The sequence below is a fragment of the Pseudomonas frederiksbergensis genome (assembly GCF_003732665.1).
In the GTDB taxonomy this organism is placed as follows: domain Bacteria; phylum Pseudomonadota; class Gammaproteobacteria; order Pseudomonadales; family Pseudomonadaceae; genus Aquipseudomonas; species Aquipseudomonas frederiksbergensis_G.
Window position 1 is genome coordinate 504483 of record NZ_MOBP01000001.1, and the last position, 57671, is coordinate 562153.

Sequence of the window (57671 nt, forward strand, 5' to 3'; positions counted from 1 at the left end):
ACACAATCAAGCCGATCAGAAACCCGTTCCGCGCTACAAGCCCTACAAAGGCCCGGCCGGTGGCTGGGGCGCGCTGGCCAGCGTGGCCCGGGCCTGGTTGACCAGTGACAACGCGCTGAAAAACCTGCGCATGATGCTCAAGACCAACAAGAACGGCGGCTTCGACTGCCCCGGTTGCGCGTGGGGCGATTCCAAGGAAGCCGGCATGGTGGCGTTCTGCGAGAACGGCGCCAAGGCAGTGAACTGGGAAGCGACCAAACGGCGTGTCGACGGCGCATTCTTCGCCAAGCACAGCGTCAGTTCATTGCTGGAGCAGAGTGACTATTGGCTCGAATACCAGGGTCGTTTGACCGAGCCTATGAGCTACGACGCCGAAACTGATCGCTACAAGCCGATCAGTTGGGACGCGGCATTCGCCTTGATCGCCAAACATTTGCAGGGCCTGTCGAGCCCGAATCAGGCCGAGTTCTACACCTCAGGCCGCGCCAGCAACGAAGCGGCCTACTTGTATCAATTGTTCGTGCGCGCCTACGGCACCAACAACTTCCCTGACTGCTCGAACATGTGTCACGAAGCCAGCGGTGTCGCGTTGGCGCAGAGCGTCGGCGTCGGCAAAGGCACCGTGACCTTCGACGACTTCGAACATGCGGATGCGATTTTTGTCTGGGGCCAGAACCCCGGCACCAACCATCCACGGATGCTTGAACCCCTGCGCGAAGCGGTGAAGCGCGGCGCTCAGGTGGTGTGCATCAACCCGCTGAAAGAGCGCGGCCTGGAACGTTTCCAGCACCCGCAGCACCCGATTGAAATGCTCACCAACGGCGACAAGCCGACCAACACCGCGTATTTTCGTCCGGCGCTGGGTGGCGACATGGCGCTGCTGCGCGGCATGGCGAAATTCCTGCTGCACTGGGAACGCGAAGCACAGCAGACCGGCCAGCCTTCGGTGTTCGATCACGACTTCCTCAATGAACACAGCGCCAACGTGCTGGAGTACCTGGGCGCCATCGACGACACGCCGTGGGCGCAGATCGTCGAGCAGTCCGGCCTGACCCTGGTGGACATCGAGCAAGCGGCGCGCATGTACGCCAAAGGCAAGAACGTGATCATGTGCTGGGCGATGGGCATTACCCAGCATCGCCATTCGGTGGCGACCATTCAGGAAATCGCCAACCTGATGCTGCTGCGCGGCAACATCGGTCGGCCGGGTGCCGGTCTGTGCCCGGTGCGTGGCCACAGTAACGTGCAGGGCGACCGCACCATGGGCATCAACGAGCGTCCGCCGGTGGCGTTCCTCGATTCCCTGGAGCGTCGCTTCCAGTTCAAGGTGCCCCGTGAAAACGGCCACAACGTGGTCGAGGCGATTCACGCCATGGCCGACGGCCGCGCCAAGGTTTTCATCGGCCTGGGCGGCAACTTTGCCCAAGCCACCCCGGACAGCCCGCGCACTTTCCAGGCCCTGAGCAATTGCGACCTGACCGTGCAAATCAGCACCAAGCTCAACCGCAGCCATTTGGCCCACGGTAAAGACGCGCTGATCCTGCCGTGCCTGGGCCGCACCGACATCGACATCCAGACCGAAGGCCCGCAAGCGGTGACCGTGGAAGATTCGTTCAGCATGGTCCACGCCTCCAACGGCCAGTTGCAGGCACTGTCGAACCAGATGCGCTCGGAGCCTGCGATCATCGCCGGCATCGCCGCCGCAACCCTGGGCAGCAAACCGGTGGACTGGAACTGGCTGGTGGCCGATTACAGCCGCATCCGCGACCTGATCGCCGACACCATCCCGGGTTTCCGCGACTTCAATGAGCGGGTGAAGAATCCGGGTGGTTTCTACCTCGGCAACAACGCCGGTTCACGCAAGTGGAACACCCCGTCGGGCCGAGCCAATTTCCGTCCGAACGTGCTACCCAAAGACCTGGTGCACGAACGCACCCGCGCCACCGGCGTGTTGCCGGATCTGATCATGCAATCGATGCGTTCCCACGATCAGTACAACACCACGATTTATGGCCTGGATGACCGTTATCGCGGGGTAAAGGGTCAGCGGGATGTGTTGTTCGTCAACGAGGCGGACATCATTCGCCTGGGGTTCAAACCGGGGCAGAAGGCCGACATCGTTTCAATCTGGGACGATGGCCGGGAGCGTCGAGTGAAGGGCTTCACGCTGTTGGCCTTTGATATTCCTGCGGGACAGGCTGCTGCTTACTATCCGGAAGTGAATCCATTGGTGCCGCTGGAAAGCACCGGGGATGGCAGCCATACGCCGACGTCGAAGTTCGTGGCGATCCGGCTGGAAATGGCCAGTGAGACGGGATTGATTTTCGCCAAGTCGGCCTGATGCGGCGGCAGGTCCGGCCTCTTCGCGAGCAAGCCCGCTCCCACAGTGGATCGCATTCCTCCTGTGGGAGCGGGCTTGCTCGCGAAAGCGGTAGACCATTCACCGGATATCTCGAAGCCAGCACTTTCCAATCGCCCACAAAAAAGGCCGTTTCTGCAAAGAAACGGCCTGTCCGAAGTAGCTAAAGACCGGCGAAAAACCCTTAAGTTCCGCCCAAAAAACAGCAACTTATAGAATTGTGTACAAGTCGTGTTACTCGTCGGAATTCGATTGTCACAATCAGGACACAGCCTCAGGATCGCGCCGTCATCCCCTTGAGGTTCCTCTATGAAGTTCTCCTCGATTCTCTTGTTGTCCCTTAGCCTGGCCAGTGGTTTCGCTTCTGCCGGAGGCACCACCGAAGCAGGCGTGGGCGGCGCATTGGGCGGGGTTTTGGGCTCAGTCGTCGGTCAGTCACTAGGCGGCAATACAGGTTCCACCATTGGCGCGGCCCTGGGCGGCGCGGGTGGTAGCGCAGTCGGCGCAGATAAACGCAGCCGTGGCGAAGCCGCCATTGGCGGTGCGTTGGGCGCGGCGGGCGGTAACGTGGTCGGGCGCAGCCTCGGTGGCAGCACCGGCAGCCTGATCGGCTCCGCAGCCGGCGGTGGCGCCGGTGGCGCGTTGGGTAACTACATGGGCAACAAGAGCGATGAGGATGACGATCGTCGTTCCTATCGTGGCCGTGATGACCGTCGTTACTACCGTGACGATCACCGGGGTCGCGGTCATGCCTATGGCCACCGCAAGCATCACAAATACTATCGTCATCGCTGAGGCCGGCACGGCTTCGCGGTCAGGTAGATCAGAAATCGCAGCCCCAGGGCTGCGATTTTTTTTTGCCCGTCAAACCACCAACCGCTCCAGTGCCCCGCGCAATTCGGGAGGAATCGACACCGGCTGATTCGACACCCGATCCACAAACACATGCACGAAGCGCCCGGCCGCACAGGCCTCGTCTTCCCCTTGCTTGAACACCGCCAGTTCGTATTGCACGGAGCTGTTACCCAACTTACCGACCCGCAGACCGATCTCGATCCGATCCGGAAACGCGATGGACGCAAAGTAATCGCACGCCGAACTCACCACGAAGCCCACCACTTCGCCGTTATGGATATCCAGCCCGCCGACTTCGATCAGGTAGGTATTCACGGCGGTGTCGAAAAAGCTGTAGTAGGTGACGTTGTTTACGTGGCCGTAGGCGTCGTTGTCGTGCCAGCGGGTGGTGATGGGCTGGAAGTGCGGGTAGTCGGTGCGTTGGGGCATCGGGTTGGACATGGGTGTCGGTTCCTGGGGTTGGTGGGCAAGTCTAAGGCTAAAACCGCGTTATCGTTCTTCGCGAGCAAGCCCGCTCCCACAGTTGATCGCATTTCACCTGTGGGAGCGGGCTTGCTCGCGAAGGCGCCCTCACAGACGCCGCATCACTCACTTGTCAGCAAACCCCTTCCCTACCGCCGCCAACTCCCCAATCAACCGCGCCGGTTTCCACTGATCGCCCTGCCGCGTTTCCAGCGCGAGCAACCGCTGATGAATATCCGCCAGCCCTTGCTGATCCGCCCAGGCCATCGGCCCGCCCTTACCCGCCGGGAAGCCATAGCCATTGAGGTAAACCAGATCGATGTCATGGGCCGACCCGGCAATGCCTTCCTCAAGGATCTTCGCCCCTTCGTTGACCAGTGCCAGCAAGCAGCGCTCCAGGATCTCTTCAGGGCTTATCTCACGTCGCTGGAAGCCCAAACCCTCGCTGACCTGCAACACCAGCGCATCGACCTCCAGATCGTGCTCAGCCTGACGACTGCCCGGCTCGTAGTGGTAATAACCGTCGCCGCTTTTCTGACCGAATCGCCCCAACTCGCACAGACGATTGTCGACCTGAACCTCCGGCGAATCCTGACCTTTGCCAGCCAGTTCGCGGGCACGCCATCCCAGATCGATGCCGACCACGTCGTACATGCGAAACGGCCCCATGGCAAAACCGAAACCTTGCAGCGCCGCGTCTACTTGATAAGGGAAAGCGCCCTCCAGCAGCATCTTGCGCGCCTCAAGCACATAGGTATTGAGCATGCGGTTGCCAATAAACCCATGGCAGTTGCCCGCCACCACGCTGACTTTGCCCATGCGTTTGCCCAGATCCAGCGCGGCATCGAGCACCGCCGGGGCGGTTTGCGCGCCGCGGACGATTTCCAGCAATTTCATGATGTGCGCCGGGCTGAAGAAGTGCAGGCCCAGCACTTGTTGCGGGCGACGCGTGGCGGCGGCAATCGCGTCGATGTCCAGCGCCGAAGTGTTGCTGGCCAGAATCGCCTGGGGTTTGAGCAAACCGTCGAGTTCGCGGAAGATTTTCTGCTTGAGTTCGAGGTTTTCGTACACCGCCTCGATCACCAGATCGACATCGCGAATCGCCGCGTAATCTGCCGCGCTGGTCACTCGCGCCAGGCGGGCGTCGGCTTCGGCCTGATCGATCCGGCCCTGGCGCACATTGTGGGCATAGGTGTCGGCGACAGCCGCCAATGCCTGCTCCAGCATCTGCGGATTGTTATCGACCCACTGCACCGGCACCCCGGCATTGGCCAGGCACATGACAATCCCACGACCCATGGTGCCCGCGCCGATCACGGCGGCGCGCTGAATATTGAACGGCGTCTGGCTCATTTGTTGTTCTCTTGTTGGCGATCCAAAGACTGCCTTCACCATAGTCAGCCGCCACGGCTTTTTGAAATTTATTCCTGTGATGGGGGACATTCAGCGGATGGATGCGCCCGCACATACGCCTCAAATCCCTGTGGGAGCGGGCTTGCTCGCGAATGCGGTATTTCATCCACCATTGAATTCGACTGATACACCGCTTTCGCGAGCAAGCCCGCTCCCACAAGGGGTTGGTGTTTCAACTGGGTAGATGCGCTTGGGCCCACTCACGCACTTCGGCGTATGGATAATCCTCCAGCGCACCTGACCCCGGAATCGTCCGCGCCTTGAGCTTGGTGAACAACGGCACGCTGATCCCACAGAGGAAACGCGTCACCCGTTCCGCTGACGGCAGGCTCCCGGTGTACTGCTCATGCCTGTGGATAAAATCACCACACAGCGCTTCAAAGTTTTTATCCACAAGCGCCGCCAATTCCGGCGGCGCTGGCAATCGCGCCACGTCCCCGTGACACACCGAACAATGCCCGCACTGGCGAGGAGCATTTTCGTCGCCGAAGTACTCGGCCAACCTATAACCCAGGCAATGATCGGTGGCGAACAGGTCCAGCATCGCGTGAATCCGTGCGATCTCGGTTTGTTCGTGACGGGTGAAATAGGCATGCAATTCTTCGCTCAAAGCCTGGGGGCCAAAACCGGTTTGCAGCAGGCTGTAGACCTCGGTCATCTGCTTGCTTTCCAGCTCGACCCAGCCCTTTTCCTGGAAGTAATCCAGGGCCTTGACCACCCGATCGCGCTCGGCTGAATGCTGCTCGTAAAGCGCATCAAAATTCACCGTCGCCCAGGTCCGTGCGCGCGTGGACGTTTGGATAATCGCCGCGACGAAATCCTTGCGCTCCCCCTCGAAACGGGCCAGCAACGCCTCCGGCTCCTGCAAGTATTTGAAACGGTATTCCGCGTAATAGGCGTAGCGCGGGGCGATGATCCCGCGCAGTTCCAATTGCACCAACAAGGTCTTGAGCGGCAATTGACGAATATTGCTCTGATCCGCCAACGGCCCCAGCAGAAACTCCCATTGCCCTTCCGGCGCGGCGGCCTGCAACTCGTCGAGCACACAGCGGATGCCATCCAGCTCAGGCGTGTCGCCGTAGACGAAATTTTCCAGCACGTTGAGGCTGTCGCGGTTGGCCAATACCAGGCAATCGGAGGGCTGCCCGTCACGCCCGGCGCGACCAATTTCCTGGCTGTAGTTTTCGATGGATTTGGGCAGGTCGAAATGCACGACGTTGCGGATGTCGCTCTTATCAATGCCCATGCCGAAGGCGATGGTGGCGACGATGCAATTGGACTGCCCGCCCATGAAGCGTTTCTGAATGCCTTCCCGTTGTTCATGGGGTAAACCGGCGTGATAAGCCTCGGCCTGAATGCCGTTGCGGCCCAGGTGCTCGGCGATGTGTTCGGCGGTTTTCTGCAGGGTGACGTAGACGATGCTCGGCTGGCCGGGACGCTGGCTCATCCACTCGACCAGGCGGCGGCGTTTGTCCTGGCCGCGCACCGGCTCCACCAGCAGGTTGAGGTTCGGCCGATAGAAACCGGTGGTCACCACGTCCTCGGGAGCGATGGCGAATTTCGCCTCCATGTCTGCGATCACTTTGGGCGTCGCCGTGGCGGTCAGCAGCAAGGCTTGGGGGATGTTGAACTGGCGTTGATAGTCCGGGAGCTTCAAGTAGTCGGGACGGAAGTTGTGGCCCCACTCCGAGATGCAGTGCGCCTCGTCCACCACCAGCAGCGAGATCGGCACTTGCTGCAAAAAGTTGCGGAAGCGCTCGTTCTTCAGACGCTCCACGGAAATCATCAAAATTTTCAACTCGCCCGACTTGGCCCGGGCCATCACGTCACTGGCGTCATCGCGACTTTGCGCCGAATCGATACTGCCTGCCGAAATGCCGTGGCGTTGCAAAAACGCCAGTTGATCCTGCATCAGCGCCAGCAGCGGCGACACCACCAACGTCAGGTGCGGCAGCAGCAGCGCCGGTAATTGATAACACAGGGACTTGCCCGAACCGGTGGGGAAAATCGCCGCCGCCGAGCGCCCGGCCAACACCGCGCTGACCGCTGCCTCCTGGCCGGGCCGAAACTGTGGATAACCGAAAACCTGTTCCAGGGTGTTATGCATAGGCTGTCACTCCGTTGACTGCTGCGATGCCAAAAGCCTAGCCGGCGATTGCAGCGAGTCGAGAAAAGGTCGGGACCAAAACGATACGGGATGATACAGCCTTGGCGCCCTTGGCCTTTGCCACAGGATGAAACAAACGAAACACTTTTGGCCCTCGCGGCGACGCTGGATCTGAAGGTATGGTTCGCCCTCACTCACCACCGTCCGCGCATTGCACATCACGGCAGGACGCCTGATGTACGCGGATTTCCCACGAAGGAACGACCATGCCCCGCACTGCTCTTCTCACCTTGTTTGTTGCCGCGCTGCTGCTCAGCGGATGCGGGCAACTCCCCGACCTCCCACCGATGCTTGCCGTGCATTCCATTGCGCAGACTACCGTCGCTGGCTGACCTCGCACCAACCTGCTCCTGAAACAACCGGCTCATGCTCGCCCAAGCCGCATGAGCCCGTTGAGCGTGGGTCAGACGCTTGGAAACGCCCTACATGATCTGGCGCACCCGATACAGGGGATGGCTGCGCAACGCCTGAAAAACCCGTAGGAAATCTGACCTGCAAAGGTTTCTCCCTGAAAACCCTCGGCGAACGCGTAGGCACGGTCCGACAACACGAGTAAAACCCCTACGAGTCCTGTCCATCATGGCCATATTGCCGCGCCGCCCATGGCGCTTTTATAGTCTGCGGCGCGGCTGAAACGGTGTCTCGGCCTGCCGTGATTTCACACAGGAGCAACCCCGATGAACACACCCCGCACGCTGACCAATCGCTTTCATCCGCTCAAATCCAGCTACAGCGACACCCCCGTTATGGTCATCGACACCGAGGCCGACCCACACGAAATCCTCGAAGCCGCCCGCCAACGCATCCGCGCCGCCAGCGGCCTGCTTGAGACACTCTATTGCCACAAATTCAAAGAAGCCGACCCGAGCGACATTCCCAACATCGTCAACGCCCTGTACCTGCTCACCCAGGACGGCAACGAACTGCTCGAAATCACCCGACAACGCTTGCCAACCACCACCCCCGAACCACACCCCCTGTAGGTGCGAGGCTTGCCCGCGAATGAACGATAACGAGGTGCACCTGCGAAGCGCGCCGGACAATTGATGGCCATAAAAAGGGAAAAATTGCGACAGGGAAAAAAGCTGTAGGCAACGCCCTATCAAAGCTTCGTCCAATTCCTACGAGCAGGGACTCCTTGTCTTCTATCGGCGTTTGGTAGGCCACCCCTATAGTTCTGACCGTCGCTGCAAAATCAGCGACTCGGGCTTGGTCACCCGGATAGATACGCATCAGCCTCCGTTGTATGCTGCCGGCACCTCAAGTGTCTGCACGCTATATGGTGGCTGTGTTTGGGACGCCTCCGGGCGTGCCGGGTATGCGTATTAATCCTCACCGGTTGACCAACCCGAACACAGTCCGCCTCCCATCGCTTGGTCACGATGATGGCGGCATCATTCGAAGCATTTGAGGATAAATACAATGACGATTCCGTTTACTGATCGCTACCGCCCACTCCAAACCAACCTCACCGATTCCCCGCCCCTGATCATCGACACAGAGGCCAACCCCCACGACATCCTCGAAGCCGCCCTCCAGCGAGTCCGAGCCGCCAGCGACCTCCTCAAAACCCTGCACTGCATCTGCTTCAAACACGGCGACGTCGAAGACATCCCCCACATCACCCATGCGCTCTACCTCCTGAACCAGGACGGCTGCGACCTGCTCAAAGTCGCCCAGCAACGCATGATGGGATGGAAAGCCCCGACCTAAAACACCGAACTGAAGTGGCTTGCCAGCCTCGCTGAGCGCTGGCGGTCCACGAAAAAAGGACACCAATTCCTACATCCTTAATGGAGACAGAAGATTGCAAACTATTATTGATTGCGTAGCATGTGAGCCAATTGTCAGCCATGGGCTCCTTCTGATGACTACCAAAACGATCGATCACACTGCACTCGTCAAACTGGTTGAACGCGGCGCTGTAACCGCCACTCACATTTTCGCCAAGCAAGGTGGGTGGGTGGTTCAGGTTCAACATGGATCACAAACACACTCCCTGGCAGCGCAACGCAGTCAGCAAATTCGCCTGTTCAAGCGACTCGAAACCCTAGTGATCTATCTGCAAGGAATAGGCATCTGCCATTTCGATATCGATACCTCTGGCTATGATCCCCTCCAAGTAAAAACCTATTCTCGCCCTGACCGTTCCGAGGCGTTAAAGCAAGTTCACGATGCACCTGCTTACGACGAATGGTTTAGGAAGCAGGTTCAAGCCAGTATCGATGATCCCCGGCCAAGCGTGAGCGACGAAGAGGTCCGCCGAATCTTTGCTGCCAAACGTGAAGCCATACGTCAACGAGCCCGCTGATGCGGGTAGTTTGGCGCCCCTCGGCGGTGACTGACCGGGACAACATCATGAAATATATCTGCCAAGACAACCCTGATGCGGCCATTGCTTTGGACGAAGTGTTTGATCTCAAAGCAGAGCAAGCAGGCCAGCATCCCAAGCTTTATAGAAAGGGCAAAATTCTCGGCACTCACGAAATAGTCGCGACACCGAATTACGTGATGGTCTATGTGGTCATGGCTAGATCGGTAGAAATAATGCGAATACTGCATGCAAGACAACATTGGCCGTGACTAGGTCAACCGATAGGTATCCCTAAGTTTTAAGGGCTCTTGGTCCAGGCTCATCAACTGCTCGTTGCCTGGAACATCGAGAGCCCTCATCAAACATTGGAGAAAACCATGAGCCAATTTTTTGAAGAGCTGATGGAAAGCGTGCGACAGATGAACGAAATCTTACGCGGTGAGCGTGAGGCTTCCCGTGAATTCCATGTTGATACGCTGCAAGTCAGAGAAAGTCGTAAGACTCATCATCGCTTGATCGCGGAACGAAGGAATAATCAAAAGTCTTGACTCTTCATGGTGTCGTTTTTACGACCGTCCACATTCCATAAAACGTGGACATTCATCATGCGCGTTAACGCTGAAAGTCAAGACGAGCACTCGAACCCGAGACAACCACAATGAGTGAATCCACGCTCAAACGTAAACAGGATTACTACGAAAAGGTCCGCAGCTCTAATTATCTGGCCAGCCTGCATATCGCCGGTTTCGACACCTCACCGGCAGACCTCGACAAGCCACTGCCTGCGCGAGACGAAGTGCTCACCAAATACCAACAAGACAAACCGTCGCAATCTGCTCCCACCCTTCCTAACAAGCCTGATGATCAATAAGATCCATCAAGCCCAACCGGACACCCCCGCAATGAACCTCGCCCCCAACTTCCCCGACGACCACGCCATGCACCTGCTCATGCAGTTGCTGCACGAAGAACTCGGCCTGCCCGAACGCAAAACCATCAGCCTCACAACCTCGATCAACTTCGACCTCGGCTGCGACGGCGCCGATGCCAGAAACCTGATGGAAGCCCTGGAAGAACAGTTCGGTATCGACTTCATCGACTACGACGCCTACCGCTACTTCCAGCCGGAAGGATTCGATGTGCATCTCAAGCGTCGGGCAAAGGGACGCAGCGATAAAGTCCCGCTGACCATTGGCATGCTTTACCAAGCAGTCAAATCGCAACGCTGGGATACACAGGAAATGGAAGGCCAGTAAAGCAGGTGTTGCGACTCAACAGGCCCGCATAACTGCAATTATTCTGGCGCTACCACCTCAGAAGTGAAGGAATATTAGCTGCATGGCTAGAAAAACAGCGCCACTGCTTCCTCGAACCAAAAGACTGCTTACCGAATTAGGCGAACGCTTGAAACTGGCTCGTTTACGTCGAAGGCTGACCGCCAAAATGGTGGCAGAGCGGGCGGGCATGTCTGTCATGACCTTGCGTTCACTGGAGTCTGGTGGCGCTGGAGTGACGATGGGGGCGTATCTGTCGGTTATGCAGGTATTGAGTCTGGAGCAAGACCTGAACAAGATTGCCGAATCCGACGAGATGGGACGTCGATTGCAAGACGCTCAGCTAAGTCGAGCCCCTCGCCCAAAGACCAAAAAAGCTAAGCGCGAACAAAACACCATTGCTACCAAGGTAGGCAAACCATCCGGTTCTGAGGCAGGTTGTGTTATTAGCGAGTCAGAATACCGTGGATTTGATCCGGACGATTTCCCACTGGATACACATAAATTTGCAGCTTTATTTGCGAAAAAATAAGCAGCCAGAGAACAACCCATAGCAAGTACGGCGGATTGTGGCATTGGCTAGATCACACCACGACTGGCTTATCGGAGCTTGGACGGCTGAAGTCTTTTTACAACTGTTGAAATGGCCAACATTTATCACGTTCCAGGAACCTACGACGAAAGTCGTCCCACCTCTCGTCGCTCAGTACTAGCTATATGATGCCAATCAGACTAAATCTGAATGAGTTCATAACAATTTGAACTCATAAATAGCCTACCAAGGATGAATTATGCTTCAGGACGAAAAGCATCAATCTAAATGGCATTTCGTCAACCTACAGCATTTTGTATCGCCCTCAACCATCAGAATTTTTTATTGCCAAGGAAACGTATCGTTTCTGCTTCATATAACTGTATCGGCTCATCCATCTTTTACTCAAAAATTCCGGGGACGTGCCCCCCAAAACTATTCACCCAACAGACAAACGTCCCTATCTACAGAGGGGCATCAACTATGAAAGGATAATCATTCACTATCACCAAACCATACCGACATATAATTTATAAAAATAAATCGGAGCAAACAAATGACTGCAATAGCTAAGATCGTAGATTGGATCAATGAGCCCGCTAGGCCTATATGGTGGAGGCATGCAATAAGATTATTGATTGAAAAACAGAATTTAACGGCTGAAGATCATACTCTACTTTATAAAATTTCTAGAAAGGAGGCTGGGTTTGGAGATATTGTAGAACTATTTGAAGATTACGCCGCCCCTGTTTCGTCAGATGGCTTTAAACTCGAAGAGAAGGCCGTAACACTTAAGTCACTGGGCCCCACGCTGAATATATCAGCTCTCGCAAGCGATCAAATTTTAGAGTTTTCAAAAACCGGGCTTACCGTGGTCTATGGGGATAATGGCTCAGGAAAATCAAGCCTCTCAAAAATACTAAAAAATGTATGTTTAACTAGGGGAGAAAAACCGACGGTCATCGGTAACGCATTTCAATTACAGCCCTCCCGCCTATCTGCAAAAATATCATATCAAGTAAGCGATGATGTTGTTTCGGAAGTGGACTGGGAGTACAAGGGTGAAGAAATTTCCGATTTAAAATCAATACGTGTTTTTGACTCAAAGTCGGCTTTCCATTATCTAGAAAAGGAAGGTGTATTAGATTATCGACCTGCCGGCTTGCATCTACTAGACGAACTTGTATTGGCCAATAATCAAATACGAAGTTTTGCTGAAGATAAAATCAAAACATATGGAACTCCTTTGCCATTGCCGATATTCGACAAAAATACAATTTCAGGAAAATTTGCTTCGTCTATATCAGCAGCCACAACTCTACCTCAGCTTGACGCTCAGTGCGTTACAGATCAAGAGCTTCTCGATCTAGAAACCATTAATTCTGATCTATTAACCCTAAAAACCAAAACCGCTGTCGAAATTAGAAAAAGTCTTAATATCAGGCTAAAATCAATAACGCCTCTTATTTCCGCATTAAAAGCCGCGCAATCTATAAACTCCAAGAGTCTATTTGAAGAATACACTACATTATTGAACAACAAAAAAACCACTTTCGAAGCCGCCGAACTAGCAAGAACTTACGCTTTTTCCGACTTGCCCGTTGACAATGTAGGATCGGAAGTATGGAAATCACTTTGGCGTGCGGCAGAGTTATTTATTAGCAGTTCTGAGACTCAGGCGCCCTTCCCTCCTAAAACAAATGATAACTGCCCACTTTGTCTTCAAATAATTACTGAGACAAGTGGTGCACGACTAGAGCGGTTTGAAACCTATACAAAAGATAAAACCCAAACGAATGCAGACGTTGCAAAAAAATCTCTATCTGACAAACGCTTGGCTATTTCATCTACCACATTCGACTTAACACCTTATGATGCATTAATAACTGAACTCGATAAAAAAATATTGAATTTTTCCGACAATATAAAAAACTTGAAGAATACATTTGACAGCCGAAAAAACACTCTTCTTAGCGACAACATTCAACAAATACAAAAAGAATCATTTGATTACACGCCGATTGCGCTAGACGACCTCATCAAATATAACGAAGATATAAACAAAGAACTAATAGCAGTAGTTGATGACAAAGCACTGGAAGCAATATACTTAGAAAAACAAAATACTGTTCAAGAAATAAACTCTAAGAAAACAGTCAAAGACAACAAACCCACACTTGAACTAGAGATAAAAAGACAAAAACAGCTCGAAGCTTATACCAAAATAAAAAATCAAACCAACCCACGAAGCATCACATCACTTAGTTCATCAATAAGCGAAACCTATTTAACAACCTCCCTAAAAGAGCACTTCGCTGCAGAACTTAAACAGCTAGGTTTCTCCAACTACGTCGTTAGTGCCAATACTAGAAATAGCAACGGAGCGCAACTATTTAAAATAGCACTGGCAGATTCAAAATTGATAAACGTTCACGAAATTGCAAGTGAAGGAGAACAAAAATGTCTTGCTCTTGCTAGCGTACTAGCTGAGCTAAAAGCGGACAATCGTAAGTCCGGAGTTATATTCGACGACCCAGTAAATTCTCTCGATCATAAATGGAGACAAAAAATTGCCCGCAGATTGATTCAAGAGTCAACACAACGACAAGTAATTATATTCACCCATGAAATAATTTTCCTTAAACTACTGCTCGAAGAGGCTGAAATAACCGACAATCAAAACATTCAAATTTCAAGTCTTGATCGGAGCTTAAAAAATTCAGGCATAGTTAGAAACTCACCTCCTTGGGATGCACTGCCGACATCTAAAAGAATAACCCAATTAGAGGTAATGCTCCGTCAGCTTAAAAAAATAGAACTAGTTAGCGAAATCGAGTACAACAGTAGCGCTGGATCGTTTTATGGTTATTTAAGAGAGGCATGGGAAAGACTTGTTGAGGAGAAGCTGCTAAACAAAGTCGTGGAACGTTTCGGCAGGGCCATTCAGACCAACCGACTCAAACGGCTGCAAGATATCTGTGATAATGATATCAATTTAATTGAAACTGCCATGTCCAAGTGCAGCACCCTATTCAAAGGACACGATACGGCACCAGGTTTATACGAAACCATGCCTAATAGTGAAGAAATTGAGAATGATATAAAAATCATCAAAGACTTCGACATAGAATTAACCAGAACCAGAAAAAGAACCTGAAAAAAAGCCGCCCTAAAAGGGCGGCCTTTTCATTTCGCTAAACCAAATTTTACAACTTAGGCCCAGCCGCTTTAATCGCATCACTCACTTCAAACTTCTTGAAGTTCTCAACAAACAACCCAGCCAACGCTTTAGCAGCTTCATCGTAAGCAGCCTTGTCAGCCCAGGTATTACGCGGGTTCAGCAGGCCAGTCTCAACGCCAGGAACAGCCAACGGCACGTCCAGGTTGATGGTGTCGAGGTGTTCGGTTTCAGCACCGATCAGCGCGCCGCTCTGGATCGCTGCAATCACGCCACGGGTGGTCGGGATGTTGAAGCGTTTGCCGACGCCGTAGCCGCCGCCGGTCCAGCCGGTGTTGACCAGGTAGACCTTGGAGCCGAAGCCGCGGATGCGTTTGATCAGCAGTTCTGCGTATTCGCCAGCCGGACGCGGGAAGAACGGTGCGCCGAAGCAGGTGGAGAAGGTGGATTTGATGCCGCTGCCGGAACCCATTTCGGTCGAGCCCACCAGTGCGGTGTAGCCGGACAGGAAGTGGTAGGCCGCTTGTTCTTCGCTGAGGATCGAGACTGGCGGCAGAACGCCGGTCAGGTCGCAGGTCAGGAAGATCACCGCGTTGGGCTCGCCGCCGAGGTTCTTCTCGGAGCGCTTGGCAACGTGTTCCAGCGGGTAGGCGGCGCGGCTGTTCTGGGTCAGGCTGACATCGGCGTAGTCGGCGTGCTTGGCGTCGTCGATGACGACGTTTTCCAGCACAGCGCCGTGCTTGATGGCTTTCCAGATGACCGGCTCGTTCTTCTCGGACAGGTCGATGCACTTGGCGTAGCAGCCGCCTTCGATGTTGAAGACAACGCCTTCGCCCCAGCCGTGTTCGTCGTCACCGATCAGGTAACGGCTTTCGTCAGCGGACAGGGTGGTTTTGCCGGTGCCGGACAGACCGAAGAACAGGGTCACGTCGCCTGCTTCGCCGATGTTGGCGGCGCAGTGCATTGGCAGCACGTCGGAGGCCGGCAGCAGGAAGTTCTGCACGGAGAACATGGCTTTCTTCATTTCACCGGCGTAACGCATGCCGGCGATCAGCACTTTTTTCTGTGCGAAGTTGAGGATCACGCAACCGTCGGAGTTGGTGCCGTCACGCTCAGGCACGCACTCGAAGTTGGCCACGTTGAGCACTTGCCATTCGTCACGACCAGCCGGGTTGTACTGCGCCGGGTTGATGAACAGGCAACGACCGAACAGGTTCTGCCAGGCAGTCTGGGTGGTCATCTTCACGGCCAGGTAGTGGTCTTCGGACGCACCTACATGCACGTGGGAAACGAAATGCTCTTGCGCATTGTTGAACGCCTCGACACGAGCCCACAGGGCATCAAACTTGTCGGCCGGGAACTTGCGGTTGATCGGGCCCCAGGCGATGGAAGCCGAAGTGGAAGGCTCGTCAACGATGAACCGATCGACTGGCGAGCGGCCGGTGCGGTGACCGGTGCGAACAACCAGCGCGCCGGTATCGGCAAGCTCGCCCTCACCGCGACTCAGAGCTTCTTTTACCAGATCATCAACACTCAGATCGGTGTACACGGCGTTATTGGCTTGCGTCATGAGATTCCCCGTCGGCCAGTGGCCGAGTGTGCTCCAAACGTTTTGTAGTAGAAAGTCGTGCACTACTACCGCGACAAAAAGTGGGCCGGATTATGCCAGAAACGCCCAAAAATAGTAGGGCCCTCCCGTCGTAACGGCGTTATTCCGGCGCTAACCAGTGAATTTACCTGCGCTGAACCGTTTTAGTGCCGGGTATCTGACGGCGTATCGACACCCGCGCCAGCGAACAATTGAGTGATATCGGCGGCATCGAACAGGTAACGCTGGTTACAAAACTGGCAATCGATCTCGATATTCCCGCCATGTTCGATGACCAGCGACTGGGCATCTTCCAGACCCAAGCTGACCAGCGCATTGGCAGAACGTTCGCGCGAGCAACTGCAACGGAAGCGCAGTTTCTGCACATCAAACAGGCGCACCTGCTCTTCGTGATAGAGGCGATGGAGCACGGTTTCGTTATCCAGGCTCAGCAATTCGTCGGCGGTCAGGGTGCCGCCCAGCGCGGTGATGTGCTGCCAACTGGCGGCGCGTTCTTCTTCGTCTTTCAGACGGTCGGCAGGCAATTGCTGCAGCAACAGACCACGGGCGCGGCGGCCATCGGCGTACAGCCAGAAGCGCGTGCCGACTTGCTGGGACATGACGAAATAGTTGGTGAAGCACTCGGACAGGGTGTCGCCGTCGAGGTCAACGATGCCTTGGTAACGCTGGCCCTGGGTCGGATCGACGGTCAGCGCCAGCACGCCATTGGGCATGAGGTCGGCGAGGGTCGCGTCGGGGGCGATCCGGTCGGCTTCGTAACGGGCCAGGCCACGGATTTCGCGCTCGCTGGAGCACTCGATCATCAGCAAAGGGATCGGTCCATCGGAACGCGCTTGCAGGATCAGCAGTCCATCGAATTTAAGGGTGCCCACCAGCAACGATGCCGCTGCCATCAGTTCGCCCAGCAGTTGCGCGACAGGCTCTGGGTAGGGGTGTTTGGCCAGTACTTCGGCATAGCTACGTTCCAACGCCACCAGCTCGCCGCGGGTGTCGCTGTCATCGAAGATGAAGCGTTGGGTGAAGTCGGAATCCGGTAGATCGGTCATAGGTCTGGGTATCTGAAGTGATGACAATTTAGTTACAAGAAGTGACAATTACGTCTCTGCAGCACTGATTTGGTGCGCAATGTTCAGCCATTGGAGGCATTTTATGAACAATCCGGGTTTGTTCCAAGCAAGGTGGAACCTCCGCCGGTTGGTACTGTGCAATGTGGTGCCTCTGGCGCTGCTGGCATTCTGGTTATGGCCCACCGGTCAGATGTTGTGCGTGATTTTCGACGAGTGGCTGTTTCACCTGCTTAACGCGCCGCTGGCCAGCAACCCGATATGGCTCCACATCTGGGCAATTGCAAGTCTGCGCCCGTTCGATGCGGTGGTCGGGGTGATTTTGCTGACGCTGCTGATCAAGGGCGACTGGGTTTTTGATGCCATTGATGTACGCCGGGCGTTCTTCGGATTTTTGGCGATTCTGTTGCTGCTGCTGTTTATCCGCCTGCTGTTCTCGAAACTCGCCGACTACATGGACTGGCAGCACAGCAGTCCGTCGATGATGATTAGCGGCGCCGTGCACATGAGCGACTACTTTCCCGAGCTTGAGAAAACGTGGCAACTGAAGGATCGCTCAAGCCAGAGCTTCCCCGGCGACCATGCTTCGGTGCTGCTGATTTGGGCACTGTTCATGACGGTGTTCAGCCGCAGCACCGGGCAGACACTGACAATCTGGGGCCTGGCGCTGCTGTTCATGATGCCGCGACTGGTGGCCGGCGCCCATTGGGGCCAGGACGATTACATCGGCGGCGTGCTGCTGGCGGTGTGGGCCTTGGGCTGGGGTTACTACACCCCGTTTGCGTACCACGTCTCAGCGTTTTTCCTGAAAGTGACGGCACCGCTGTTTGCGCAACTGGGGAAATTGCCGGTGGTTTCGCGGATGAGTGTGGTGCGTAGCGCCTGATACACCTTGGTGTACTCATTCGCGAGCAAGCCCGCTCCCACATTGGAATGCGTTCTCCTGTGGGAGCGGGCTTGCTCGCGAAGGCGTCAGATCAATCAACACATAAATCACTGACTCACTCGTCGTTGCTGCTCCCGCGAAACTTGAACAAATCCCGCCGCTGTTTCTTGCTCGGCTTGCCATCGGTGCTCACGCCCAACGAGCCGGCCTTGCGCATCGCTGCCGCAGCTTCGCGCTTGGCGACGCTCGCTTCGGTCTCGGCATACAGAGTCTGCGCTTCTGGCGCGCCACGGCGCACTATCGACAGCGCCTGCACCACCACGGTCTTTTCCTCGAACCCGACGCGGATCTGAAACTCATCGCCGATTCGTGGCTCCTTGCCCGGTTTGCAACGTTCGCCGCGACAATGCACCTTGCCACTCTCGATCGCCGATTTGGCCAGCGCACGGGTTTTGTAGAAACGCGCGGCCCACAACCATTTATCGAGACGGACCTTGTCGTCCTCTTCCTGTTTTTGCGCCATCTGAATTCCTCTCTCTGCCAATAGTCGGAACTGTACTACCGATTGCGTCGGACGCAAGAACCCAGCCCGCCAGCTAGAATGGGCTCTCGGCCGGATCACCGGCATGGAGTGATCGAGTGACTATATTTCCGTCTTCAGTGACTTCGCCCAAGGCCGGGTGCCAGGGCTGCCAGCAAAGCGAGGCGCTGGGTTTCGATTTTGCCTTCGCCTTTCAACCCATCGTCGACCTGCGGGACCAATCGATTTTCGCCCACGAAGCTCTGGTCCGCGGCCTGGCCGGTGAAGGCGCGTTGTCCGTGTTAGATCAGGTTACAGAAGAAAACCGCTACCGTTTCGACCAGCTCTGCCGGACCCGCGCCATCGAAGGCGCGGCCAATCTTAATATGCAGACACACTTGTCGATCAACTTCATGCCCAACGCCGTCTATCGTCCAGAGCTATGCATTCGCAGCACTCTGGAGGCGGCGAAAATACATAATTTCCCGATCAACCGACTGATTTTCGAAACCCTGGAAAGTGAGCACGTAGATAACTATCGCCATTTGACCAATATTCTGCGTGAATACCGCGAATTCGGCTTCAAGACCGCCATCGACGATTTCGGTGCCGGTTATTCGGGGCTCAATCTGCTGGCTGATTTCCAACCGGACCTGATCAAACTCGACATGGCGCTGATCCGCGATGTCGATCGTGACCGTGTTCGTCAGGCTATCGTTCGGGGGGTTGTCACAATCTGTGCAGAGTTGAACGTTACAGTCATTGCCGAAGGCATTGAGAGCGCCGGTGAACGGGACTTCCTGGCGGACTGTGGAATATTTCTGATGCAGGGTTACTGGTTCGCCAAACCTGCATTCAAAGCGTTGCCTCCGGTATCACCTGAGGCCTGGAAGCGTTAATCGTTGGTTTTTCATATTGAAGACATTTGACCATTTGACCGTTGTCGGTCTGCGCGAGTGGGTGGCGCTCCCGGATTTGGGAGTCGCGGGCCTTCGGGCAAAAATCGATACCGGCGCCAGTACCTCCAGCCTGCACGCCACCGACATCGAGACCTTCGAGCGCGATGGGCAGGAATGGGTGCGCTTCACTGCGCACCTGGGCACGGTGGTGCAGTTGCGCCACCGCCGCTGCGAGGCGCCGCTGGTGACGATGAAAACCATCAAGAGCTCCAATGGCCACGCGCAGATGCGCTACGTGGTCAGCACCACCCTGGCCCTCGGTGATCGGGTCTGGCGGGTCGAGTTCACGCTCGCCTGCCGCAAGTCCATGCGCTATCGCCTGTTACTCGGTTCCAAAGCCCTGATCGACGGCCAGTTGGTGGTCAATCCGGGGATTAAATATGTACAAGACAAGCCGGTGTTCCCGGTATCTACCTCTTCCACAGGTGTTGCATGAAGATCGCTGTGCTGTCGCGGAACCCGCGTCTGTATTCCACCCGTCGTCTGGTCGAAGCCGGTATCGAGCGTGGCCATGAAATGGTGGTGATCGACACTTTGCGCGCCTACATGAACATTGCCAGCCACAAGCCGCAGATCCACTACCGCGGCAAGCCGCTGGAAGGTTTCGATGCGGTGATCCCGCGGATCGGTGCGTCGGTGACGTTTTATGGCTGCGCGGTGTTGCGCCAGTTCGAAATGATGGGGGTGTTCCCGCTCAACGAATCGGTGGCCATCGCCCGTTCCCGGGACAAACTGCGTTCGCTGCAATTGCTTTCGCGCCGGGGGATCGGTTTGCCGGTCACCGGGTTTGCCCACTCGCCGGATGACATTCCCGACCTGATCGATATGGTCAACGGCGCGCCGCTGGTGATCAAAGTGCTGGAAGGCACCCAGGGCATCGGCGTGGTGCTGTGTGAAACGGCGACGGCGGCGGAGTCAGTGATTGAAGCGTTCATGGGCCTGAAGCAGAACATCATGGTCCAGGAATACATCAAGGAAGCCGGCGGCGCGGACATTCGCTGTTTCGTGGTCGGTGACAAGGTGATCGCGGCGATGAAGCGCCAGGCCAAGCCGGGGGAGTTCCGCTCCAACCTGCATCGCGGCGGCAGCGCCAGCCTGATCAAGATCACCCCGGAAGAACGCATGACTGCGTTGCGGGCAGCGAAGGTGATGGGGCTGGCGGTGGCGGGTGTGGATATCCTGCGTTCCAATCACGGGCCGCTGGTAATGGAAGTGAACTCGTCGCCGGGGCTGGAAGGGATTGAAACCACCACAGGGAAGAATGTGGCGGGGATCATCATTGAGCATTTGGAGAAAAATGGTGGGCCGAATATGACGCGCACCAAAGGCAAGGGCTAAGGGTAGAACCTAAAATTTTAGGTGGCCGGTAGACCGCCTTCGCGAGCAAGCCCGCTCCCACATTTGATCTGCGGTGAACACCAAATCAGTGTTCCACACGATCTACTGTGGGAGCGGGCTTGCTCGCGAAGAGGCCCTGACTCTCAGCACCCCTATCGATCTCTTAAACCGCATCCCGCGGCAACATCAACCCCAGCGGCAACCGCACCCGAGCCTCAAGCCCACCCCCGGACCGGTTACGCAGTTCAACATTCCCGCCATGCATCGAAGCAATCCGCTTCACGATCGCCAAGCCCAAACCAGTTCCCTTCCCGCCCCGTGCCCGATCACCCCGGGTAAACGGGTTGAAGATCGCTTCCAGTTCCGACGGATCAATCCCCGCCCCGCGATCCATCACGCTCAGCACCACATAGGGCGCGCTGGTGTCTCCGGACACATAAGCCGCGACTTCAACGCCGTTGCCGGCATGGTTCAAGGCGTTGCCGATCAGGTTGTTCAGCAAGCGTTTCATCGATACCCGCCGTAGCGGAAACGGCTGGATCGGCTCCAGGCGCAACTGGACCTTTTGCTCGTTCTGGTTGTACGGCGCAGCCACTTCGCGCACCAGGTCCGTCAGGTCCACCTCTTCCACCGACTCGTCACGACCATCGCGAATGAACGCGAGGAACTGGTCGAGAATCGCGTCCATGTCTTCGATGTCGCGCACCATGTCATCGCTGAGGTCGCTGTGATCGCCCATCAATTCCAGAGACAGCCGCAAACGGGTCAGCGGCGTGCGCAGGTCATGGGACACCCCGGCCAGCATCAATTCGCGCTCGCGCCCAGCCTGTTCGACGTCTTCGGCCATCTGGTTGAAGGCACGGTAAACCTCGGCCATTTCACTCGGCGTGTCGCTGATCGGCAGGCGCACGCTGCGGCCCTGGCCGAGCTGCCTTGCGGCATAGACCAGACGTTTCAACGGTTGATTGAGCTGGCTGACGAAGATCCACGCCGAAGCAGTGGACAGCAAGCCAATGGCGAGGAACCAGCCAAGTACGTTCCAGATTTTCTGGCCCCGCAACGGATGCGGGTACAACGGCACTTTCAGCCAGCCATCGCCCAGGCTCGGCGCCCTGACCCACAGCGCCGGCGGCGAATGCATGCGCAATCGGACTTCAGTGTCGGCCCCCAGCTCTGCCTGCATTTGCCGCTGATAGATTTCGCTGTACGGCCAGTGTTGCTCGCCTTCCGGCACGCCAGCGCCGACGACCCGGATCAAGGTCGCTGCATCGGCAATCTTCGCGCGGTTTTCTTCGTCGGCGGCCCAATAGGCGCGCAGCGTCAGGGCGACGCCGTGGCTGTATTGACGGTCCACCAGCACGTCTTCGTTCATCAACAGATAAACCAGGGTCAGCGCTTTGGAAAACAGGACGACGATCAGCACCAGCCACAGGGTGCGGGAGAAGAAACTCTGGGGGAACCAAACGGGGGTTTTCATGGATAACCGCTACACACTTGCAGGAGCGAGCGATGCTCGCATATTGCGGATCGCGAGTCTGCGGACAACGTCGTCCGCAAACCCGCTCCTACAAATCGCCGATCACTTGGTGGCGGCGCCATCCGGAACGAACACGTAACCCACGCCCCAAACGGTCTGGATGTAACGCGGTTTGGACGGATCGGGCTCGATCATCCGGCGCAGACGGGAAATCTGCACGTCGATGGAACGTTCCAGGGCATCCCATTCCCGGCCACGGGCCAGGTTCATCAGCTTGTCGCGGGTCAGCGGTTGACGGGCGTTCATGACCAAGGCCTTGAGTACCGCGAACTCACCGGTGGTGAGCATGTGCACTTCATCGCCGCGTTTCAGTTCACGGGTGGCCAGGGACAGTTCGTAGTCACCGAAAGTCACGCTTTCGTCTTCGCTGCCCGGTGCGCCCGGCACGGGTGCGGCCTGACGGCGCAGGACCGCTTTGACCCGCGCCATCAGCTCGTCCGGGTTGAACGGCTTGGCCAGGTAATCGTCGGCGCCCAGTTCCAGGCCCTTGATCCGGCTCAACTCATCGCCCTTGGCGGTGAGCATGATGATCGGGATCAGGTTGTTCGCGCCGCGCAGGCGGCGGCAGGCGGTCAAGCCGTCTTCGCCGGGCAACATCAGGTCGAGGACGACCAGGTTGAACACTTCACGCGCCAGCAGGCGATCCATCTGTTCGGTGTTCGGTACGGCGCGGGCACGGTAGCCCTTGCTGACGAAAAAGCGTTCCAGCAGGCTGCTCAGCCCTGGATCGTCATCAACAATAAGAATTTTTTCGCCTTCAGCATTGTTTGCAGTGCTGCTCATTAGATGCTCCTTTTAGCTCGGCGCGCATTATGGCGTAGCTGCCGTTATACGCACCGTGTGCATTGTTAGCAGATTTTTCCTTCACCGCCAGAAAACCGGTATTTCTGCCTACAGGGTGCAATGCCCCCGAATGACAGAACGCTGGTTATAATGCGCGGCGTTTTGTGTCAGGCAACGTCTGATCGTCACTGTAGGTGGCCGCTTTTTATTTTCACGGCCGGCGCAGTAATTGTTCGATTTCACGGGTCAACGGGATGCCTTTTGACCCAGGCAGCGGCGCAGGCCAGGCCGCTCAACCAGACTCGCCGGGCCTTTATCCCTGCGCCTGCGAGCCTGCTTTCACAATTTGTCAGGTGGTTTTATGGACAGCATCAACAGCCGCATCGCCGAGGAACTCGGTGTACGCCCACAACAGGTCGAAGCGGCCGTCGCGCTACTCGATGAAGGCTCTACCGTTCCCTTCATCGCCCGCTACCGGAAAGAAGTGACCGGCAGCCTCGATGACATCCAGTTGCGGCATCTGGAAGAACGCCTGCGCTACCTGCGAGAACTCGACGAACGGCGCATCAGCATCCTGGCCAGTATCCAGGAGCAAGGCAAGCTGACCCCGCAACTCGAACGCGACATCAAGCTCGCCGACACCAAGACCCGCCTCGAAGACTTGTACCTGCCGTACAAGCAGAAGCGCCGCACCAAGGGCCAGATTGCCCTGGAAGCCGGCCTCGGCGAGCTGGCCGACGGCCTGTTCAACGACCCAAGCCTGACGCCAGAAGCCGAAGCCGCACGCTTCGTCGACGCCGAAAAAGGCGTGGCCGATGTGAAGGCCGCCCTGGAAGGCGCCAAATACATCCTGATGGAACGCTTCGCCGAAGACGCCGGCCTGCTGGACAAACTGCGCAGCTACTTGAAGCAGGAAGCCACCCTCAGTGCCCGCGTGATTGCCGGCAAGGAAGAGGAAGGCGCCAAGTTCCGCGACTATTTCGAACACGATGAACCGCTGAAAAGCATGCCATCGCACCGCGCGCTGGCGATTTTCCGTGGCCGCAACGAAGGCATTCTGAGCTCGGCGCTGAAAGTCGGCGACGAGTTGCCGGGCACCATGCACCCGTGTGAAGGCATGATCGGCCAGCAATTCGGCATCCAGAACCAGAACCGCGCCGCCGACAAATGGCTGGGCGAAGTGGTGCGCTGGACCTGGAAGGTCAAGCTCTACACCCATTTGGAAACCGATCTGCTGGGCGAACTGCGCGACGGCGCCGAGACCGAAGCGATCAACGTGTTCGCGCACAACCTGCACGACTTGCTGCTGTCGGCCCCGGCCGGCCCGCGCGCCACCCTGGGCCTCGACCCGGGCCTGCGCACCGGTTGCAAGGTCGCCGTGGTCGATTCCACCGGCAAGCTGCTGGATCACGCCACGGTTTACCCGCACGTGCCGCACAACAAGTGGGACCAGACCATCGCGATCCTCGCCGCCCTGTGCGCCAAGCACTCCGTGGACCTGATCGCCATCGGCAACGGCACCGCCAGCCGTGAAACCGACAAACTGGCTGCTGAGCTGATCAAAAAATACCCAGCGATGAAGATGACCAAAGTCATGGTGTCCGAGGCCGGTGCATCGGTTTACTCGGCGTCGGAACTGGCTTCCAAGGAATTCCCGGATCTGGACGTGTCGATCCGTGGCGCGGTGTCGATTGCTCGGCGCTTGCAGGATCCGCTGGCGGAGTTGGTGAAGATCGACCCGAAATCCATCGGTGTCGGCCAGTACCAGCACGACGTGTCGCAGCTGAAACTGGCGCGCGGCCTGGACGCGGTGGTCGAAGACTGCGTAAACGCCGTGGGCGTGGACGTGAACACCGCTTCCGTGGCGCTGCTGGCCCGCATCTCCGGCCTCAATGCGACCCTGGCACAGAACATCGTCAGCCACCGCGACGAGCACGGCGCGTTCAAAACCCGTGCGGCGCTGAAGAAAGTCGCGCGTCTGGGCGAAAAAACCTTCGAACAGGCTGCCGGTTTCCTACGCGTGATGAACGGCGACAACCCGCTGGATTCCTCGGCGGTTCACCCGGAAGCCTATCCACTGGTGCAGCGCATTGCCGCTGAAACCGACCGTGATATCCGCTCGTTGATCGGCGACGCAAGCTTCCTCAAGCGCCTCGATCCGAAGAAGTACACCGATGAGACCTTCGGTCTGCCAACGGTCACCGACATCCTGCAAGAACTGGAAAAACCTGGCCGCGACCCGCGTCCCGAGTTCAAGACCGCCGAGTTCCAGGAAGGCGTCGAAGACCTTAAGGACCTGCAACTGGGGATGATCCTCGAAGGCGTGGTGACCAACGTGACCAACTTCGGCGCGTTCGTCGATATCGGCGTGCATCAGGACGGTTTGGTGCACATCTCTGCGCTTTCGGAGAAGTTCATCAAGGATCCACGGGAAGCGGTGAAGGCCGGTGATGTGGTGAAAGTGAAGGTCATGGAAGTCGATATCCCGCGCAAACGCGTCGGCCTGTCGATGCGCATGAGCGACACCCCGGGCGAGAAAATCGACGGTGCCCGTGGTGCACGTCCGGGTTCGGCCCCGCGCCAATCCCAGAACAACGCACCGCGCAAGGAAACCACGGCAGCGGCCCCGGCCAACAACGCCATGGCTTCGCTGTTCGCCAACGCCAAGCAGTTGAAGAAACGCTAATGGAGATCCCCGCCGGCCTGACCGAAAGCGCTTTTTTCAAGCTGCTGGGCTGTCGCTTGCACAGCCTGGAAACCGGGGTGGCGCAAGTCGCCCTGGCACTTGAGCCAGAACTGCGCAATCGCGGCGGCAAGCTGCACGGCGGGGCGTTGTTCAGTCTGGTGGACATTGCCATGGGGCTGGCCTGCTCCAGCACCCACGGCTTTGACCAGCAGAGCGCGACCATCGAATGCAAGATCAACTACATTCGCGCCGTATCCGAGGGCGAAGTGATGTGCACGGCGCGGGTGATTCATCCGGGCCGTCGCACGCTGGTGGTCGAAGCCGACGTGATGCAGGGCGACAAACTGGTCGCAAAAGCGCAAGGCACGTTCGCTGTCCTGTAGATGAAAGCCATCATTTTGAGTTAATTTCAGCGCTGTGACCGTAGCGCCGAAATTCCCTGTGGGAGCGGGCTTGCTCGCGAAGGCGGTGTATCAGGCAATTCATGTGTTGACTGACACTCCCTCTTCGCGAGCAAGCCCGCTCCCACATTGATTGCGGCTCGTTCCAAAACCAGGCGAAAACGCCAGTTTTAACTTCACCCTTGTAGACCGTCTTGCCCACCCCCATATTGGGGCGACTGACGCGTGAAGGAATCCAACTTGAGCGAACTTCTCAACCGCCGCCTGGCTCTGCTCGGCGAGCGCGCTAACCTCTCTCTGCTCGAACAGTGCCTTCACGGCATCGAACGTGAATGCCTGCGCGTGACCGGCGAAGGTCGCCTGGCGCAAACGCCGCACCCGGAAGAATTGGGTTCCGCGCTGACCAACGAACAAATCACCACCGATTATTCCGAATCGCTGCTGGAGTTCATCACGCCCGCCCTGCCCGACCCGGCAGACACCCTGGCGAGTCTGGACAGCATTCACCGTTTTGCCTACAGCAAGCTCGGCAACGAGTTTCTGTGGAGTCCATCGATGCCGTGTCCATTGCCGGCCGAGGAAGACATCCCGATCGCCTATTACGGCACGTCCAACATCGGTCAGCTCAAGTACGTCTACCGCAAGGGCCTGGCCCTGCGCTACGGCAAGACCATGCAGTGCATCGCCGGGATTCACTACAACTTTTCCCTGCCGGAACAGCTCTGGCCGCTGCTCAAGGAAGCCGAAGGCTTTGTTGGCACCGACCGCGATTATCAGTCGTCGGCCTACATTGCGCTGATCCGCAACTTCCGTCGCTACAGTTGGCTGCTGATGTACCTGTTCGGTGCTTCTCCTGCGCTGGATGCCGGTTTCCTGCGCGGTCGTTCGCACCAGTTGGAACAACTTGATCCGGACACCTTATACCTGCCGTACGCCACCAGCCTGCGCATGAGCGACCTCGGTTACCAGAGCAACGCCCAGGCCGGCCTGACGCCGTGCTACAACGATTTGGTCAGCTACACCGACAGCCTGCGCAAAGCGGTGGCCACGCCTTACGCGCCATACGTGGAAGTCGGTACGCACAAGGACGGTGAGTGGGTTCAGCTCAACACCAACATCCTGCAGATCGAAAACGAGTACTACTCCAACATCCGCCCGAAACGCGTGACCTACACCGGCGAGCGGCCGATCCAGGCGCTGGTGGCCCGTGGCATCCAGTACGTTGAAGTACGCTGCCTGGACATCAACCCGTTCCTGCCGATGGGCATCGACCTGACGGAATCGCGGTTCCTCGACGCGTTCCTGCTGTACTGCGCGCTGAACGACAGCCCGCTGCTGGCCGCCAACACCTGCAACAACGCGACCACCAACTTCCTCAGCGTGGTCAAGGAAGGTCGCCGTCCGGGCCTGCAATTGCAGCGCGACGGTCAACCGGTGGACCTGAAGGAATGGGCCACCGAATTGCTGGAGAAGATTGCTCCGCTGGCGGCGTTGCTGGATCAAAGCCATGGCGGCGATGCCCACAGCAAGGCGCTGGACGTGCAGTTGGAGAAGGTCAAGGATCCGTCCCGCACCCCGTCCGCCCAAGTATTGGCGGCGATGGCCGAGCATAAGGAAAGCTTTGCCCAGTTCTCCCTGCGCCAGAGCCGTGTACACGCGGAGTACTTCCGCAGTGAGCCGTTGAGCGTTGAGGAACAGGCGAAGTTTGAAGCGCGGGCGCGTTCCTCGCTGGCCGAACAGGCGGAACTGGAGCAGAACGAAGTCGGCGATTTCGATGTGTTTGTCGGGTCGTATCAGGCGAGCATTCTGGCGATTAGTAACTAACCTGCAAAGCAGGTTCCCTGTGGGAGCGGGCTTGCTCGCGAAGGCGGTGTCTTGATCGTTCCCACGCTCTGCGTGGGAATGCCTCAAGGGACGCTCCGCGTCCAGTGACGCGGAGCGTCACGGGCTGCATTCCCACGCAGAGCGTGGGAACGATCTGGTGAAGTGCTTAGAATTTTCCGCTCATAAGCTCATTCGAAAAAGTTATTTATTTTCGGATTCTTATATCATTTAGTCTCCTTTCACGCCGATCCTCGGTCGCCTGACAAGGAGCTTCTCCAATGAAACTGAATTTCCCTCTTCGCCTCCTGGCGGCCGCGTCTTTGGCTGCGGCGAGTTTCTTTGCCCAGGCGGCTGACGTCACCGTCGCCTACCAGACCACCGTCGACCCGGCCAAAGTCGCCCAGGCCGACGGCGCGTACGAAAAAGCCACCAACGCCAAGATCGACTGGCGCAAATTCGACAACGGTGCCGACATCATCGCCGCCATCGCTTCCGGCGACGTGCAGATTGGCTACCTCGGTTCCAGCCCTCTGACGGCCGCAATCACCCGCAAAGTCCCGGTCGAAACGTTCCTGATCGCCACCCAGATCGGCGCCGCTGAAGCGCTGGTCGCTCGCGACGGTTCCGGGATCAAGACCCCGCAGGACCTGATCGGCAAGAAAATCGCCGTGCCGTTCGTGTCCACCGGTCACTACAGCCTGCTGGCCGCGCTGAAGCACTGGAACATCGATCCATCGAAAGTCACCATCCTCAACCTCGCGCCGCCGGCCATCGTCGCCGCTTGGAAACGCGGTGATATCGACGCCACTTACGTTTGGGACCCGGCACTCGGTGTAGCCAAGGAAAACGGCAAAGTGCTGATCACCTCCGGCGAGCTGGCCAAGTTCGGCGCACCGACCTTCGATGCCTGGATCGTGCGTAAAGACTTCGCCGAGAAGCACCCGGAAATCGTCACCGCATTCGCCAAAGTGACCCTCGACGCCTACGCCGACTACCGCAAGGATCCGAAAGCCTGGCTCGCCAACCAATCCAACGTCGACAAACTGGTGAAGCTGTCCGGGGCCAAAGCCACCGACATTCCATTGCTGCTGCAAGGCAACGTCTACCCGTTGGCGGCTGATCAAGTGATCACCCTCGGCGCACCGACCACCAAAGCCATCACCGACACCGCCGCGTTCCTGAAGGAACAAGGCAAAGTCGAGGCCGTGCTGCCGGATTACGCCCCGTACGTCAGCTCTAAATACATCACCAACTGATCGGAGTTAACCGCGATGGCTTTGCTACAGCTGGAGCGCATCAGCGCACAGTACCCCGGCAGTCCGGAACCGGTGCTGGCGGATATTTCCTTGAGCCTGGGGCCCCAGCAATTGCTGGTGGCCCTCGGCCCGTCCGGCAGTGGCAAGACTTCGCTGTTGAACCTGATCGCCGGTTTCGTCGAACCCAGCGCCGGGCGCATCACCCTCGATGGCGTGCCGGTCAAAGGCCCGAGCGCCGAACGTGGCGTGGTGTTTCAGGACGATGCGCTGCTGCCCTGGCAGGACGTGCTGGCCAACGTTGGATTCGGTCTGGAACTGGCAGGTGTTTCCAAAGACAAACGCGAGATCCGCGCCCGGGAAATGCTCGCGCTGGTGGACCTTTCCGGTTTCGAAAACCGTCGCATCTGGCAGCTCTCGGGCGGCCAGAAGCAACGTGTCGGCCTCGCCCGCGCCCTCGCCGCTGATCCACGTGTGTTGCTGATGGACGAACCCTTCGGCGCCCTCGATGCCTTCACCCGCGAACAGATGCAAGAGCTGTTGCTGCAAGTCTGGCAGCGCACCGCCAAACCGGTGTTCCTGATCACCCACGACATCGAAGAAGCGGTGTTCCTCGCCACTGACTTGATTCTGTTGGCACCGAATCCTGGGCAAATCGTCGAGCGCCTGAGCCTGGACTTCGGTCAGCGTTACGCCGCCGGTGAGTCGGCACGGGCGATCAAATCCGACCCGCGCTTTATCGAAACCCGCGAACACGTCCTCGCCAAAGTGTTCTCCCAACGCAGCGCCGCCACGCGGCAGGAGCGCGCATGAGCAGCTATGAAATTCCGGCCGTGACGGTTAAACCCGGTTCGACGGTGATTCCGGTGCGGCGCAGTGTGAGCACCCGCTGGATCAGCGTGCTGACGCTGGTCGCTCTGGTGTTCATCTGGTGGGCCGTCACCGCCACCGGCATGATCGAACCGCTGTTCCTGCCACCGCCGTCCGCCGTGCTGCAAAAAGGCTGGCTGCTGGCGACTACCGGCTATATGGATTCGACCTTGTGGCAGCACTTGGGTGCGAGCCTCAAACGCATCGGCCTCGGTCTTGGTTTCGCGGTGTTGACCGCCGTGCCGGTCGGGATTGCCATCGGCCACAACCGCATCGCTCGCGGGATTCTCGATCCGCTGATCGAGTTCTACCGCCCGATTCCACCGCTGGCTTACCTGCCACTGATCGTGATCTGGTGCGGCATCGGTGAGTTGTCGAAAGTCTTGTTGATCTACCTGGCGATCTTCGCCCCGATTGCCATCGCCACGGCTACTGGCGTGCGCACGGTCGACCCGGCCAAATTGCGCGCCGCACAGTCCTTGGGCGCGACCCGGGCGCAGTTGATTCGGCATGTGATTCTGCCGAGCGCGCTGCCGGATATCTTGACCGGGGTGCGGATTGGTTTGGGCGTGGGTTGGTCGACGCTGGTCGCTGCCGAACTGATCGCCGCTACCAGCGGTTTGGGTTTCATGGTGCAGTCGGCGGCGCAGTTCCTGGTCACCGATGTGGTGGTGCTGGGGATTCTGGTGATCGCCCTGATCGCCTTTGCCATGGAAATGGGCTTGCGCGCCCTGCAACGCAAACTGGTGCCGTGGCACGGCCAGGCCCACTAAAAATCATTCATGTGGGAGCGGGCTTGCTCGCGAAAGCGGTACATCAGTCGCAGCCATGTTGCCTGACACACCGTATTCGCGAGCAAGCCCGCTCCCACAAAAAGCTCGGCATCCAGGATTGAAGAGAAAGATCATGAGCACCCTGACCATCATCCCCCTCAGCTCGGCCCTCGGCGCGCAAATCAGCGGCGTCGACATCAGCCAGCCGCTGCCTGCGCAACTGCGTGACGCCATCGAACAAGCGCTGCTCAAGCACCAGGTGTTGTTCTTCCGCAATCAACCGATCACGCCGCAACAACAGGCACGTTTCGCCGCGAATTTCGGCGACCTGCACATTCACCCGATCTACCCAAACGTGCCGGAACAACCGGAAGTGCTGATCCTCGACACCGCCGTCACCGACGTGCGCGACAACGCGATCTGGCACACCGACGTCACCTTCCTGCCGACCCCGGCCATGGGCGCGGTGCTCAGCGCCAAGTTGCTGCCGGAGTTTGGCGGGGACACGTTATGGGCCAGCGGGATTGCGGCGTATGAGGCGTTGTCGGCGCCGATGAAAACCTTGCTCGAAGGGCTGACTGCGACGCACGATTTCACCCGTTCATTCCCGCTCGAACGCTACGGCAACACGCCTGAGGCGCTGGCGCAGTGGGAAGAAGCCCGACGCAAGAATCCACCACTGTCACACCCGGTGATCCGCACGCATCCGGTGAGCGGGCGTCGGTCGTTGTTCGTCAATGAAGGGTTTACGTCGAAGATCAATGAATTGTCGGAGACGGAAAGCGAGGCGATTTTGAAGCTGCTGTTTGCACACGCCACGCGGCCGGAATTCACCATTCGCTGGCGTTGGCAGAAGGATGACATAGCGTTCTGGGACAACCGCGTGACCCAGCATTACGCGGTGGACGACTACCGCCCGGCGCGGCGGGTGATGCAGCGGGCGACGGTGTTGGGGGATGTGCCGTTTTTTCGCTAATCCCTAATGCCTGCAGTGCCTGAGCTGATGCCTTCGCGAGCAAGCCCGCTCCCACATTTGGAATGCGTTCCAAATGTGGGAGCGGGCTTGCTCGCGAAGGCGATATGACAGGCGCCGAAAGATCCGGCGCGAACACTTACTCAGCCGTTGATCGTTCCCACGCTCTGCGTGGTAATGCAGCCATGGACGCTCCGCGTCCACTGTGACGCAGAGCGTCACGGGAGGCATTCCAACGCGGAGCGTGGGAACGATCAGTGCTCAGTCATTCAGCGGTGGAAGGCTTCTCCCAAAGGTTGATCCCGCCCTCCTGGGCAAACCGGTCAATCTCCGCCAGTTCTTCCGCACTAAAGCTCAGGTTCTTCAGCGCTCCGACGTTTTCGATGATCTGCTCCGGCCGGCTTGCGCCGATCAGGGCCGAGGTCACGCGTGGGTCGCGCAGGGTCCAGGCCAACGCCAGTTGCGCCAGGCTCTGGCCGCGGCGCTTGGCGATTTCGTTGAGCCCGCGCACGTGGGCGATGTTGGCTTCGGACAGGTGCGATTCCTGCAACGAACCACCGCCCGGACGATTAACCCGCGCATCCTTTGGAATGCCGTTGAGGTACTTGTCGGTCAGCAGGCCCTGGGCCAACGGGGTGAAGGCGATCACGCCAGCGCCGAGTTCGTCGGTGACGTCCAGTAGGTCTTTTTCCACCCAGCGATTGAGCAGGTTGTAGGCCGGTTGGTGAATCAACAGCGGCACTTTCCACTCTTGCAGCAGTGCAGCCATTTCGCGGGTTTTCACCCCGGAGTAGGACGAGATGCCGATGTACAGCGCCTTGCCCTGTTGCACGGCAGTGGCCAATGCGCTGGCGGTTTCTTCCAGTGGAGTGTCCGGGTCGAAGCGGTGGGAATAGAAGATGTCCACGTAGTCCAGGCCCAGGCGTTGCAGGCTCTGGTCGAGGCTGGCCAGCACGTATTTGCGCGACCCGCCGCCCTGGCCGTAAGGGCCTGGCCACATGTCCCAACCGGCCTTGCTGGAGATGATCAGCTCGTCGCGGTACTGCTTGAAGTCTTCGCGCAGCAGGCGGCCGAAGTTGATTTCGGCGCTGCCGTACGGCGGGCCGTAGTTGTTGGCCAGGTCGAAGTGGTTGATACCCAGGTCGAACGCCGTGCGCAGCAACGAGCGCTGGGTGTCGATCGGCGTGCTGTCGCCGAAGTTGTGCCACAGCCCCAGGGACAGTGCCGGCAGCACCAGCCCGCTGCGGCCTACGCGGCGGTACGGGATAGAGTCATAGCGGTTTTCGGCAGCGGTGTAAGTCATCGAATCCTCTCTTGTCTGTTTTGTCTGGAGTCTGTGGGAGCCAAGCTTGCTGGCGAAGGCGTATTCAAGATTGCCTTCGCGGGCAAGCCTCGCTCCTACAGGGTGTTACGCAAATCTATTGCCTGGCCGGGCAAGCCCAAGGTTCTGGCGCAAGGTCCGGCCTTCGTACTCTGTTCTGAACAACCCACGCCGTTGCAGTTCCGGCACCACGCCGTTGGCGAAGTCTTCCAGCCCGCCCGGCAGGTGCGGCACGAGCACGTTGAAGCCATCCGCCGCGCCCTGTTCGAACCATTGCTGCAAGCGGTCGGCAATCTGCGCCGGTGTGCCCACCAGGCTGTAATGCCCACGGCCACCGGCGATCTTGCGGCCCAACTCGGCGAGGCTGAGGTTTTCCCGGCCTGCCAGTTCGGTCAGCAGCTTTTGACGGCTTTGCTGACCGCTTTCGGTCAGTGGCAACTCCGGCAGCGGTCCGTCCAGCGGGTACTTCGACAAGTCGAAGTTGCCCAGCATACGCCCAAGTAATGCGACGCCAACCTCAGGTTCGACTAATTGCTGAAACGTTTCATATTTCTCCCGGGCTTCGCTTTCGGTCTGCCCGACCACGACAAAAACACCGGGCATGATTTTCAGCGAGTCGGCACTGCGACCGTAGCGACTCAAGCGCCCCTTGAGGTCGGCATAAAACGCCTGGGCATTGGCCAACGAGGTCTGCGCGGTGAACACCACTTCGGCGGTTTGTGCCGCCAACTCGCGACCGAGTTCGGAAGAGCCGGCCTGCACAATCACCGGTTGCCCTTGGGGCGAGCGCGCCACATTCAGCGGACCTTTAACCCTGAAGTGTTCACCGACGTGATCGAGGAGGTGTACTTTTTCCGGATGGTAGTACGTACCGCTGGCCTTATCCCGTACGAAAGCATCATCTTCCCAACTGTCCCACAACCCGGTGACCACCTGATGAAACTCCCGAGCCCGGCGGTAGCGGTCGGCGTGGCCGATATGCTCGCTGCGGCCGAAATTCTGCGCTTCGGCGGCATTGTCCGAAGTCACCAGATTCCACCCCGAGCGCCCCCCTGAAAGATGGTCTAGAGACGCGAACTTTCGTGCTACGTGGTACGGCTCGTTATAGCTGGTTGTGGCCGTGGCGATCAGCCCGATGCGCTCTGTCACGACGCTCAATGCAGACAGCAACGTCAGGGGTTCAAAGTGGTCTGAGCGCGCCATGCGGCTGGCAATCGCTCCGGTTGGAGCGGCCAGGCTGTCGGCGATGAACAACGCGTCGAACTTCGCCGCTTCGGCAATCTGCGCCAGGTGCTTGTAGTGGGCGAAGTCTAGTCCGGCCTCGGCGGGTACGTCGGGATGCCGCCAGGCGGCAACGTGGTGCCCGGTAGCCATCAGGAACGCGCCAAGCTTGAGCTGTCGAGCCATGTCAGAAGTCCTTGCGCAGTTGCACACCGAAGTAGCGCTCATCGTCCCGTGGCACGGCGCGGTAGATGTAGTTGCCGCCGCTGGCCAGCAACGGCGAGTAGGACTTGTCGGCGAGGTTCTTGCCCAGCAACGCCACGCGCCAGCCGTTGCTGTAGTCGGCCAGGGCCACGCTGGCGTTCCACAAACCGTAGGCGCCCTGCTTGGTGTCGACGTTCTGGCTGATGTCGTACTGCACCTCGCTTTGCCAGCTGTAGTCGGTGCCGAATTCAACATCCAGGCCGTTATCCAGCGGGATTGTGTAGTCGGCGCGCACGTAGCTTTTCCAGTCCGGGCTGAACGGCAGCGGCTTGCCGTTGACGTTGCACGAGGCCGCCGCGCCCGCCGGGCAGGCGAATTCGTCGATGCGCGCACGGGTGTAGGCCAGGGCGCCGGAGAACTTCAGTTGCTGGGTCGCTTGCAAGGCGTAATCGAGTTCGACGCCTTCGGTGCTGACGCTGCCGGCGTTGATCAAACGGGTCACCACTTGCCCGGCGACGGTGTCGAAGAAGTTCGCTTGGTAGTTGTCGTAATCGCTGTGGAACACCGCCAGGTTGGTGGTCAGGCGATTGTTCCACGAGGTGGCTTTGATCCCGGCCTCCCAGGTGTTGGAGGTCTCCGGTTTCAGAGCCTCGGTATCCCTTGGCTGCATGTTGAAGAACACGTTGTAGGCCGGGCCTTTGTAGCCGCGCGAATAGGTCAGGTACGTGGTGACGGTATCGCTCAAGTCGTACTGCACGCCGAGCCGCCCGGACCAGCCGTCCTCGTCCACCGAACCGGAACTGCTGGTGCCCGGCTGAATGCCGCTGACGGTGGTGGCCGAGGTGGAAACCCGGCGGTGATCGTATTCCAGATCGTCGTGGGTCCAGCGCAGGCCGGCGATACCACGCAAGTTCGAGGTGAAGTTGAGGGTACTTTCGCCGAACACGGCGTAGCTGTCGCTGGTGGTGCCGTAATCGGCGACGCCACGGTTGATGCTGGACGGGGTGGTCAGCGTGCGCTGATAGGTTTCCTCATCCTTGCCGTGCATGTAGAACAGGCCGCCGACGTACTCCAGGAATTCACCTTTCGGCGAGGCCAGGCGCAGCTCCTGGGAGTATTGGTCGAAGGACAGATCACCCTTGTCGGCCGTGCCGGGGAACGCCGCCGTCACCGTGCTGAGGCGGTCGCCATCCTGATATTGCGTGTTGTCCCAGCCGCGCCATGCGGTGATCGAAGTCAGGGTGTAATCGCCGAGGTTCCAGTCGAGCTGGCCGGACAGGCCTTTGTTGATGTCATCGACGTGGGTGCGAGTGTCGGTGTTGATGTCGCGGTTGTCGCTGGAGGCCCGCACCGGGCTCAAGGCATTGGCAAACGCCGGGGTCAGGGACTTGCTGACCACGCCGTTGGGCGCGTCGTCGTGGGACTGCATGTAGTCGGCAATCAAGGTGAACTTCAGGTCGTCATTCGGCGTGAATTCGAGTTTGCCGCGCACGCCTTTGTGGTTGTAGCCGTTGACCTCCTGGCCGTTGTGCTCGTTATCGACGTTGCCGTCGTAGCTGCCGAACAGCGTGGTGATCGAGCCCTTCAGCGTGTCCGGAATCAGGCTGCCGCCGAGGCCAAACCGGGTGCGGCTTTCGTTGCCGCTGTAGTAGGACTGATCGATGTAGCCATGGGTCTCGGCGGTCGGTGCCTTGCTGGTGATGTTGAGCACACCGGCCGAGGCGTTCTTGCCGAACAGCGTGCCTTGAGGGCCGCGCAGGACCTCGATGCGTTCCAGGTCCAGCAAGTCGAGGGTCGCCTGGCCCGGACGGGCGTAGACCACGCCATCGATCACCGTGGCCACGGTCGGCTCGACGCCCGGCGAGGTGGAAATGGTGCCGACGCCGCGCACGAACAGTGACGTGTCCTTGTTCGACGCACCCGTGCGGAAATTCAGCGACGGCACCTGCTGAACGATGCTCGCGACGCCGTTGCGGTTGTCCCGCTCAAGTTGCTCGCCATCGAGCACCGATACCGCCACCGGGACTTTCTGCAGCGACTCTTCGCGGCGGGTGGCGGTGACCGTGACGGACTTGAGGGTTGGCTCTTGGTCCGTGCTGTCGGCGGCGAAAGCCCCGGGCACAGGCAACGCGGTCAACCCGGCGAGCAGCCAGCCCAGATGCGGTCGGCGTGGTGTGGCGGCGCGAATGGATAACGCCAGTTTGTGTGATTCCCCAGGAATGCTGTGCATGGTCTGCCCGCTCGAAAAATTGCCCTGAACCGCCGCCCTTCTGCGAAGACAGCGCCTGTGAATGTGTCTTGGGCATTCGCTCGAGCGAGTAGCAGACAGAACGCTTTGTTAGCGCTAACATCGCCAGTATCGGCAAGCCGGACATAGACCGTCCAATACTGAAAAATTACTTTTATATGCGTTTTGGTTTTTAAGAGGGATCGCCACTTGAGTGAAGACAAACCCCGCAAACGCCGTGGCGCCGGCCGTGTAACGCTCAATACCGTGGCGCGGCAGGCCGGGGTTTCGGCGATCACCGTGTCGCGTTATTTCAATCAACCGGAACAGGTGTCGCCTGAACGGCGCGAGCGCATTGCGGCGGTGGTCGCGGAACTGGGTTATGTGCCGAACCTGGTGGCCGGCGGGCTGGCGTCAGCGCGGGGCAGGATCGTCGGCATGGTGATCCCGAACATCTCCGGGCCGATCTTCGCCAACACCATCCAGGGCTTCAGCGACACCCTCAGTCGCCATGGATATCAACTGCTGCTGGCGTCGAGTTACTTCAGCGCCGCACAGGAAGAAAGCGCCGTACGGGCCTTCCTCGGTTGGTCGCCGGCGGCGTTGGTGCTGACCAGCCACTTCCACAGCGCCGGCACGGAAAAAATGATCGCCGAAGCCGATATCCCGGTGATCGAAACCTGGGATTACCAACCTGAGCGCGAGCCATTGCAGATTGGTTTTTCGCATTTTGAAGTGGGCGTGACGGCTGCGCGGTATCTGCATGGCAAGGGCTATCGGCGAATTGCGTTTGTGCAGAACAGCGCACCGGGGGACCTCAGTGCGCTGGAGCGGCGCGATGGCTACGCGGCGACGGTCCGCGAGTTGGGGCTGCAACCGTGGGTGTTCGCCCCGGATGCGGATCGCGCGCCATTCGAGGCCGGCAAGCAGGCGATGGAAGCCTTGATGAACGCCTCACCCCGCCCCGATGCAATCATCTTCGCCAACGACAATCTGGCGGCCGGTGGCTTGCTGGCCGGGCAACGAGCGGGCCTGAAAATCCCCGAAGACTGCGCGGTGATGGGGTTCGGCGATTACCCCTTCGCCGAAATGCTGCTGCCGAGCTTGAGCACCATCAAACCACCGGCCCTGGAAATCGGCGTGCTCGCGGCGACGAGGGTTTTGGAGAGTCTGGGTGTGTTGCCGGTGGAGGATGAAGTGCAGCGTTTGAACCTGCTGGAGTGTCGGGTGATTGAGCGTGAGAGCGCCTGACACCGCCGCTCCCACGCTGGATCTCCAGCGACCACTAAACTGGTGAACAACAACGTACAACTGTGGGAGCGAGCTTGCTCGCGATTGCGGCCCGACAGGCGACACACAACCAACAGGCGGAACACCCCATGCACACCACCATCATCATTTTCTTCGGCCTGGTCCTGCTGGCGCTGATGCTTTATATCGGCGAGCGGGTTGGCTTCAGTCGTCAGACGCTGACCTACAGTTTCGTCTTCCTGTGGCTGGCATTGACGGTGATTAACGGCGCGGTGGGGGTGGTCACGGCCGGGCAGCCGGTGAGTTCGGAACTGGTGGTCGGTACGGTGGTGTTCAGCGTGCCGGTGGCGGCGCTGGTTCTGTTCATGGTGTTGAACAGAGCCTAGGCGCCACCGGCTCCCGGTCAGCGAACCAGGTGCAGGAACTGCATGTGCCGTTCGTACTGGTCGAGGATGTCGTTGATGATCTGTTCCTTGGTGTAACCCACTAGATCGTAGTCCTGACTGCCCTCGCTCAAATGCACTTCAGCCCGGTAGTAGCGACGGTTGTTGAGTTGCTTGGAACCCATGCCGCCACGGGCGAAGGACGGTGTGAAGTAGCCGCGCATCTGCACCTGGTAGATGAACGGATGCTGCTCGCCATGACCGATTTCCAGGCTGACGCTGTCGTTCGCCGGATCGGGCTGAGCGACCACGTTCAAGCCCTTCTCGACAAACACCGCCGTCACTTCTTCAATCGCCGGACGCACCGTGGTTTCGAGGAAGCGATAGACCTCATCCCGGGACGGGAAATGCACGGCCTGACTCAAGCGCTGACGCCAGCCGCCACGCTTGGAACCGGACACCGGTGCCAGAGAATGCATCTGCGCGATCTGCTTCTGCGACTCCAGGTAGAACGCCTTGTGCAGCCCCCACATCATCAGCAGCAGGATCATCGAGAACGGCAATGAGGTCAGCACCACCGCCGACTTCAGCGCATCGATGCTGCCAGAGAACAGCAGCGCACTGGTCACCAGCGCGGTCATCGCGCCCCAGAACACCCGCAGCCATTTCGGCCCGTCTTCATCCGGGTTGCCGCCCTTGGCGGACAGTGTCGAGAGGACCACGGTGCCGGAGTCGGCGGACGTCACGAAGAATACGAAGCTGATGAACACCGTGACCGCAATCACAGTCTTGCTCCACGGATAGGTTTCTAGCAGCAGGTACAGGGTCATCGACGGGTTATCGATGGCAGACATACCCAGCGCCGTCATGCCGTGATTGAGCACCTGATCGATGGCGCTGTTGCCGAAGATCGACATCCACGCCAGGGTGAAACCGAGCGGGATCAGCAGCACGCCGAAGACGAATTCGCGAATGGTCCGGCCCCGGGAAATCCGGGCGATGAACAGGCCCACGAACGGCGACCATGCAATCCACCAGGCCCAGTAGAACACCGTCCAACCGCCGAGCCAGTCACTGGGTTTGTCGTAGGCGTAAAGGTCGAAACTCTTCATCGGCAGCGCGCCGAGGTAGTCGCCGATGTTCTGGATCAAGGTGTTGAGCAGGTGCTGCGTCGGGCCGGCGAACAACACGAACAGCAGCAGCGCGCAGGCCAGCAGCATGTTGATGTCGGACATCACCCGCACGCCTTTATCGACGCCGGACACCGCTACGATGATCGCCGCGCCCATCATCAACGTGATCAGGCCGACCTGAATCCAGTGGGTGTGAGCGATGCCGAACAGGTAGTCCAGGCCCGAGTTGAGGTGCAACACGCCGAAGCCCATGTCCGCGCCGAGGCCGAACACCGTAGCGATGATGCCGAAGCCGTCCACTGCGTAGCCGATCGGGCCGTTGATGCGCTTGCCGATCAGCGGGTACAGCGCCGAACGCAGGGCCAGCGGCAGGTTATGTCGGTAGGCAAAGTAAGCCAGGGCCATGCCGACAAAAGCGAACACGCCCCAGCCGTGCAGGCCCCAGTGCAGAAACAGAATCTGCATCGCCTGCCGCGCCGCTTCCGGCGTGCCGGCGGTGCCTTGGGGCGGCTGCGCCAGGTGCGTCAGCGGTTCGGACACACAAAAGAAAAACAGCGTGATGCTGATCCCGGCGGCGAACAGCATGCCGGCCCAGGACAGGTAACTGAATTCGGGTTCGTCGTGGTCGGCACCGAGCTTGATCTTGCCGTAGCCGGACAAGGCGGTGACCACCACGAAGACCAGATACAGGGTCATCGCGAGCATGTAGTACCAGCCGACCGTATTGGCCGCCCAGTTTTGCGCTTCCAGCAACCAGGCACCGGCCTGTTTCGGGAAGGCCATGACAACGATGCCGAACAACAGAATGAAACCCGCCGCAAAGTAAAACACCGGCGGATTCATGCGGACCTGGCCGCTTGGAATGGTGGACGGTGCACTCATGAACAGCGCACCTCAAGGGGATGAAACAGGGCAATCAGAAACGGACTCGGCAAGGGCAAGCCTCCTGTTGTGAGCGGGCAGCAAACCGGCGGTTTAACTTGAATGAGCGTTCAAGTTAAACATGAATAGAGTGCTAAGGACTAATCCCAGGGCTCGGCGGTACGTTCTGTACGCTAGCTCAAGGAAGGGTATGACGCGGGGGGTGGGGGATTCGTTCAGTGTCAAAAGATCGTTCCCACGCTCTGCGTGGGAATGCAGCCCGGGACGCTCCGCGTCCCATCAACAGCCGAACGCGGAGCGTCCGTGGAGGCGTTCCCACGCAGAGCGTGGGAACGATCAGGTGGGGGATTTACTTCTGCGTCCCATCATCATGCTGCAAATTCGCCTGGGTCAGGTTGCACCCCGCCGGCACGCTGCGGGTCAACCACACGTTGCCGCCTATGGTCGAGCCCTTGCCGATGGTAATCCGCCCGAGAATCGTTGCCCCGGCATAGATCACCACATCGTCCTCGACAATCGGATGCCGCGGATGGCCCTTCTGCAACTGCCCGTCCTCATCCGATGGGAAACGCTTGGCGCCCAGGGTCACGGCCTGATAAATCCGCACCCGCTCGCCGATGATCGCGGTCTCACCGATCACCACACCCGTCCCGTGATCGATAAAGAAGCTGCGGCCGATCTGCGCACCCGGATGAATGTCGATGCCGGTTGCCGAGTGGGCGATTTCCGCGCTGATCCGCGCCAGCAGCGGCAACCCGGCGCGGTACAAATGGTGGGCGAGGCGATGGTGAATCACCGCCAGAATCCCCGGATAGCACAGCAATACTTCGTCGACACTGCGGGCCGCCGGGTCGCCGTGATAGGCCGCCAGCACGTCGGTATCGAGCAGGCTGCGCAGCCCCGGCAAGGCGAGGGCGAAGTCTTGAATGATGGAAATGGTCCTGGCCTCGACCTCGGTATCGGCCTGGTCGCTGTGGCGCGCGGCATAGCGCAGTTCGAGCCGCGCCTGGGCCAACAATGCGTTCAACGCGACGTCGAGGGTGTGGCCGACGTAGAAGTCTTCACTCTCTTCGCGCAAATCCACCGGCCCCAAACGCATCGGGAACAACGCACCGCACAGGGCTTCGAGAATCTCCGCCATCGCCGCCCGGGACGGCAACTCGCGACCGCCCTGCTCGCCGCTGGCGCGGCCATTTTGGGCACGCCACTGATCCCGCGCCGTGCGCAGTTGGCTGACGATGGTCTGCAATTGCCAATGGCTGGAACGCTCGCTCACGGTAAAAACTCCACACGGGCGGCCGGACTGTCTGGCCGCGCTGACGGCGATTACTTTACGGCAAGGGCTCGGAGCCGAATTAAGAACCAATTGTGCTGTGATCAATACATTCGGATATAAGCGATTGGCGGTTGCCCCTGCAAATAGGCGTGCCTATAGTCCTGTCATCCTCCACCGCCAGTACGGACCCATGATCAAACAATCGCTTGCCCGCTTTACCCGCCTCGACCTGCTCGGCCATCCCACCGCCCTGGAAAAACTCGAACGCCTGTCGACGTGGCTGGGCCGCGATGTGTACGTCAAGCGCGATGACCTGACGCCGCTGGCCATGGGCGGCAACAAGTTGCGCAAACTCGAATACCTGGCCGCCGATGCACTGGCCCAGGGCGCCGATACCTTGATCACCGCCGGCGCGCTGCAATCCAACCATGTACGCCAGACCGCCGCCATCGCGGCAAAGCTTGGCCTGAGTTGCGTGGCGTTGCTGGAAAATCCGCTGGGCACCGACGACGCCAACTATGTAGGCAACGGCAATCGGCTGTTACTGGATCTGTTCGACGCCAAGGTCGAGCTGGTGGAAAACCTCGATAACGCTGACGACCAACTCCAGTCCCTGGCCGATCGCCTGCGCAACAACGGCAAGAAACCATACGTGGTGCCGATTGGCGGCTCGAATGCCTTGGGCGCGCTGGGCTATGTGCGCGCCGGGCTGGAACTGGCGGAACAGATCAAGGACACCGGCCTGACTTTTGCCGCCGTGGTCCTGGCATCGGGCAGCGCCGGGACCCACAGCGGCCTGGCGCTGGCACTGAATGAAGTACTCCCGGATTTGCCCGTGATTGGCGTGACGGTGTCCCGCAGCGACGAAGATCAGCGGCCGAAAGTCCAGGGCCTGGCCGAACGCACGGCGGAGCTGCTGGGTGTGAGCCTGCCGAAGCGTTTCAAGGTTGAACTGTGGGACGAATACTTCGGCCCACGTTATGGCGAGCCGAATGCCGGGACGCTGTCAGCGGTGAAGTTGCTGGCGAGTCAGGAAGGGTTGCTGCTCGATCCGGTGTACACCGGCAAGGCCATGGCCGGGTTGCTCGATGGCATTGGCCGTGGGCGTTTTGATGACGGCCCGATCATCTTCCTGCACACCGGCGGGGCGCCGGCGTTGTTTGCCTACAAAGACTTTCTGTAGTCGACCGATCGTTCCCACGCTCCGCGTGGGAATGCAGCCCGGGACGCTCCGCGTCCCATTGGAACGCGGAGCGTCCCTTGAGGCATTCCCACGCAGAGCATGGGAACGATCATGCATCACATATTCCACAAAAGAATAATAAAATCTATATTTAGTATTTTCCTATCTAACGCCAGCATCATATAGTCGCGCCGCAGGCGAATTTGGCGCGAGACGCATAAGCTGCTTTAGGGCAGGATATCGCAATCGTTCAAATCCCGATTTTGCCAACATTCCTAATAGCGTCTTCCATAAGAAAACACAGGGGCTTGTCATGAATTTTTCCGCACTACGTCGCAACCTGCTGGTAGGTTCGCTGGGCCTGGCACTGAGCGCCGGCCTGTTGGGGCAAGCGGTTGCCGGTGAGCAGCTGCAAAAAATCAAGGACGCAGGCGTGATCAACGTCGGCCTGGAAGGCACTTACCCACCGTTCAGTTTCGTCGACGCCGACGGCAAACTGGCCGGCTTCGAAGTCGAGCTCTCCGAAGCCCTGGCCAAAAAGCTGGGTGTTAAAGCCAAGATTCAGCCAACCAAGTGGGACGGCATCCTCGCCGCTCTGGAATCCAAGCGTCTGGACCTGGTGGTCAACCAGGTGACCATCTCCGACGAGCGCAAGAAGAAGTATGACTTCTCCGAGCCGTACACCATCTCCGGGATTCAGGCGCTGGTGCTGAAGAGCAAGGAAGCCGCGCTGAACATCAAGACAGCCGCCGACCTGACTGGCAAGAAAGTCGGTGTAGGCCTTGGCACCAACTACGAACAGTGGGTCCGGGCCAATGTGCCGGGCGCTGACGTGCGCACCTACGACGATGATCCGACCAAGTTCGCCGACCTGAACAATGGCCGTACCGATGCCATCCTGATCGACCGTCTGGCGGCGCTTGAATACGCCAAGAAAGCACCGAAAACCGTGGCTGCCGGCCAGGCATTCTCCCGTCAGGAATCCGGTATTGCCCTGCGCAAAGGCGAGCCAGAACTGCTGGCTGCAGTGAACAAGGCCCTCGACGAGCTGCGTGCCGACGGCACCCTGGCCAAGATCTCGGAAAAATACTTCCAGACTGACGTCACTAAATAATGGAAGAAGCTTTCCAACTCGCACTGGACTCCGCGCCCTTCCTGCTCAAGGGCGCGTACTACACGGTGATTCTGAGCCTGGGCGGAATGTTCTTCGGCCTGGTGATGGGTTTCGGCCTGGCGTTGATGCGCCTGTCGCGGTTCAAATCGATCAGTTGGCTGGCCCGCATCTACGTGTCGTTCTTTCGCGGCACGCCGTTGCTGGTGCAACTGTTCGTGATCTATTACGGCTTGCCGCAATTGGGCGTCGAACTTGATCCGCTGCCGGCCGCCCTGATCGGCTTCTCGCTGAACATGGCCGCCTACGCCTGCGAAATCCTGCGTGCCGCGATCAGCTCCATCGAGCGTGGCCAATGGGAAGCCGCCGCAAGTATCGGCATGACCCGTGCGCAGACCCTGCGCCGGGCCATCCTGCCGCAAGCGATGCGCACGGCCCTGCCGCCGCTGGGCAACAGCTTCATTTCGCTGGTCAAGGACACCGCGCTGGCCGCCACCATCCAGGTGCCGGAACTGTTCCGTCAGGCACAGTTGATCACCGCCCGGACTTTCGAAGTCTTCACCATGTACCTTGCCGCCGCCCTCATCTACTGGATTCTGGCCACGGCGCTCTCGCACCTGCAGAACAAGTTGGAAGAGCGGGTCAATCGGCATGACCAGGAGTCCTGACCCATGATTGTCGTGGAAAAACTGACAAAGCAGTTCAAGGGTCAAGTGGTGCTCAACGGCATCGATCTGGAAGTGAAGGAAGGCGAGGTCGTGGCGATCATCGGGCCCAGCGGCTCGGGCAAGACCACGTTCCTGCGGTGCCTGAACTTCCTCGAAGAACCCACCAGCGGCCGGATCAAGGTCGGCGACATCGAAATCGATGGCAGCCGCCCGCTGAACCAGCAGCAGGGCCTGGTGCGACGTCTGCGCCAGCACGTGGGCTTCGTGTTCCAGAACTTCAACCTGTTCCCGCACCGCACGGCCCTTGAGAACGTGATCGAAGGCCCGATCGTGGTGAAGAAAATCCCCCATGCCGAAGCCGTTGCCCTGGGCAAAAAGCTGCTCGCCCGGGTGGGTCTGGCGGGCAAGGAAGACGCTTACCCGCGACGCCTTTCCGGAGGCCAGCAACAGCGTGTGGCGATTGCCCGGGCGCTGGCGATGGAGCCGGAAGTCATCCTGTTCGATGAACCCACTTCCGCGCTCGACCCGGAGTTGGTCGGTGAAGTGCTGGCGACCATCCGCAGCCTCGCCGAAGAGAACCGCACCATGGTCATCGTCACTCACGAAATGGGCTTTGCCCGGGACGTGGCGAACCGCGTGGTGTTTTTCGACAAGGGTGTGATCGTCGAGCAAGGCGAATCCAAGGCGTTGTTTGCCAATCCGAAAGAAGAACGGACCCGGCAGTTTCTCAGCAAGTTCCTCAACAACTCGCACAACTGAAAAAATGATTTAAATCTTGTTAACTTCCATGGACGGAAGTAACAGTTCCCTTCTGCGTTAAAACGCCCACTTCTCGAATCCACCTATACAACTTTGCCTGCCTGATTGCCGTACATATATATGTTCTGCAACAGATTCCTCCTGCCTAAAATACGCCATTAACCCGAACCGCCCGGTTCAATGGGTCAGCGCACCCGATACGTCAAACCGGGAGAAACCGGGGTAAAGTTCGACAGTACGATGGCGTTTATTAACTGCGTCGCGTAGGAATTTTCTGAATAACACTGAATCCATCACCCAACTAACAAACTCTATTGACACCTATTCCGGCGCACTCTTATCTAGTCTGCAACAGGCGCCAATCATCCCGACTCATTCGTTATTAACACGAACTTTTTGTTGCCCGGTGATTCACGCCTATTGAACTTCCAGAAACGGACTTCGCTGCAAGGCTTCAAGGAGAAACCCATGACGAGCATCTCGAACAAACCCGAACTTGCGGCCCCGACCCTGGCGCAATCTCACAGGAGCGGCATCAACATCACCTCGGCCGCCCACTTGCTGATCGCCGTCGCGCCTTACCCCGGCATGGACGAAGGCGACCTGATCGAACTGTACTGGGACAACTGCTACGTGGCCTCAAAAGCCCTGATCGTCGACGACATCAATCAACCTGTGCAACTGCGAGTGCCCGAGAGCTTTGTCATCAATGGCACCTCACACGTGCACTACCGCGTCATGCAGGTCGGACAAGACCCGGCGCTGTCACTGACGACCCGGGTGCAGATCAAGCTCGATTGCCCGGGCGGCCAGTCGCCGGCCGTGTCCGGCGACGAAAACCAGGGCCTGGCCCCGGTGAATTTGCCCGAGACCATCCGCCGCCATGGCGTCAACCCGAACCAGATCAAACGTGGTGTGCCGCTGACCATCGAGCCTTACCTGAACATGGCCGTCGACGACGAAATCACCCTGCGGTGGGGCGATGTGCGCATGGACCTGCCCAAACTCGAGGCGAACGACATCGGTCAGCCGATCCAGGTCTGGGTGCCGCCAGCGATCATTCTCGAAGCGGGCGAAGACCTGAGGCTGGAAGTGACCTACTGCATCCTCGACCGCGTGGGCAACAACTCACGCTGGGCACCGCCGCGAATGTTGAGGATCGGCTGCGCCAACCCCTACCTGAAAGTGCCGTTGAAAGAAGAACTCAAAGCCGCCGAATCCCGCAAAAAGTAAAACCACCACCAACCCTGTGGGAGCGGGCTTGCTCGCGAAGAGGCCGTGTCAGTCGACATCAATGTTGAATGACACACCGCTTTCGCGAGCAAGCCCGCTCCCACAGGGGGCCCGCTCCCACACAGGGGGGCCTATTCAGGTTCAGCTGTTGCTCCACAAACAACTGTTGCCCTGCGGACAGACGCCCTTCTATGCATATTCCCAAAAGTTAGTTTATTAATTATTTACACACGCTTAGGGTATATACACCGGACCACCGGACATTCTTGTTTTTCGTTCGCCGCCACCATCGCGGCGTTTTTCATGAAATGTGAGGTAGGTATGGTCCGGAACACAATCACCCCAGTGCAGATCGCCAGGGCATTGCGTGCAGCCAAGGAGCGGCACTGATGTCCAGTCTGGCAGAAGCCACTATCCAGAGTGACCTGGATATCGCCCCCCTGTTGTTGCCCGCGCAGGTATTGCGCAACGACGCACAAGCCATCAAGGCTGCCCATGAGCTGGCGCAAACCGCCCGTCTGCAAGCGGCCAAACGTGACCAGCAGCGCAAGTTGCCGTGGTCGGAAATCGAACAGTTCACCCGTAGCGGCCTGGGCAGCATTGCCATTCCGCGCGAGTACGGCGGCCCGCAGGTTTCGTTCGTCACCATCGCTGATGTGTTCGCGATTATTTCTGCGGCCGACCCGGCGCTGGGGCAGATCCCGCAGAACCAGTTCGGCATCCTGAACCTGGTGCTCGGCAGCGCGACTGAATCGCAGAAAAAACAGCTATTCAAAAGCGTGCTCGAAGGCTGGCGCATCGGCAATGCCGGGCCGGAACGCGGCACCAAAAACACCCTGGAACTCAAGGCGCGGATCACGGCGGATGGCGACGGTTTTGTCATCAGCGGCCAGAAGTTCTACTCCACCGGCGCGCTGTTCGCCCACTGGGTCGCGGTCAAGGCGCTGAACGACGACGGCAAGCAAGTGCTGGCCTTCGTCCGTCGTGGCACGCCGGGGCTGCGCATCGTCGATGACTGGTCGGGTTTCGGCCAGCGCACCACCGCCAGCGGCACCATTTTGCTCAACAACGTGCGGGTCGACGCCGAGCTGGTGGTGGATAACTGGAAGATCAACGACAGCCCGAATATCCAGGGCGCCGTCTCGCAATTGATTCAAGCGGCCATCGACGCCGGCATCGCTCGCGGCGCCATCGACGACGCCATCGAATTTGTGAAAACCCGCGCCCGTCCATGGATCGACGCCAAGGTCGAACGGGCCAGCGACGATCTGTATGTGATCGCCGACATCGGCAAATTGAAGATCGAACTGCACGCCGCCGAAGCGCTACTGCGCAAGGCCGGGCAAGTGCTCGATCAAGTCAACGCCGCGCCGCTCACCGCCGAATCCGCCGCCCGCGCTTCGATTGCCGTGGCCGAAGCCAAAGTGCTGACCACAGAGATCTCGTTGCTGGCCAGCGAAAAGCTCTTCGAACTGGCCGGCAGCCGCGCCACCCTCGCCGAATTCAACCTCGACCGTCACTGGCGCAACGCCCGCGTGCACACCTTGCACGACCCGGTGCGCTGGAAGTACTACGCCGTCGGCACTTACCACCTGAACGGTACTTTGCCGGCTCGCCATTCCTGGATTTAACGACCAGACCTCTGGAGAAACACATGACTCTTTCTCACCACGTCGCGGTCATAACCAGCGATGAGCAAGCCCTGATCGTCGCCAGTGACCTGGCCGAAGATTTCCAACGCGACAGCGCCCTGCGCGACCGCGAACGCCGTTTGCCGCACCCGGAACTGGAAGTGTTTTCCCGCTCGGGCCTTTGGGGCATCAGCGTGCCAAAGGAATACGGCGGCGCTGGCGTGTCCAACGTCACCCTGGCCAAAGTCATTGCCCTGATCGCCCAGGCCGACGGCTCCCTCGGGCAAATCCCGCAGAACCATTTCTACGCCCTCGAAGTGCTCCGCGTGAACGGCAGCGAAGCGCAGAAAAAACGCCTCTACGCCGAAGTTTTGGCCGGTCAGCGTTTCGGCAATGCCCTCGCCGAACTCGGCACCAAAACCGCCCATGACCGCGTCACCAGCCTCACCCGCGACGGTGATGGTTATCGCATTAATGGCCGCAAGTTCTACGCCACCGGGGCGATTTACGCCCAGCGCATTCCGACTTCCGTCGTGGACGAAAACGGCGTGCAGCAACTGGCTTTCGTGCCGCACAACAGCAAAGGCCTGACCGTGATCGACGACTGGAGCGGTTTCGGTCAGCGCACCACTGGCAGCGGTTCGGTGGTGTTTGAAGACGTCTACGTATCCGCCGAAGATGTGATCCCGTTCCAAAGCGCTTTCGAACGCCCGACCACCGTCGGCCCGCTGGCGCAGATTCTCCACGCCGCCATCGACACCGGTATCGCCCGCGCCGCTTACGAAGATGCCCTGCACTTCGTGCGCACCAAAACCCGGCCGTGGATCGACGCCACCCATGAAAAAGCCGTCGATGACCCGCTGACCATCAAGAGCTTCGGCCACCTGGCGATTCGCTTGCACGCCACGGAAGCCCTGCTGGAACGCTCCGGCGAATTCCTCGACAAGGCCCAGGCCAACATGAACGCCGAGACCGTCGCCGCCGCGTCGATTGCCGTCGCCGAAGCCCGGGCCATCAGCACCGAAATCTCCCTCGCCGCCGGCACTACGCTATTCGAACTGGCCGGCAGCCAGGCCACCCTGATCGAACACGGTCTGGATCGTCACTGGCGCAACGCCCGGGTGCACACCCTGCACGACCCGGTGCGCTGGAAGTATCACGCGGTGGGCAATTACTACCTCAATGATGAAAACCCGCCGCTGCGGGGGACCATCTGATGGCCGACGCCAAGAAAAAGATCCTGCTCAATGCGTTCAACATGAACTGCATCGGGCACATCAACCATGGTTTGTGGACCCATCCACGGGACACGTCCACCCAGTACAAAACCATCGAATACTGGACCGAACTGGCGCAACTGCTGGAGCGCGGACTGTTTGACGGGTTGTTCATCGCCGACATCGTTGGCGTGTACGACGTCTACCAGAACTCGGTGGACGTGCCGCTGAAAGAGTCGATCCAGTTGCCGGTCAACGACCCGCTGCTGTTGGTTTCGGCGATGGCTGCCGTCACCAAGAATCTCGGTTTCGGCCTCACCGCCAACCTGACCTACGAACCGCCGTATCTGTTCGCCCGGCGCATGTCGACCCTCGACCATTTGAGTCGCGGTCGCGTCGGCTGGAACATCGTCACCGGCTACCTCGACAGCGCCGCCAAGGCCATGGGCCTGAGCGAGCAAGTCGAACATGACCGCCGCTACGACCAGGCCGACGAATACCTGGAGGTGCTCTACAAACTCTGGGAAGGCAGTTGGGAGGACGGCGCGGTGCTCAACGATCCCAAGCAGCGGATCTACGCCCAACCGGAAAAAGTGCACAAGGTCGAGCACAAGGGCGAGTTCTATCAGGTCGAGGGTTATCACCTCTGCGAGCCGTCGCCGCAGCGCACGCCGGTGCTGTTCCAGGCCGGCAGTTCCGATCGCGGCTTGCTGTTCGCCGGGCGTCACGCCGAGTGCGTGTTTATCAGCGGCCAGAACAAACCATCGACCAAGGTGCAAGTGGACAAGGTCCGCGCCAGTGCGGTCGAGGCCGGGCGCAATCCTGAGGACATCAAGGTGTTCATGGGCCTGAACGTGATCGTCGGCGCCACCGAAGAGCTTGCCTGGAAGAAGCACGCCGAGTACCTGAGCTACGCCAGTGCCGAGGCCGGCGTGGCGCATTTTTCGGCGTCTACTGCGATTGATTTTTCCCAGTACGAGATCGACGAACCGATCCAGTACGTGAAGAGCAACGCGATCCAGTCGGCGACCAAGAATCTGCAAAACAACGACTGGACCCGGCGCAAATTGCTCGAACAACACGCCCTGGGTGGCCGCTACATCACCGTGGTGGGTTCGCCTGAGCAAGTGGCGGATGAGCTGGAATCGTGGATCGCCGAAACCGGGCTGGATGGCTTCAACCTGACGCGGATCGTTACCCCGGAAAGCTATGTGGATTTCATCGATCTGGTGATTCCGGAGTTGCAGCGTCGTGGGTCGTACAAGACCGCTTACGACAGCGGCAGCCTGCGCGAGAAGCTGTTTCACGGTGAGGCGCATTTGCCGGAGCAACACACGGGCTCCGCGTTTCGCCGCTAGAAGCTTCGCGAGCAAGCCCGCTCCCACATTTGGAATGCATTCCCCTGTGGGAGCGGGCTTGCTCGCGAAGAGGCCGACCCAAACACCCAACATTTATGCACTGACTGGAAATCCATCATGACCAAGAAACTTCTAACCCACCCAGTCAAAGCACTGGCCCTGGCCCTCGGCCTGTTCAGCTCGGCGGTATTCGCCGCCGAAGCGCCGCTCAAAGTCGGCACCACCGCCGCGTTCGCCATCCCGCTGGAAGCCGCCGTCGAAGAAGCCTCCAAACAAGGCCTGAAAGTCGAGCTGGTGGAGTTCACCGACTGGATCGCGCCAAACGTCAGCCTCGCCGCCGGTGACATCGACGTGAATTACTTCCAGCACATCCCGTTCCTGGAAAACGCCAAGGCTGCCGCCGGGTTTGACCTGGTGCCGTTCGCGCCGGGGATCATCAACAACGTCGGCCTCTACTCGAAGAAATACAAAAGCTTCGACGAGCTGCCAGAGGGCGCCAGCGTCGCCATTGCCAACGACCCGATCAACAGCGGTCGCGGTCTGCAACTGTTGGCTAAAGCAGGCTTGATCACCCTCAAGCCAGGCGTGGGCTACAAGGCCACCGAAGAAGACATCACCGCCAACCCGAAGAAAATCAAAATCCTCCAGGTCGAAGCCGTGCAACTGGTTCGTGCCTACGACGACGCTGACCTGGTCCAGGGCTACCCGGCCTATATCCGCCTGGCGAAAACCTTCGATGCCGGCTCGGCGCTGCTGTTCGACGGCCTCGACCACAAGGAATACGTAATCCAGTTCGTGATCCAGCCAAAAAGCAAAACCGACCCGCGCCTGATCAAATTCGTCGACATCTACCAGCATTCGCCGGCCGTCCGCGCCGCTTTGGATAAAGCCCACGGCAAGCTCTATCAAGCCGGTTGGGAAAGCTGAAAATGACGGCCGCGATCCAACGGCGACTGGATATTCCAGAGCCTCAGAAAGCCGAACAGACTGAACTGCGCCCGGACCTGAATCGCGCCCACGTGCGCTTCATCGGCCTGGGCAAAACCTACAACGGCCAGCAAGGTCCGGTGGCGGCGTTGCACGGCATCGACCTGGCGATCCAGCGCGGTGAAGTGTTCGGCATCATCGGCCGCAGTGGCGCCGGCAAGTCATCGCTGATTCGCACGATCAATCGCCTGGAACAGCCGAGCACCGGGCGAGTATTGATCGATCAGGTGGACATCGGTGACTTCGATGAAGACCGCTTGGTGGCCCTGCGTCGGCGCATTGGCATGATCTTTCAGCACTTCAATCTGATGTCGGCCAAGACGGTTTGGCAGAACGTTGAACTGCCGCTGAAAGTCGCCGGTGTGCCCAAGGACAAGCGCGAAAAAAAGGTTCGTGAACTGCTGGAACTGGTGGGCCTGCAAGAGAAGCACAAGGCGTATCCGGCGCAGCTTTCCGGCGGGCAGAAACAACGCGTCGGCATCGCTCGCGCCTTGGTGCATGACCCGGAAATTTTGCTGTGCGATGAAGCGACCTCGGCACTCGATCCTGAGACCACGCAATCGATCCTCGGCCTGTTGCGCGAGATCAATCAGCGCCTCGGTTTGACCATCGTCCTGATCACCCACGAAATGGCGGTGATCCGCGATATCTGCGACCGCGTCGTTGTGCTTGAGCACGGCCGCGTCGTTGAGCAAGGCCCGGTGTGGGAGGTGTTTGGCAACCCGCAGCATGAGGTCAGCAAGACCTTGCTCGCGCCGCTGCAACACGCCTTGCCGGAAGAATTGCAAAGCCGCTTGCGCGCTCAACCCCAATCCGCAGAGGCGGCCGTCGTGCTGCGTTTGCAATTCACGGGCAGCGCGACGGATGAACCGGACCTGGCGGCATTGTTCGCCGCCCTCGGGGGTCGCGTGCGGTTGCTTCAGGGCGGCGTGGAGCGGATTCAGGGGCATGCCCTTGGGCAACTGCTGTTGGCGGTAGCCGGTTCGGCCCTGGGCGCCGAGGAACTGCGTCAACGCGCCGGCAACTGGGCGCAACAGGTGGAGGTGCTGGGTTATGTGGTTTGATCGCTTGCTTCAGGGCTTTATCGACACCTTCCTGATGGTGGGCGTGTCGTCGTTAATCGCATTGCTGGTGGGGATTCCGATGGCGGTGATTCTGGTCACCAGTTCCAAGGGCGGGATCTACGAAGCACCAACGCTGAACCGCGTGCTGGGCGCATTCGTGAACCTGTTTCGCTCGATTCCGTTTCTGATTTTGATGGTGGCGCTGATTCCGTTTACGCGGTTGATCGTCGGCACCACTTACGGTGTTTGGGCGGCCGTCGTTCCGCTGACCATTGCCGCCACGCCGTTCTTTGCGCGGATTGCCGAAGTGAGTTTGCGTGAGGTTGATCACGGCTTGATCGAAGCGGCGCAGGCCATGGGTTGCCGGCGCTGGCATATCGTTTGGCATGTGCTGTTGCCTGAGGCGTTGCCGGGGATTGTTGGCGGTTTCACCATTACGTTGGTGACGATGATCAACTCGTCCGCCATGGCCGGGGCGATTGGTGCCGGTGGGCTCGGGGACATTGCGTATCGGTACGGGTATCAGCGTTTTGACAGCCAGATCATGTTGACGGTGATTGTGTTGTTGGTGGTGTTGGTGGCCATCATCCAACTCGGTGGCGATCGCCTCGCACGGGGCCTCAACAAACGCTAGGCAAGTTGCGAACACCTATTGTGGGTGAAGGGGCTTTTGTGGCGAGGGAGTTTACCCCCTCGCCACAAAAGCTCGTCTGCCGTAAGTCATCACCGACCCGCGAAGGGAAGTTTTCGTACAAGAAAATCAGAGTGCCAGCAGGCCCGTTCCCTTTCATTTGCAGGACATTTCCTAGATCATTTCGCACGCTTGCGCCTGCCAAATCCGGTGACTAGTCTTCGGCCCGTCACTGCTCATCAGTGATCGGGTTTAGTAGCCCGGAACAATAGGCGCATAGCATTCATGCTCATGTTCGGCACTTTGCCGGATGCTGAATATGGTGGCTGTGCGTGGGGCATCTTCGGGTGCACCGGTTTTCCTATTGACCGGCCTACTAACCTGCGTACAGCCGCCACCCAACGTTTAGTAGGCGAAGAGTGACGGCTCCTCTGTACCAATAGGAGCAACGCCCATGAAAAGATCCGTTCCCGATCCACCCTCCAACGCACCTGAAACCGACGCCCCGCTCAGAGACCGATCCGCGCTCTATCGTGCAATCGATTTCTACCTCACCGGCGAACAGCCTTCGGCCCCCGATGAACTGCGTTTCTACAACGTCAGTGACGATGTGAGCTTTGAAGACACCCAACTCTACGTCGCGGATTTGCTGCGTTGTGCCTCAGTCACGGCGTATCAGTGCGGTGACCAGCTCAAAGGAGCAGAACGTGCCATGGTGTTTTCGGTTTGGCATTTGCTGGAGATTGCCAAAGCGATGACTGATCGTTCGATTGATTGCCTGGGGATGAAACAGGGCTGAGTCGTCAGTGATATCGCCTTCGCGGGCAAGCCTCGCTCCTACAGGTTTTGTGTCGATCGCAGGATCGAGAATCGACACAAAACCTGTAGGAGCGAGGCTTGCCCGCGAATGGCTGCGAAGCAGCCCCCAGATTGATGGCGTATATTCGGCAAATCCCCATTGCCTGCGCAGCCCCCCATGAAACAGACCCCCGACGACCTCCAGAAAATCACCGCCACCACCCTGGGCCATTACAACTCGGTGGCCGAAGGTTTTCGCGAAGGGACGCGTGATCACGATGTGAGCCAGAACATCGATGCCTTGCTGCGGCACATCCAGGGTGAGGCGCCGTTCAGCCTTCTTGATTTTGGCTGCGGGCCGGGGCGGGACTTGCAGACTTTTACGCGCATGGGCCACACCGCCGTCGGCCTCGACGGTTCGGAGAAATTTGCGCAGATGGCCCGGGAGGACAGCGGTTGCGAGGTCTGGCAGCAGGATTTTCTGAAGCTGGATCTGCCGGCGGAGCGCTTTGACGGGATTTTTGCCAACGCGGTGCTGTTTCACATCCCGCGCCAGGAATTGCCTCGGGTGTTGAAACAACTGCACGCCACGTTGAAACCGGGTGGGGTGTTGTTCAGTTCCAATCCCCGTGGCGAAAACCAGGAAGGCTGGAATGGGCCACGGTATGGGGCTTATCACGATTTGCAGGCGTGGCAGGCATTGCTGACCGAGGCCGGGTTTGTGGAGTTGGAGCATTACTACCGCCCGGCGGGGTTGCCTTTGGAGCAGCAGCCTTGGTTGGCGAGTGTTTGGCGTAAGCCTGTGTAGCCAGTGCCGACGCCTTCGCGGGCAAGCCTCGCTCCTACAGTTGACCGCGGTGCTCTTGTAGGAGCGAGGCTTGCCCGCGAAGGTGTTCAGGGCGCCGAAGAAATCTGATAGTTCACCGACGTCCCGTCCACACCAAACGCCGAGATACTCTGTCGAGCCAGTGCCTGGCCTCCCACTTCACGCTCGCGCTTATCGAAATTGGCCACCAACCGCGTGCCATCGGCAAACGTCGTCTGCTGCACCAGGCGATCCTCCGTCAACCAACGAAAATCCGTCATCGCTTCAGTCGCCAGTCGTTCGTGCAGCGGCCGGAAAAAATCATCCTGCCGCGCAATCACCGGCAACCGCTGCTGCAACGTATCTGCGCTCAGGTGATACAGCGGTGGCACGTTATAGAGCAACTGCATCAGTTCATTCTCCGCCCGCACATTGCTCAACTTCAGGCTATCGAACAACCAATGATGGGTGGTGATCACCGAACCGTGAAACACCGCTTGATACAGCGGCAAGCGTGTCTGCGGAGCAAAGTGCACGGTGCGATAGGGTTCCTTGAGCGGTACGGTTTTGAAGAAAACCTGGGGCCTTTCATTGGGAAACCAGCGACCCAGGTAATACGGCGACTTGGGGTTCTTGCTCATGTCCGGATCGCCCCAGCCGATCACCGGGGTCTGCATGCCGTGAGCAAACAGCACGCCCCGCGCCGTGGTGGCGTTGCCGTCCTCGGAGCCCGCCGGCAGTTGCAACGTCTCGTTGACCCAGCGCGAAGCGTCGATATTGCCTTCGGCATTTTGCGCTTGGGTCATGCTGGCGCCGGGGCGATAGCTGTCGAAGACCATCCCGGTGGCGTAGGCATCGAGAAACCAGCTGTTGAACCCCGCCTTCGCCTGCACGGCGCGGATTCGCGCCTCAAGCAACGGCCGCACACAGCGCGGATCGGTGTAATGCCCGGACTGCTGGAAACCGCTTTTGAACACGCCGCTGTTCAGGACAATCGCACACTCAAGGTTGGCGCGGGAGCCGAGGTGTGCGGTGGTCCAGTCGGGATTTTCAGTGGTGGTCAACGCGGTTTCGTAGGAGTCGTAAGGCGCCACCAGATATCCGGCCGCCACGCCTTGGCGCACTGCTTCGGGATGCCAGAGGCCGCCCTCCCAGCCCTCGCCGAGCCCCAACCACAAGCGCGATAAGCCAGCGGCTTGCAACTGCTCAAACGTTCTCCGCGACAAGGTGCTGCCCCAACGTTCAGGGGTCGGGGTCAACGCTTCGGCAAAGGCTTTAGCCACTTCCGTGCGCAGCCGGCCATACCCGTCAGCGAGTTTTTGCATGTCCGGCTCGGCGACTGCCTGCCAGCCACTTCGCGCCTTTTGGTTGAGCGCACCATTGAGGCTGCGCAGCAACGTGGTTTGCTGATAACGGTCGAGGGGCGGTTGGGCGCGGTTCAGGATCTGTCGGGTTTCAGCGTCGAAGCTGTCGCGTAATTCGCTGGCCAATGCACCCGGGCCCCGCAGCAGTTTCAACAATGCCGGCCAACTGCGCACATCGTCTGGACCGAGCAGGTCGTTGCCCCACAAATAGACATGACTCGCCCCCAACAGCTTTTTCGCATCGGGGGTTTTCAGCAGTTTGTCGTTCAAGGATTCGTATTGCCCGTTGTCGATCAGCCATTGCCGATAGCGCTTGGCGCCGGCCAGCGGGTCGGCATCACCCAACGACAGCGTGAAGGTCAGCGGCATGCCGGGTTCAAGCGAGGTGAATTCATGACGGGCGGCCAGCGCCAGGGTCTTGCCCTCGGCGCTGAAGGTCATGCGATTGTTGTAGGGATTGGTCAGCAGCCAGTTCAGCGTGAAACTGCCGTGATCGACGCCCCACAGCGGCAGGCTCAGGTCCTGGGTGGTGTTGAACTCGCCCTGATCGAGCAGAAAGGATTGCCACAGCGGATCGCCGGCCGGTACGTAATGCCCTTCCGCCAGGGGCCAGATCAGGCCTTTGCCCATGGCGCTGCCCGGTTGTTTGAGGAAGATCAGTTCACCCGGATCGCGGGCGGTGATGGACAGGGAGAGATCGCGCTGATCGAGGCTGGCGCTGAGGGTCCAGGTGCCGTCGTCCCATTGCCAGTCGATGCGGTCGTTGGTTTGCACAACATGGCTGACCTTGTGCGCGGCGACACCCGCAGAGGCCTGAACCGTTTGCGCCTGTGCTGGCGTAGCGCGAATCGCCAACGTCGCAGGGTCGAGTTCGACACGCCATTGCGGGTTTTCCAGAACGATTTCGGCCAGGGCCCAAGGCGAGAACAGTAAG

The 57671-nt window shown here is 58.9% G+C and carries 50 protein-coding genes and 1 pseudogene (2 of these 51 cut by a window edge); 37 read left to right on the forward strand and 14 right to left on the reverse strand.

The window, feature by feature from the left end; genetic code table 11:
* Positions 1 to 2341, forward strand: the 3' portion of a protein-coding gene (locus tag BK665_RS02365) for an FdhF/YdeP family oxidoreductase (protein ID WP_123402667.1). It extends 8 nt beyond the left edge of the window; the window shows 2341 of its 2349 coding nt (coding positions 9-2349); its start codon lies beyond the left edge, outside the window; its stop codon occupies positions 2339 to 2341.
* A gap of 327 nt (positions 2342 to 2668) precedes the next feature.
* Positions 2669 to 3154 (forward strand): glycine zipper domain-containing protein, encoded by a 486-nt coding sequence (locus tag BK665_RS02370; RefSeq protein ID WP_123402668.1) that lies wholly within the window; start codon positions 2669 to 2671, stop codon positions 3152 to 3154.
* A gap of 69 nt (positions 3155 to 3223) precedes the next feature.
* On the opposite strand, the gene BK665_RS02375 is transcribed toward BK665_RS02370, so the two are convergent.
* The 3 genes from BK665_RS02375 to BK665_RS02390 all read right to left on the reverse strand — a co-directional run bounded on the left by BK665_RS02375 (position 3224) and on the right by BK665_RS02390 (position 7196).
* Entirely contained in the window at positions 3224 to 3655 is a 432-nt protein-coding gene (locus BK665_RS02375) for an acyl-CoA thioesterase (protein ID WP_123402669.1), read from the reverse strand.
* 147 nt (positions 3656 to 3802) lie between these two features.
* Positions 3803 to 5029: a 3-hydroxyacyl-CoA dehydrogenase gene (locus BK665_RS02380; RefSeq protein ID WP_123402670.1), complete on the reverse strand. Its 1227-nt coding sequence runs from the start codon at positions 5027 to 5029 to the stop codon at positions 3803 to 3805.
* A 232-nt stretch (positions 5030 to 5261) separates the two neighbouring features.
* Positions 5262 to 7196, reverse strand: a complete 1935-nt coding sequence (locus BK665_RS02390) for a RecQ family ATP-dependent DNA helicase (RefSeq protein WP_123402672.1) — start codon at positions 7194 to 7196, stop codon at positions 5262 to 5264.
* 737 nt (positions 7197 to 7933) lie between these two features.
* Here BK665_RS02390 and BK665_RS02395 point away from each other — a divergent pair.
* The 9 genes and pseudogenes from BK665_RS02395 (at position 7934) to BK665_RS02435 (ending at position 14533) form a co-directional block, all read left to right on the forward strand.
* Complete coding sequence (locus tag BK665_RS02395) at positions 7934 to 8239, forward strand: hypothetical protein (RefSeq protein ID WP_123402673.1); 306 nt, start codon at positions 7934 to 7936, stop codon at positions 8237 to 8239.
* Between the two features lie 439 nt (positions 8240 to 8678).
* Positions 8679 to 8969: a hypothetical protein gene (locus tag BK665_RS02400; protein WP_123402674.1), complete on the forward strand. Its 291-nt coding sequence runs from the start codon at positions 8679 to 8681 to the stop codon at positions 8967 to 8969.
* Between the two features lie 154 nt (positions 8970 to 9123).
* Complete coding sequence (locus tag BK665_RS02405) at positions 9124 to 9567, forward strand: antitoxin PaaA2 family protein (RefSeq protein WP_123402767.1); 444 nt, start codon at positions 9124 to 9126, stop codon at positions 9565 to 9567.
* The gene (locus BK665_RS02410) at positions 9567 to 9839 is read left to right on the forward strand and encodes a type II toxin-antitoxin system RelE/ParE family toxin (protein ID WP_123402675.1); all 273 of its coding nucleotides are present in this window, start codon (positions 9567 to 9569) and stop codon (positions 9837 to 9839) included. Before BK665_RS02405 ends, BK665_RS02410 begins: the two co-directional genes overlap by 1 nt.
* A gap of 108 nt (positions 9840 to 9947) precedes the next feature.
* Positions 9948 to 10070 (forward strand): annotated as a pseudogene (locus BK665_RS02415) (transcriptional regulator); the annotation flags it as partial.
* Positions 10071 to 10228: 158 nt separating this feature from the next.
* The gene (locus BK665_RS02420) at positions 10229 to 10441 is read left to right on the forward strand and encodes a YhfG family protein (protein ID WP_123402676.1); all 213 of its coding nucleotides are present in this window, start codon (positions 10229 to 10231) and stop codon (positions 10439 to 10441) included.
* A 31-nt stretch (positions 10442 to 10472) separates the two neighbouring features.
* Positions 10473 to 10826 carry a DUF1493 family protein gene (locus BK665_RS02425; RefSeq protein WP_123402677.1) on the forward strand — a complete coding sequence of 118 codons (354 nt, stop codon included), beginning with the start codon at positions 10473 to 10475 and terminating at the stop codon, positions 10824 to 10826.
* Positions 10827 to 10908: 82 nt separating this feature from the next.
* A complete protein-coding gene (locus tag BK665_RS02430) occupies positions 10909 to 11376 on the forward strand; it encodes a helix-turn-helix domain-containing protein (protein ID WP_123402678.1) in 468 nt (155 codons plus the stop codon).
* A 556-nt stretch (positions 11377 to 11932) separates the two neighbouring features.
* A complete protein-coding gene (locus tag BK665_RS02435) occupies positions 11933 to 14533 on the forward strand; it encodes an AAA family ATPase (RefSeq protein WP_123402679.1) in 2601 nt (866 codons plus the stop codon).
* Between the two features lie 49 nt (positions 14534 to 14582).
* On the opposite strand, the gene BK665_RS02440 is transcribed toward BK665_RS02435, so the two are convergent.
* Together BK665_RS02440 and hslO are read right to left on the reverse strand one after the other, a co-directional pair.
* Positions 14583 to 16124 carry a phosphoenolpyruvate carboxykinase gene (locus BK665_RS02440; protein ID WP_123402680.1) on the reverse strand — a complete coding sequence of 514 codons (1542 nt, stop codon included), beginning with the start codon at positions 16122 to 16124 and terminating at the stop codon, positions 14583 to 14585.
* 182 nt (positions 16125 to 16306) lie between these two features.
* The gene (gene hslO / locus BK665_RS02445; protein ID WP_123402681.1) at positions 16307 to 17209 is read right to left on the reverse strand and encodes an Hsp33 family molecular chaperone HslO; all 903 of its coding nucleotides are present in this window, start codon (positions 17207 to 17209) and stop codon (positions 16307 to 16309) included.
* A gap of 103 nt (positions 17210 to 17312) precedes the next feature.
* Here hslO and BK665_RS02450 point away from each other — a divergent pair, with 103 nt between their 5' ends.
* Entirely contained in the window at positions 17313 to 18113 is an 801-nt protein-coding gene (locus BK665_RS02450; protein WP_123402682.1) for a phosphatase PAP2 family protein, read from the forward strand.
* Between the two features lie 115 nt (positions 18114 to 18228).
* Here BK665_RS02450 and BK665_RS02455 read toward each other — a convergent pair whose 3' ends face one another.
* Positions 18229 to 18636: an Hsp15 family ribosome-associated heat shock protein gene (locus tag BK665_RS02455; protein ID WP_123402683.1), complete on the reverse strand. Its 408-nt coding sequence runs from the start codon at positions 18634 to 18636 to the stop codon at positions 18229 to 18231.
* Positions 18637 to 18752: 116 nt separating this feature from the next.
* Between BK665_RS02455 and rimA the strand changes: the two genes are divergently transcribed.
* Genes rimA through rimK form a run of 3 tightly spaced genes read left to right on the forward strand, consistent with a single transcriptional unit; the run spans position 18753 to position 20930 of the window.
* Positions 18753 to 19532 (forward strand): S6 modification regulatory phosphodiesterase RimA, encoded by a 780-nt coding sequence (gene rimA / locus BK665_RS02460; RefSeq protein ID WP_123402684.1) that lies wholly within the window; start codon positions 18753 to 18755, stop codon positions 19530 to 19532.
* A gap of 16 nt (positions 19533 to 19548) precedes the next feature.
* Positions 19549 to 20028, forward strand: a complete 480-nt coding sequence (gene rimB, locus BK665_RS02465) for a retropepsin-like aspartic endopeptidase RimB (RefSeq protein ID WP_054047776.1) — start codon at positions 19549 to 19551, stop codon at positions 20026 to 20028.
* The gene (rimK, locus tag BK665_RS02470) at positions 20025 to 20930 is read left to right on the forward strand and encodes a 30S ribosomal protein S6--L-glutamate ligase (RefSeq protein ID WP_054047778.1); all 906 of its coding nucleotides are present in this window, start codon (positions 20025 to 20027) and stop codon (positions 20928 to 20930) included. The genes rimB and rimK overlap by 4 nt, the downstream gene beginning before the upstream one ends.
* 163 nt (positions 20931 to 21093) lie before the next feature.
* Here the strand turns inward: rimK and BK665_RS02475 are convergent, their stop codons facing one another.
* Positions 21094 to 22407 carry an ATP-binding protein gene (locus tag BK665_RS02475; protein WP_123402685.1) on the reverse strand — a complete coding sequence of 438 codons (1314 nt, stop codon included), beginning with the start codon at positions 22405 to 22407 and terminating at the stop codon, positions 21094 to 21096.
* Positions 22408 to 22509: 102 nt separating this feature from the next.
* Positions 22510 to 23250, reverse strand: a complete 741-nt coding sequence (gene ompR, locus BK665_RS02480; RefSeq protein WP_123402686.1) for an osmolarity response regulator transcription factor OmpR — start codon at positions 23248 to 23250, stop codon at positions 22510 to 22512.
* Positions 23251 to 23611: 361 nt separating this feature from the next.
* Between ompR and BK665_RS02485 the strand changes: the two genes are divergently transcribed.
* From BK665_RS02485 to tauD, 7 genes are all read left to right on the forward strand, one after another.
* Positions 23612 to 25936: a Tex family protein gene (locus BK665_RS02485; protein ID WP_123402687.1), complete on the forward strand. Its 2325-nt coding sequence runs from the start codon at positions 23612 to 23614 to the stop codon at positions 25934 to 25936.
* Positions 25936 to 26319 (forward strand): PaaI family thioesterase, encoded by a 384-nt coding sequence (locus tag BK665_RS02490; protein ID WP_123402688.1) that lies wholly within the window; start codon positions 25936 to 25938, stop codon positions 26317 to 26319. Before BK665_RS02485 ends, BK665_RS02490 begins: the two co-directional genes overlap by 1 nt.
* Before the next feature lie 258 nt (positions 26320 to 26577).
* Complete coding sequence (gshA, locus tag BK665_RS02495; protein WP_123402689.1) at positions 26578 to 28161, forward strand: glutamate--cysteine ligase; 1584 nt, start codon at positions 26578 to 26580, stop codon at positions 28159 to 28161.
* A gap of 278 nt (positions 28162 to 28439) precedes the next feature.
* On the forward strand, positions 28440 to 29417 hold the full coding sequence (gene tauA, locus BK665_RS02500) for a taurine ABC transporter substrate-binding protein (protein ID WP_123402690.1): 978 nt from the start codon (positions 28440 to 28442) through the stop codon (positions 29415 to 29417).
* A 15-nt stretch (positions 29418 to 29432) separates the two neighbouring features.
* Positions 29433 to 30227: a taurine ABC transporter ATP-binding subunit gene (gene tauB, locus BK665_RS02505; RefSeq protein WP_123402691.1), complete on the forward strand. Its 795-nt coding sequence runs from the start codon at positions 29433 to 29435 to the stop codon at positions 30225 to 30227.
* The gene (gene tauC / locus BK665_RS02510; RefSeq protein ID WP_123402692.1) at positions 30224 to 31057 is read left to right on the forward strand and encodes a taurine ABC transporter permease TauC; all 834 of its coding nucleotides are present in this window, start codon (positions 30224 to 30226) and stop codon (positions 31055 to 31057) included. Before tauB ends, tauC begins: the two co-directional genes overlap by 4 nt.
* Positions 31058 to 31190: 133 nt before the next feature.
* Positions 31191 to 32033 carry a taurine dioxygenase gene (gene tauD, locus BK665_RS02515; RefSeq protein ID WP_123402693.1) on the forward strand — a complete coding sequence of 281 codons (843 nt, stop codon included), beginning with the start codon at positions 31191 to 31193 and terminating at the stop codon, positions 32031 to 32033.
* A 262-nt stretch (positions 32034 to 32295) separates the two neighbouring features.
* Here the strand turns inward: tauD and mgrA are convergent, their stop codons facing one another.
* From mgrA to BK665_RS02535, 3 genes are all read right to left on the reverse strand, one after another.
* A complete protein-coding gene (gene mgrA / locus BK665_RS02525; RefSeq protein ID WP_123402695.1) occupies positions 32296 to 33333 on the reverse strand; it encodes an L-glyceraldehyde 3-phosphate reductase in 1038 nt (345 codons plus the stop codon).
* 105 nt (positions 33334 to 33438) lie between these two features.
* Positions 33439 to 34758 carry an LLM class flavin-dependent oxidoreductase gene (locus tag BK665_RS02530; RefSeq protein WP_123402696.1) on the reverse strand — a complete coding sequence of 440 codons (1320 nt, stop codon included), beginning with the start codon at positions 34756 to 34758 and terminating at the stop codon, positions 33439 to 33441.
* A gap of 1 nt (position 34759) precedes the next feature.
* A complete protein-coding gene (locus tag BK665_RS02535) occupies positions 34760 to 37006 on the reverse strand; it encodes a TonB-dependent receptor (protein ID WP_123402697.1) in 2247 nt (748 codons plus the stop codon).
* Positions 37007 to 37213: 207 nt separating this feature from the next.
* Here BK665_RS02535 and BK665_RS02540 point away from each other — a divergent pair, with 207 nt between their 5' ends.
* Positions 37214 to 38254 carry a LacI family DNA-binding transcriptional regulator gene (locus tag BK665_RS02540; protein ID WP_123402698.1) on the forward strand — a complete coding sequence of 347 codons (1041 nt, stop codon included), beginning with the start codon at positions 37214 to 37216 and terminating at the stop codon, positions 38252 to 38254.
* Positions 38255 to 38382: 128 nt separating this feature from the next.
* Positions 38383 to 38640 carry a hypothetical protein gene (locus BK665_RS02545; RefSeq protein ID WP_123402699.1) on the forward strand — a complete coding sequence of 86 codons (258 nt, stop codon included), beginning with the start codon at positions 38383 to 38385 and terminating at the stop codon, positions 38638 to 38640.
* A 17-nt stretch (positions 38641 to 38657) separates the two neighbouring features.
* On the opposite strand, the gene betT is transcribed toward BK665_RS02545, so the two are convergent.
* Together betT and epsC are read right to left on the reverse strand one after the other, a co-directional pair.
* Complete coding sequence (gene betT, locus BK665_RS02550; protein WP_185076407.1) at positions 38658 to 40613, reverse strand: choline transporter BetT; 1956 nt, start codon at positions 40611 to 40613, stop codon at positions 38658 to 38660.
* Positions 40614 to 41001: 388 nt separating this feature from the next.
* Positions 41002 to 41928: a serine O-acetyltransferase EpsC gene (gene epsC / locus BK665_RS02555; RefSeq protein WP_123402701.1), complete on the reverse strand. Its 927-nt coding sequence runs from the start codon at positions 41926 to 41928 to the stop codon at positions 41002 to 41004.
* Between the two features lie 190 nt (positions 41929 to 42118).
* Here epsC and BK665_RS02560 point away from each other — a divergent pair, with 190 nt between their 5' ends.
* The 13 genes from BK665_RS02560 to BK665_RS02625 all read left to right on the forward strand — a co-directional run bounded on the left by BK665_RS02560 (position 42119) and on the right by BK665_RS02625 (position 55376).
* Positions 42119 to 43111, forward strand: a complete 993-nt coding sequence (locus tag BK665_RS02560) for a D-cysteine desulfhydrase (protein ID WP_123402702.1) — start codon at positions 42119 to 42121, stop codon at positions 43109 to 43111.
* A 313-nt stretch (positions 43112 to 43424) separates the two neighbouring features.
* Positions 43425 to 44225 carry a cystine ABC transporter substrate-binding protein gene (gene tcyJ / locus BK665_RS02565; protein ID WP_123402703.1) on the forward strand — a complete coding sequence of 267 codons (801 nt, stop codon included), beginning with the start codon at positions 43425 to 43427 and terminating at the stop codon, positions 44223 to 44225.
* Positions 44225 to 44890: a cystine ABC transporter permease gene (gene tcyL / locus BK665_RS02570; protein ID WP_185076401.1), complete on the forward strand. Its 666-nt coding sequence runs from the start codon at positions 44225 to 44227 to the stop codon at positions 44888 to 44890. The genes tcyJ and tcyL overlap by 1 nt, the downstream gene beginning before the upstream one ends.
* 3 nt (positions 44891 to 44893) lie before the next feature.
* Positions 44894 to 45649 (forward strand): L-cystine ABC transporter ATP-binding protein TcyN, encoded by a 756-nt coding sequence (tcyN, locus tag BK665_RS02575; RefSeq protein WP_123402705.1) that lies wholly within the window; start codon positions 44894 to 44896, stop codon positions 45647 to 45649.
* 468 nt (positions 45650 to 46117) lie between these two features.
* Positions 46118 to 46882: a hypothetical protein gene (locus BK665_RS02580; RefSeq protein ID WP_123402706.1), complete on the forward strand. Its 765-nt coding sequence runs from the start codon at positions 46118 to 46120 to the stop codon at positions 46880 to 46882.
* A gap of 389 nt (positions 46883 to 47271) precedes the next feature.
* Positions 47272 to 48513, forward strand: a complete 1242-nt coding sequence (locus tag BK665_RS02590) for an SfnB family sulfur acquisition oxidoreductase (protein WP_123402707.1) — start codon at positions 47272 to 47274, stop codon at positions 48511 to 48513.
* Between the two features lie 23 nt (positions 48514 to 48536).
* Complete coding sequence (locus tag BK665_RS02595; RefSeq protein ID WP_123402708.1) at positions 48537 to 49730, forward strand: SfnB family sulfur acquisition oxidoreductase; 1194 nt, start codon at positions 48537 to 48539, stop codon at positions 49728 to 49730.
* Positions 49730 to 51088, forward strand: coding sequence for an LLM class flavin-dependent oxidoreductase (locus BK665_RS02600; protein WP_123402709.1), 1359 nt, complete (start codon positions 49730 to 49732; stop codon positions 51086 to 51088). Before BK665_RS02595 ends, BK665_RS02600 begins: the two co-directional genes overlap by 1 nt.
* Positions 51089 to 51205: 117 nt before the next feature.
* On the forward strand, positions 51206 to 52015 hold the full coding sequence (locus BK665_RS02605; RefSeq protein WP_123402710.1) for a MetQ/NlpA family ABC transporter substrate-binding protein: 810 nt from the start codon (positions 51206 to 51208) through the stop codon (positions 52013 to 52015).
* 2 nt (positions 52016 to 52017) lie between these two features.
* Entirely contained in the window at positions 52018 to 53139 is a 1122-nt protein-coding gene (locus BK665_RS02610) for a methionine ABC transporter ATP-binding protein (RefSeq protein ID WP_123402711.1), read from the forward strand.
* On the forward strand, positions 53129 to 53773 hold the full coding sequence (locus BK665_RS02615) for a methionine ABC transporter permease (RefSeq protein WP_123402712.1): 645 nt from the start codon (positions 53129 to 53131) through the stop codon (positions 53771 to 53773). Before BK665_RS02610 ends, BK665_RS02615 begins: the two co-directional genes overlap by 11 nt.
* Positions 53774 to 54224: 451 nt before the next feature.
* On the forward strand, positions 54225 to 54569 hold the full coding sequence (locus BK665_RS02620; protein ID WP_123402713.1) for a DUF6124 family protein: 345 nt from the start codon (positions 54225 to 54227) through the stop codon (positions 54567 to 54569).
* 177 nt (positions 54570 to 54746) lie between these two features.
* The gene (locus BK665_RS02625) at positions 54747 to 55376 is read left to right on the forward strand and encodes a class I SAM-dependent methyltransferase (protein WP_123402714.1); all 630 of its coding nucleotides are present in this window, start codon (positions 54747 to 54749) and stop codon (positions 55374 to 55376) included.
* Positions 55377 to 55462: 86 nt separating this feature from the next.
* On the opposite strand, the gene BK665_RS02630 is transcribed toward BK665_RS02625, so the two are convergent.
* Positions 55463 to 57671 carry the 3' portion of a glycoside hydrolase gene (locus BK665_RS02630; protein ID WP_123402715.1) on the reverse strand. 38 nt of this gene lie beyond the right edge of the window, so the window shows 2209 of its 2247 coding nt (coding positions 39-2247); the start codon falls outside the window, past its right edge; its stop codon occupies positions 55463 to 55465.

Coding starts and splice junctions, on each gene's coding strand:
- BK665_RS02370 (WP_123402668.1), top strand. CDS start 2,669: ATGAAGTTCTCCTCGATTCTCTTGTTGTCCCTTAGCCTGGCCAGTGGT.
- BK665_RS02375 (WP_123402669.1), bottom strand. CDS start 3,655: ATGTCCAACCCGATGCCCCAACGCACCGACTACCCGCACTTCCAGCCC.
- BK665_RS02380 (WP_123402670.1), bottom strand. CDS start 5,029: ATGAGCCAGACGCCGTTCAATATTCAGCGCGCCGCCGTGATCGGCGCG.
- BK665_RS02390 (WP_123402672.1), bottom strand. CDS start 7,196: ATGCATAACACCCTGGAACAGGTTTTCGGTTATCCACAGTTTCGGCCC.
- BK665_RS02395 (WP_123402673.1), top strand. CDS start 7,934: ATGAACACACCCCGCACGCTGACCAATCGCTTTCATCCGCTCAAATCC.
- BK665_RS02400 (WP_123402674.1), top strand. CDS start 8,679: ATGACGATTCCGTTTACTGATCGCTACCGCCCACTCCAAACCAACCTC.
- BK665_RS02405 (WP_123402767.1), top strand. CDS start 9,124: ATGACTACCAAAACGATCGATCACACTGCACTCGTCAAACTGGTTGAA.
- BK665_RS02410 (WP_123402675.1), top strand. CDS start 9,567: ATGCGGGTAGTTTGGCGCCCCTCGGCGGTGACTGACCGGGACAACATC.
- BK665_RS02420 (WP_123402676.1), top strand. CDS start 10,229: ATGAGTGAATCCACGCTCAAACGTAAACAGGATTACTACGAAAAGGTC.
- BK665_RS02425 (WP_123402677.1), top strand. CDS start 10,473: ATGAACCTCGCCCCCAACTTCCCCGACGACCACGCCATGCACCTGCTC.
- BK665_RS02430 (WP_123402678.1), top strand. CDS start 10,909: ATGGCTAGAAAAACAGCGCCACTGCTTCCTCGAACCAAAAGACTGCTT.
- BK665_RS02435 (WP_123402679.1), top strand. CDS start 11,933: ATGACTGCAATAGCTAAGATCGTAGATTGGATCAATGAGCCCGCTAGG.
- BK665_RS02440 (WP_123402680.1), bottom strand. CDS start 16,124: ATGACGCAAGCCAATAACGCCGTGTACACCGATCTGAGTGTTGATGAT.
- hslO (WP_123402681.1), bottom strand. CDS start 17,209: ATGACCGATCTACCGGATTCCGACTTCACCCAACGCTTCATCTTCGAT.
- BK665_RS02450 (WP_123402682.1), top strand. CDS start 17,313: ATGAACAATCCGGGTTTGTTCCAAGCAAGGTGGAACCTCCGCCGGTTG.
- BK665_RS02455 (WP_123402683.1), bottom strand. CDS start 18,636: ATGGCGCAAAAACAGGAAGAGGACGACAAGGTCCGTCTCGATAAATGG.
- rimK (WP_054047778.1), top strand. CDS start 20,025: ATGAAGATCGCTGTGCTGTCGCGGAACCCGCGTCTGTATTCCACCCGT.
- BK665_RS02475 (WP_123402685.1), bottom strand. CDS start 22,407: ATGAAAACCCCCGTTTGGTTCCCCCAGAGTTTCTTCTCCCGCACCCTG.
- ompR (WP_123402686.1), bottom strand. CDS start 23,250: ATGAGCAGCACTGCAAACAATGCTGAAGGCGAAAAAATTCTTATTGTT.
- BK665_RS02485 (WP_123402687.1), top strand. CDS start 23,612: ATGGACAGCATCAACAGCCGCATCGCCGAGGAACTCGGTGTACGCCCA.
- BK665_RS02490 (WP_123402688.1), top strand. CDS start 25,936: ATGGAGATCCCCGCCGGCCTGACCGAAAGCGCTTTTTTCAAGCTGCTG.
- tauA (WP_123402690.1), top strand. CDS start 28,440: ATGAAACTGAATTTCCCTCTTCGCCTCCTGGCGGCCGCGTCTTTGGCT.
- tauB (WP_123402691.1), top strand. CDS start 29,433: ATGGCTTTGCTACAGCTGGAGCGCATCAGCGCACAGTACCCCGGCAGT.
- tauC (WP_123402692.1), top strand. CDS start 30,224: ATGAGCAGCTATGAAATTCCGGCCGTGACGGTTAAACCCGGTTCGACG.
- tauD (WP_123402693.1), top strand. CDS start 31,191: ATGAGCACCCTGACCATCATCCCCCTCAGCTCGGCCCTCGGCGCGCAA.
- mgrA (WP_123402695.1), bottom strand. CDS start 33,333: ATGACTTACACCGCTGCCGAAAACCGCTATGACTCTATCCCGTACCGC.
- BK665_RS02530 (WP_123402696.1), bottom strand. CDS start 34,758: ATGGCTCGACAGCTCAAGCTTGGCGCGTTCCTGATGGCTACCGGGCAC.
- BK665_RS02535 (WP_123402697.1), bottom strand. CDS start 37,006: ATGCACAGCATTCCTGGGGAATCACACAAACTGGCGTTATCCATTCGC.
- BK665_RS02545 (WP_123402699.1), top strand. CDS start 38,383: ATGCACACCACCATCATCATTTTCTTCGGCCTGGTCCTGCTGGCGCTG.
- betT (WP_185076407.1), bottom strand. CDS start 40,613: ATGAATCCGCCGGTGTTTTACTTTGCGGCGGGTTTCATTCTGTTGTTC.
- BK665_RS02560 (WP_123402702.1), top strand. CDS start 42,119: ATGATCAAACAATCGCTTGCCCGCTTTACCCGCCTCGACCTGCTCGGC.
- tcyJ (WP_123402703.1), top strand. CDS start 43,425: ATGAATTTTTCCGCACTACGTCGCAACCTGCTGGTAGGTTCGCTGGGC.
- tcyL (WP_185076401.1), top strand. CDS start 44,225: ATGGAAGAAGCTTTCCAACTCGCACTGGACTCCGCGCCCTTCCTGCTC.
- tcyN (WP_123402705.1), top strand. CDS start 44,894: ATGATTGTCGTGGAAAAACTGACAAAGCAGTTCAAGGGTCAAGTGGTG.
- BK665_RS02580 (WP_123402706.1), top strand. CDS start 46,118: ATGACGAGCATCTCGAACAAACCCGAACTTGCGGCCCCGACCCTGGCG.
- BK665_RS02590 (WP_123402707.1), top strand. CDS start 47,272: ATGTCCAGTCTGGCAGAAGCCACTATCCAGAGTGACCTGGATATCGCC.
- BK665_RS02595 (WP_123402708.1), top strand. CDS start 48,537: ATGACTCTTTCTCACCACGTCGCGGTCATAACCAGCGATGAGCAAGCC.
- BK665_RS02600 (WP_123402709.1), top strand. CDS start 49,730: ATGGCCGACGCCAAGAAAAAGATCCTGCTCAATGCGTTCAACATGAAC.
- BK665_RS02605 (WP_123402710.1), top strand. CDS start 51,206: ATGACCAAGAAACTTCTAACCCACCCAGTCAAAGCACTGGCCCTGGCC.
- BK665_RS02610 (WP_123402711.1), top strand. CDS start 52,018: ATGACGGCCGCGATCCAACGGCGACTGGATATTCCAGAGCCTCAGAAA.
- BK665_RS02615 (WP_123402712.1), top strand. CDS start 53,129: ATGTGGTTTGATCGCTTGCTTCAGGGCTTTATCGACACCTTCCTGATG.
- BK665_RS02620 (WP_123402713.1), top strand. CDS start 54,225: ATGAAAAGATCCGTTCCCGATCCACCCTCCAACGCACCTGAAACCGAC.
- BK665_RS02625 (WP_123402714.1), top strand. CDS start 54,747: ATGAAACAGACCCCCGACGACCTCCAGAAAATCACCGCCACCACCCTG.